Genomic DNA, 53927 nt, shown 5'->3' with positions numbered 1-53927 from the left:
GAGCCGCCATGTATTCGACGAGATTTCTCTCGTCCCTCGCTTCGAAATCCCCTGCCATTGGCGAGGTTGTGGGGGAGTCTCGCCTTAGTTCTAATGCCGGATGGGACGGAGTCAGGCTAACGTCCCGCAGAGCGCACCTCCGTCAAGCGATACGACGCCGCTGCTTGCGGACACCGTATCGAACGGGCTTACTCCCCGCGTTCGGCGGCGCCGACCATCTGGCCGGCCAGTTCCTCCGCCCGTTCGGGGGTGCGGGCCTCGGCGTAGACACGGACGACCGGTTCGGTACCCGACGGCCGGGCCAGCACCCAGCCGTCGCCGTAGTCCAGCCGCCAGCCGTCGGTCGTGTCGAGGTCGGCCGCGGCCTCGGTGGCGTGGGCCTCGATGCCGGCGAGCATCGACTCCCGGGCGGCCTCGTCGTCGACGTGGAGGTTCCGCCGGACGTTGTAGTAGTCGTCGTAGGGCGCGACCAGCTCGCTGGCCGGTCGGTCGGAAAGCAGCTCACAGAAGCGGGCGGCGGTGTAGGCGCCGTCGCGGGCGATGCGGTAGTCCGGGAAGAGGATACCGCCGTTGCCCTCGCCGGCGATGGCCACGTGGGTGCCCTCGGCCTGGCGCTCCGCGATGCGGCTGACGATGTACGTCGACCCGATGGGGGTCAAGGAGAGGGTCGCACCGGCGTCCTCGACGACGTCGACGATTCGCTGGGAGGCGTTGACCGCGCTGACGACGCCGTCGCCCTCGTGTAGTTCGGCCGCCGCGAGCGCCGCGAACATCGCGCTGCCGTCGACGTGCTCGCCGCGTTCGTCGACGAACATCGCTCTGTCCCCGTCGCCGTCGTGGGCGATGCCGAGGTCGGCGTCGGTCGCCCTGACGTAGCTCCGCAGGTCCCCGAGGGTGGCCGCCACGGGCTCGGGGTTCCGGCCGGGGAAGTGGCCGTCGGGCTGGGCGTTGACTGTGTGGACCGTACAGCCAAGCTCCCGAAAGAGGTCCGGGCTGACCAAGGCCCCCGCGCCGTGGCCGGGGTCGACGACGACCGTGAGGTCGGCGTCGGCGATGCGCTCGCGGTCGACCGACTCGATGACGCCGGCCCTGTAGTCGCGTCGGGCGCGCTCGACCCGCCGGTCGGTTCCCATCCGGTCCCAGGAGGCGTGGCTCGGCTCCGCGGCCAGGGCGTGCTCGACCTCGTCTAACGTCGCCCGGCTCAGCTCGACCCCGTCGGCGCCGATGAGCTTGATGCCGTTGTACGCCGGGGGGTTGTGACTCGCCGTCACCATCAGCCCCGGGACGGCCTCGGCCTCGCAGTAGGCCTGTAGCCCCGGCGTCGGGACGACGCCCAGCCTGTCGACGTCGAAACCCAGCCCGGTGAAGCCGCTCGTCGCGGCGTTCTCGTAGGTCCGGCCGGTGGTCCGGGTGTCCCGGGCGATGGCGACCCGGTCTGTGTCAGTGGTCCACACGCTCCCCGCCGCCTGTGCGACCTGCATAGCGTCCTGTGGCGTCAGTTCCTCGCCGGCGACGCCCCGGACACCGCTCGACCCGAACACGTGCATTCATGCAGACCTGGGTTGCGGACCGGCTTATGAATGTCGACAGACTCAGTCGGTGACGGAGGGCCGACACGCACTGATACGGATTGTTGTAGTGATTTACCGGTATTCGCCGACCCCAGGGTCGGCGATATCCGGAAATAATCTACAATAACCCGTATGATTCCAACAGCCATTAGCCATCTCGGCGTTCACAGCAGGTATGGCCAACCAGGAACTCATCGCGGCGTTGCGGGACGCTGATGCCGTCAAGTACGGGGAGTTCGAGCTCTCCCATGGCGGCACCTCGAACTACTACGTCGACAAGTACGTCTTCGAGACGAACCCCCGGTGTCTGGAGCTCATCGCCGCGGCCTTCGCCGAGCGCCTCGGCGACGACAAACTCGCCGGCGTGGCGCTGGGTGGGGTCCCGCTGGTCGCGGTCACCAGCGTCGAGACGGGGTTGCCCTACGTCATCGCCCGCAAGAGTCAGAAGGAGTACGGCACCGCGAATCTCGTCGAGGGCGAGCTCACCGAGGGCGAGGAGGTCGTCGTCATCGAGGATATCGCCACGACCGGCCAGAGCGCCATCGACGCCGCAGAGGCCCTGCGAGACGCCGGCGCGGTCGTCAATCGCGTGCTCGTCGTCGTCGACCGCGAGGACGGCGCCAGCGAGAACCTCGCCGACGCCGACCTCGAACTACAGTCGCTCGTGACCGCCTCGGACCTGCTTGCGGACGCACCGGACGATATAGACGCCTAGCGAGGCGGCGAACGGAGTGAGCCGCCTCGAAGCGATGCGGTGAGCGGCAGCGAACCGCAGCGCACCAGTGCGAATCACGGTCTGTGGCCGACGCAGTCTGGCACCGCCCGGACACACCACCGACGCGCTTTTTCCGGTCGGCCGTGTAGATACTTCCGCAATGGCAAATCTCGAACTCTACGAACTGGAGGGGTGTCCGTACTGTGCGAAGGTGACGAAGAAACTCGACGAGCTTGGCCTCGAGTACGACTCGCACATGGTGCCCCGCTCCCACAGCGAGCGCACCGAGGTCGAGGAAGTGTCGGGCCAGACCGGTGTTCCGGTGCTCGTCGACAATGACAACGGCATCGAGGGGATGCCAGAGTCAGACGATATCGTCGAGTATCTCGAAGAGACCTACAGCGCGTAGACTGGTCTGTAACTTCTCGCGACTCGTTTCCCTCTATCGGTAGTCCAGACACCGCCTTGCCCCGTGACCGCGTCAGGCCGCGTCTTCCTGGGGCTCTTCACCGCGTTCCATGATGAGGTCCCGGAGGTCGTCGGCGTCACGAATCTCCTCCATCTCGCTTTTCTCGATGAGTGCCGTCCCGTCGACGGACTCGCGGGTGAGCTCGTCGACGACGTACACCGACCGGGTCTTCGTCACCTGGCCGACGGAGGACATGATGCGGGCGCGCTTCTCGGCGGCCTCGGTGAACGCGGAGTGGCCAGTCAGCACCTGCTCGCGGCGCTTGGCGTTCTCGTTGACCGTCTTGAACGGCGCCCGGTTGGTCGGGTGGACCTCGAAGCCGATGCGGGTGAAGACGGTGGCGATGGGTTCGTCTTCCGGCGCCACATCGGGGTCTTCGGGTGTCGGCTCCTCGTCGCGGATCTCCTCGGCGCCGTCCAGCACGCTGACCGGCGACGTCAGCGGCGCGTCGAACAGCTCCTCCAGTTCGGCCGCGACCTCGACGGAGGCGTCCATCCCGTCCTCGTACTTCGAGACCGTGCGCCGTGAGACGCCCAGTTCCTTGGCGAGCTTGCCCAGCGACCACTCTTTCTCCTCGCGGATGTCTGCGAGGACTTCCGAATCGATGTTGACGTACAGCCCGCCCGGCGCGGCGTAGATGAGCGGTGGGACCTCCTCGACGAACAGGTCAAGCGCCGTATCGGGCGAGAGGACCGGGACGCCGTTGCGGAAGTAGACGACCCCCGGTTTCAGCTCCTCGTCGCGCGTTCGCAGCCCGACGACGATGGGTGTCGCGTTGAGGTAGGTGCCCAGCCGGCGCATCTCCGCGCCGGTCCGCGCGTCGAAGGCGTCGATGTTGCCCAGAATCTTCACGAGCAACACGTCCTCGCCGCGACGAGCCGCGATGTCGAAGCTCTTCGGCCGAATCGCACACCGGTCGCTCACGAGGAACCCGGCGTCCTCGAGCATGGCGGTTACGTTGCCTACCAGTGCGGACCGTGACATCTGCTCTCTACTGGGCCTTAAGCCATTCACTCCATATATGCGTTGTGCCGTCCCCGAAATCGGGGTTAGTCGCGCCCTGACAGCGGTATCAGTACCGGAGCCGCTCTGCTGTCGTCTGAACGGGACCGCTCGAGGCGTTCTGGCAGTTGCCGGGCTGGTCTCGCAGTGAGACACTCCCAAGCTAGCGACGAAACCGCTATCCCATCGAATCCAGTATCCGAGGGTGTGACCGTCGTCGGACTGGACGATACCGATTCCCGGGAGAGGGGGATGTGTACGACGTACGCGGCCGCCGAGCTGGCCGACCGGATACGCGACAGCGGCGGCCGTGTCGAGCGGCTGCTCCTCGTCCGGCTCAACCCGGCCGTCGAGCACAAGACCCGCGGGAACGCCGCACTCGCCGTGCATACGGACCTCGACGCCGACCGGGCGATGGCGCTGGTCCGTGACGTACTCGACCTGGCACAGACCGACGACCCGAGGACGAATCCCGGCGCCGTCGTCGCCGACTGCGCGCCCGACGCCGTCCCGCCGCAGGTAGCCGAGTTCACGCGCGACGCGATTCGGGCGATTCAGGACATCACGACGGCGACGCTGCTTGCGGACACTGTCGGCTTCGCGCGCTGCCAGCACGGCAACGGTCGGGGGCTGGTCGGCGCGCTGGCGGCCGTCGGCGCGTGGGCCGCACTCGAGGACTGGACGTACGAACACATCGCCTACCGCGAGGCCGACCGCTGGGGGACGGAGCGCGCTGTCGACGCGGAGAGCGTCCGTGCGGCGGCAGACAGACACTACCCGGCGGTGTGGGACACCGTCGACCGCGCCTCGGGCTACCCGGTCTCGGTCCCCCGGACGCCCTGTCCAATCCTCTACGGGATTCGGGGGGACGACCCCGAGGCCTGCCGGGCCGTCGCCGACGCCATCGAGAGCGAGCCAATCGACCGGCGTGTGACGTTTGTGACCAACCAGGGGACCGACGTCCACCTGCAGGACGGCACTGTGGGGGCGGTGGCCGACGACAGCGCCTACCGCGTCACCGGAACCGTCGCCACAGCGCCCGAGACCCGTGAGGGCGGCCACGTCTTCCTGTCCATTGCAGACCGCGAGGCCCGGCTCCAGTGTGCCGCGTTCGAACCTACCAAACGGTTCCGTGACCGCGTGCGGGCGTTGCGCGAGGGCGACGAGATTACTGTCTGTGGCGAGGTGACCGACGGGACCCTGAAACTGGAGAAGTTCGCGGTCCGGGAGCTTGTACGGACTGAACCGGCGACGCCGACCTGTCCCGACTGCGGCGCGACGATGTCCTCGGCCGGCCGGAACCAGGGGTATCGCTGTCGGGACTGTTCGACCAGCGCCGACGGGAAGGTCGACCGACCCATCGAGCGCGACCTCGAACCGGGCTGGTACGAGGTCCCGCCGGTCGCGCGCCGCCACATCGCGAAACCGCTGGTCCGGGGCGGGTTCGACGGGGCGACGCATCCGGAGCGGTAGGAGTATACGGCGGCCCATGGCCGCCGTTTCACCGAGCGCGAACGGAGTGAGCGCTCGGCCTTTTTCGCCCACGTTTTTGTGCGGGGGTTGAGGGCGCGAAGCGCCCGAACCCCCCGTAGAAAAAGGTGGTCGTGGAGCCGCTGGTCCGGGGCGGGTTCGACGGGGCGACACATCCGGAGCGGTAGCTTCACCGGCTGTCACGTCCTGAACAGACGTTCGACTGAGCGAACCGTCCACGACGGTAGCCTCGACGAACGATATGGTAGGCCGGCCGAACTCCCCGCCGGACCCCGATTATGGATTGTATAACAATACGTATAGTGCTGGTAGAGAGTCCATGAGCAGCGAGTCGCCGCCATCGGAGATCGAGACGCGGCCACCACTACCACAGGACGAGTTCAGCGAGGCACTGCTCACCAGCGAACTGGAACCCACCGCCGACGGTGGCCAGCGTGCCCTGCTGTACCCCGACGACAGACTCGATGTGGAAAAGGCGACCCACTGGCTGGCGGTTCCCGAGGGGCTTCTCGTCGACCTCGGTGACATTCGGTGACGCCTTCGGTCGGATAACCGACCGGTAACAATACTCTTTCTCCGCCACAGCCCGTCTATGAGCACTGAACACCAGTCAGCGTCCGGCGGGACGCCGTCGCCGGACCCCGACGAAGGCGTTTTGCCGGCGGTCGTCAGGAGTCGCTCGGACGGGACGGAGCGGTACATCTGCTATGCCACCGACGTCGACCCGGCAGAGGTCGACTCACAGTGGGTCTCGGTCGATGCCGACACACCCGTCTCGCTGGTGTTGTGGCGCTAGCCTGGCCGACACCACCACACACAAAGCTTATCTCGACCTGTTTCGTCGTCGACACAAATGGCCCGCCACCAGTCACGCAGGCGGCTTCTCGGCACGGTCGGTGCCGCCCTGTGTGCGGCGCTTGCCGGCTGTAGCGGCGGGCTGGCGGGGTCTGACGGCGACCTCCGTATCGAGAACTGGGACCGAACCGACCACTCGGTCGCGGTGACGATGGACCGCGGGGACAGCTACGACACGAAATCGTGGTCCGCCACTGTCGAGGGGGGTTCGACAGTCGAGCGACAGGGAGTCATCACCCGCTCCGACTGGCCGTATCCGTTCTACCTGCACATCTCGGTCGACGGCGAGTACCGGACGACGACGCGACACGTCTGGGAGCCGACGACAGAGGTGGTCCTTCGAGACGACGCGGTGCTCGCAGACGAAACCGACCGCCCCATCGACCTGACCCCGGCCGAACCCCCGCCCGGTGGACTGTCGACCGAAACACGGACTGGGCCGCCGACAGCGGCCCCGACGAACCGCTAGTACGTGTCGATGTTCGTCCCGATCGAACAGACGTACTCACCGGTGGCGACCTGCGGGAGCCGGCGCGAGCGCCAGAAGACACCGGCCGAGTCGGCGGCTATCTCGGCTTTCCGTTCGCCGAAGACGTCTGTCACCTCGAACAGCGTGTCCCCGCGGCTCACGCGGTCCCCCAGGTTCGGGTGGAAGTTCACGAGCCCGCCGACCGGTGAGCCGTACTGCTCGAACCCGGTCGCGCGGGCCTGTGGCGAGGGCGTGTACCCGCCGGGCAGGAAGTCGTAGTAGCGAAGGACGTTGAAGACGCCGTCGACGCCCGCCCGAATCGACTCCTCGTCCCAGCCGACACAGCCGCCCAGTTCCGGGTCGATGGTCGGGACGCCCTCGTCGGGCGCTGCCCGGGCCAGCTGGCCGTCAGGCCCCTTCTGGTCTAGGATATAGCCACAGTCGAACACCTTCGCGAGTTCGAGACACTCCTCGTGGAGCCGGTGCCGGGAGCCACACCGGACACGCACTTCTTCGATCATCTGCGAGGTCGACCCCTGATGGAGGTCGACGACGAGGTCGGCGCTGACGGCGGCGTCGTGTGTCGCCGCCGCGATGCGCTCGCTGGAGGTGCCCGAGGCGTCGCCGGGGTAGGCCCGGTTCATCTTCGTGTCGTCGATGGGGTTGCGGTGTTCGGCAATCTGGAAGGCGTGGTAGTTGACGATGCCACAGATGAGAATAACGCCCGAAAGCTCGCTGGGGTCCAGCTGCGGGACGACGCGCTGGATGACGCCGACGCCGTTCAGCTCGTCGCCGTCGCTCGCGGCCTGCATGTAGAGAGTCTTGCCGTCCTGTGACCCGTTGACGACCGCGACGGGCAGGCCGACGGGGCTGCCGTCGCGGCTCTCGCCGACCTCTAGACGCCCGGTGTCTATCTCACCGGGAGCGGCACTCGCCGTACCGAGAGTTACCATTACGCGTTCATTCGGGTTGTCCGACTTTACTGGTTCGGATTCGCGGTGGCGAAACCGCCCCGTGGCCCCGTCACGACACCGATGGGGTCTTTTTCCACCCCCGCCTACCGGTGGACGTGACCGAGTCCGAACCGGAGAGTGGCGCCGCGGCGATGGTCGCCGCGCTGAACGTCCCGCGCAACGCGAAGTACGGCTTCAGCCTCGCCGCCCTCGTGACGGCGGGGCTGGTCGCGCTGTTCGTCCTCCCCGGCACGACCCGTCCGACCTACCTCTACGGCGCGCTGGCCTTTGTCTTGCTCGTCTCGCTGGGTGGTCTACTGACGGCGCTCTTTACGGTCGTCTCGGCGGTCAGGCTCGCTCGCTCGGCCCCGTGAGCGCGTCGAGGCGGTCGGCGCCGGTTCGGGTCCCCTTCGCGAGCAACACGTCACCGGCCATCAGCGGCGTCTCGGGGCCGGGCGAGACGACCCACTCGCCGCCTTCTCTCCCCGTCCGGTCGCTCTCTCCGGCTCCCCGCCGGATGGCGATTATGCGCATCCCGGTCTCGGTCTTGACCGCGGTGTCGCCGATGGTCCGGCCCGCCAGCTCGCTCTCCTCGGCGACGGTCGCGCGCACGATTATCTCGTCGGACTCGCGGACGGCTTCGGCGACGACCGGATGCGTCGACAGGCCCCGCAAGACGCCCTCGCTGATTTCGAGGGCGGCGTCGGAGATGACCTCCGTCGAGCGGGCCAGGTGGACCAGTCCGCGCAAGGAGACGGGGTCGTCCATGTCCGCGGCCGCGCGTAGCGTCCACGCTTCGAACCGCGACTGGAGGGCGTCGACTTCGGCTTCCAGCTCGACGACCTCCTCGGCGACGGCCTCGCTGTCGAACAGCACCGCGCCGTAGGCCAGGTCGACCGCGAGTTCACCCATGTCCTTCATCAGGACGATGGAGTCGACCGCGCGTTCGAGGTCCTGCGTGTCGCCCTCCGGCGGCTCCGGGGGTTCGTAGGGCTCGCCGGTGGCGTCCTGATACACGTCGCTGACGCCGTCTTCGGGCCCGCGCAGCAGGACCACGTCCTCGGCCTGTAGCTGTGTCTCCCGGGTGGGGTTGAGCAGCCAGCTCCCCTGGCGGCGGATGGCCAGCGCCCGCACGCCGGTCTCGGTTTCGAGGTTCAGCGTGCCCAGCGTCTGCCCGGCCAGCGGCGAGTCGGACCTGACGGTCGCTCGCACGAGCGTCTCGACGGCTTCGGGAAGCGCGGCGCGCATCGTGTCCGGCAGGCCGATATCCTCCAGGACGACTTTGGCGATGTCGCCGGCGGCGTCGCTTATCTTCTCGGCGGCACCGACCATCCCCAGGACGGGGGCCAGCGATTCGGCGTCGTCGGGCGACCGGCAGGCCATCAGCAGGCTCATTCGCGCACGAAGCTGGAGGACGTCCATCTTCGCCTCCAGTTCGAGTACCTCGCCCGCCACGTCGTCGCTGCCCAGCAGGACGGCCGAATACGAGAGGTCGATGAGCAACTCGGCGGTGTCTTTCATCTCCGAGAGCACTGCCTTGACACTCACCGGCTCGTACTCGACCGTCCCCGTGGGCTCCATAGCTCCCGATTTGACACCGCCGTTGAAAAGCGTTCGCTCTGTGGTATCTTCTCCCACGATAGCCTCTCCCGCGGAGCGCCGACAGAACCGACATTCCTGCCGAGATACGTTAGAAGACGAATACCACAGCGAGCCAGCGGTGACTGAACGTCCAATTTCGTGCCGCCGAGCGTGTGACAGGAACGCCCGGAAAGAAAATGCTTTTCCCGGCAGGTCGGATACGGTTTGGGTATGTCCGACGACCTCAAGAAAGGGCTGGAGGGAGTCCTCGTCACCGAATCCGGTCTCAGCGTGATCGACGGTGACGCGGGCGAACTCGTTTACAGGGGGTACACCATCGAGGACCTCGCGAACGGCGCCAGCTACGAGGAGGTGCTGTACCTGCTCTGGTACGGCCATCTGCCCGACGGCGACGAACTCGACGCGTTCGCCTCGGAGATGGCGACAGAGCGCGAGGTCGACGAGGCCGTCCTGGCGACGGTCCGCGCGATGGCCGAGGCCGACGAGAACCCGATGGCAGCGCTGCGAACCGCCGTCTCGATGCTCTCCGGGTTCGACCCCGCGCCCGAGGACGCCGACCCGACCGACGAGGACGTGAACCTCGCCCGCGGCCGGCGCATCACCGCGAAGATACCGACTATCATCGCCGCCTTCACCCGCATCCGCAACGGCGACGACCCCGTCGCCCCCCGCGAGGACCTCGGTCACGCCGAGAACTTCCTGTACATGCTCAACGACGAGGTGCCCGACGACGTGCTGGCCGACGTCTTCGACCAGGCGCTCGTGCTCCACGCCGACCACGGCATCAACGCCTCGACGTTCTCGGCGATGGTCACCGCCTCCACCCTGTCGGACCTCCACAGCGCCGTCACCGCCGCCATCGGCACCCTCAAGGGCCCGCTTCACGGCGGCGCCAATCAGGACGTGATGGAGATGCTCAAAGAGGTCGACGACGCCGAGCAAGACCCGCTGGACTGGGTCAAGACCGCCCTCGACGAGGGGCGTCGTGTCTCCGGCTTCGGCCACCGCGTCTACAACGTCAAAGACCCCCGTGCGAAGATTCTGGGCGAGCGCTCGAAGGAGCTGGGCGAGGCCGCCGGCTCGCTGAAGTGGTACGAGATGTCCACGACGATCGAAGAGTACCTCATGGACGAGAAGGGACTCGCTCCCAACGTCGACTTCTACTCCGCCTCGACGTACTACCAGATGGGCATCCCCATCGACATCTACACCCCCATCTTCGCGATGTCCCGCGTCGGCGGCTGGGTCGCCCACGTCGTCGAGTACATCGAGGACAACCGGCTGATTCGTCCGCGTGCCCGCTACACCGGTCCGGACCCCGAAGAGACGACGTTCGTGCCGCTCTCCGAGCGGTAAGAACATCTGTACCGCGCCGAAGGCGCGGTTTCACGGGCGCGAACGGAGTGAGCGGCCCGGTCTTTTTCGCCCACGTTTTTCAACGAGTGGTGGCCCACGGCCACCCGAGGCGGAAAAAGGTGGGAGTACGACGTTCGTGCCGCTCTCCGAGCTAAGACGTTCTAGTCCCCGCCCTTCCGCAGCTGACGCACCAGGTTCAGATGCATCAGATGGAGGTGCATTCCGATGCCAAACAGCAGAAGCCCCATCCCGACGAATATCAGGGGCATGAGCATCACATCGACGACGCTCTCCACGGATTCGAGATTCGCTGGCACCAGCACCGCCGCTGCGAGGAGGAACGCACCGAGGATGACACCGAAGCCAACCTTCACGAACCGGGAGTAGCGGCCCAGGTGTTGTAGTCGGTCTTCGATTTCGGTCGTGGTTGTCTCGTCGTCTGAAGACATCTCTCTGGAGACGGCTTCCCGGGAGATACCACTCCCAATCGGTGAAAGGGTCTGCCTGCTGTCGCAAGTTATAGTCGGTCTGTCGAACGAGCCGTTTTGCGATGGGACTGTGACAAGCCTAAACAGTATTCGTGGCCGTGAGCGGCCTCCGTGCCGCGAAGACGGGGAAGGGCAGGCCTCCGGTCGAGCATACCGCTCGCCGGCGGCGAGCGGTTTCACCGGAATCGAGCGAGGCGAGATTCCGGCCTTTTTAGCGTAGATTTTTACAGGCGGGGTGCCCGCAGCGAGCGAAGAGAGCGAGGACACCCCGCCTGTAAAAAGGTACTTTAGTACAGTTGTTTGAACCGCGTCACACCCGCATCCGTCCCGGCGATGACGATGCTGTCGCCGTACTGGATACGCACGTCCGGCCCGAGGTCGGTCAGCACGGTGCCGTTGCGCTCTAAGGCGAGGACGGTACAGCCGGTCCGCGAGCGGACGTCGGCCTCGCCCAGCGTCGTCCCCGCGAGGTCGCCGGCGTCGACCCGGATAATCTCGACCTGCTGGTCCATCGAGATGACGTTCTCGTCTTCCAGGATGGTCGAGGCGAGCATCCGGCCGCTGACGGTGGCCAGTGAGAGGACGTAGTCGGCCCCCGCGCGGTACATCTTCGTGACGTTCTCGGTCTCCTCGGCGCGGGCGATGACCTCGACCTCGGGATTGAGGTCCCGAATCACGAGCGTGGCGAACTCCGTGTCGGTGTCCTCCGAGAGCGCGAGGATGACTGTACGCGCGTCCTCGACGCCGGCCGCTCGCAGGTCCGCTGGCTCGGTGGCGTCGCCGACGACGTCGACGCCGTCTTTCTCCTGTCGGTCCAGTATCGTGTGTGGGACCCGCGCCGTCTGGAGGTCCTCGGCGATGGTCTGGCCGACTTCACCGTAGCCGACGATGACCGTCTCACCGCGGCGAAAGCCACGGACGCTGGAGAGGGTCATCGACTTGAGTGATTCGAGTTGCCGGGCGGTCCCCGAAGCCAGCAGGACCGTCGAGCCGTCGAGTTCGGCGTCGGGCGAGGGCGGGCTGACGAACTGCCCGCGGAACCACGCGCCGATGATGTTGACGCCGGTCTCCTCGCGGATACCGCTCTCGGCCAGCGTCGTGCCGACCAGCTCGCTGCCGCGGTGGATGGGTAGTTCGGCGATGTCGAAGTCTTCGCCGACCTCGATAGAGTCGCCAAGCGTCGTCGAGACGCCCGTCGTCACCTTGCTGGCGAGGCTCTCGCCCAGCAGCTGGCGCGGCGAGAGGACGTGGTCGGCGCCCGCGAGGTCGTGGTACTTCGCGCGGTCGGGCTCCTCGACGACGCTCACCGTCCGAACGTGTTCGTCGACCTCGCGGGCAGTGAGGACGATACTCGTGTTGACCTGGTCGGAGGCGTCGGCGACGAGCGCCCGCGCGTCTGTGAGGCGGGCCTCCTCTAACCCCTCGACGGACTGGGGGTCGGCGTGGATGACGTGGTACCCCTCCTCGTAGATGTCGTCAGCGCGATCGCTGTCGGGTTCGATTATGACGTAGTCGACGTCCCAGGACTCCAGTTCGGTGACGAGTGTCTCTCCCCGCGGTGTGAACTGGCAGATGACGACGTGGTCCTCGAGGTCGCGCTCGACGGTGGTCGGGGCGTTCGTCTCTATAGCCTCCTCGAACAGCGGAAAGAGGAGGACCGGCAGCGCGAGAAAGATGAGAACCACGCCGGTGATGTCCATCGCGATGACCAGCAGTCGCATCCCGGTGCTCTCCCACGGGGCGTCCGAGCCGAAGCCCGTCGTGGTGAACGTCTCGACGACGACCTGCAGCGAGTGGAGGAACTCGCGGGGCTCGCCCTCGAAGGCCGACATCCCGTAGTCGTAGGCCACTGCAAAGCCCAGAATCACACCGGCCAGGCCGACGAGATATATCAGCGTCCGCCGCTGCCACGTATCCATCTACTCCATACGTTGCCGAGACTGCCTAAAACAGTTCTGCCGTCGGTTCCGGCCACCAGATATTTATATGTCTCTTCCACACTGACAGTGTGGTGACAGCTGGACCTATGGCGTCTTCGTCTTGCGATTACACTTTCACCACGCTTCGGCTGGGTTTAAGTACCATCGACGACTCAGATGGATTGCAGTCACACGCTCCTCCCTATCCGTTTTCTCGGCCCGACAGTATAACACGCCACGGCCAGTAGCCGATGCCATGGTAACCGTCGAGGACGTGCAGGCGGCGCGTGACCGGGTCGCCGAGACGACTCGCCAGACACCGCTCGAGTATTCCCACACCTTCTCCGCGATGACCGGCGCCGTGGTCCACCTGAAGCTCGAACTGTTCCAGCGCACCGGCTCGTTCAAGCTCCGTGGCGCGACCAACCGAATCGCGACGCTTTCCGACGAGGAGCGCGCAAACGGCGTCGTCACGGCCAGCGCCGGCAACCACGCCCAGGGGGTCGCGCTGGCGGCCACCCGCATCGGCGTCGACTCGACCATCGTGATGCCCGAACACGCCCCCATCTCGAAGGTGAAGGCGACCCGGAGCTACGGGGGCGACGTGGTGCTGTACGGCGAGGACTACGACGAGGCCGCCGAGCGCGCCCACGAGATAGAGCGCGAGGAAGGCCGGACCTACGTCCACGCGTTCGACGACGACTACGTGATGGCCGGCCAGGGGACCATCGGCCTCGAAATCTACGACGAACTGCCCGAGGTCGACACCGTCGTGGTCCCCATCGGCGGCGGCGGCCTCATCAGCGGTATCGCCACCGCGTTGAAGGGGCTGGACCCCTCGATTCGCGTCGTCGGTGTCCAGGCAGAGGGGGCTTCCAGCGTGGCCGAGTCACTGCGAAAAGGCGAGCGAATCGAACGCGACAGCGTCGAGACCATCGCCGACGGCATCGCGACGCGGACTGTTGGCGAGCGTACCTTCGAGGTCATCCGCGAGTGCGTCGACAGCGTCGTCACCGTCTCGGACTCGGAGATAGCGGTGGCCCTGACCACGCTGCTCGAACGATCGAAGACGCTCGCGGAGGGCGCCGGCGCGGTGGCGCTGGCCGCCGTCATCGAGGAGAAGTTCGACTACGAGGACGACGAGGTCATCGTCCCGGCGCTCTGTGGCGGGAACATCGACCTCAACACGTTGACGAACGTCATCGTTCGCGGCCTGGTGGAGACCGGTCGCTATCTCCGCATCAAGACCGTTCTCAAGGACCGCCCCGGCGCCCTGGAGGAACTCGTCGGCGTCCTCTCGGACCAGCAGGTCAACATCTACGCCATCGAGCACGACCGCACCAATCGGGACGTGGCGATGAACGACGCCGAGGTGGAACTGGACCTGGAAACCCGCGGGCCCGACCACGTCGACGAGCTGCTCGCCGCGCTGCGCGAGCACGGGTATCCCGTCGAGGTGCTCGTCTGACGGCGCTTTTTTACCGCTCGGACGCGCCGCTTGAGGCATGAAAGAGATCGTCCACACCGACGACGCGCCCGCCGCCGTCGGCGCGTACAGCCAGGCGACGACGACCGACGACCTCGTCTTCACCGCTGGCCAGATTCCGCTGACGCCCGACGGCGACCTGCTCGCCGACGCGCCCGTCGCCGAACAGACCGAGCAGGCCCTGGCCAACATCGAGGCGGTCCTCGACGAAGCGGGCGCCGGGATGGACGACGTGCTCAAGATCACCGTCTTCCTCGACGACATCGAGGACTTCGACGCAATGAACGACACCTACGCCGAGTTCTTCGACGCCGAACCGCCGGCCCGCTCGGCTGTCGGCGTCGACGCGCTCCCGAAAGGCGTCGCCGTCGAAATCGAGGCCGTCGCGGCCAAGTGATGGAGCCCCGAACGAAATCCAGCCTGCTGTGGGGCGTGGTCGGCGGGCTGGCCTTCCTCGTCCTCCTGCAGGGGTTCGAACTGGTGACCGGCCAGCGGGTGACCGTCGCCGCGAAGGCCGGCGTCGCCGTCGCTGTGCTGGTCGGTGCCACAGCGCTCACCTACGCGGCCCGGAACCGCCTGCCCGGAAACGAAAGCCCTTAACCGAACGCCGTCGGACTCTCTGGTGAGCCAGGATGGCCGAACGGTAAGGCGCACGCCTGGAAAGCGTGTTCCCTTTCGGGATTCTGGGTTCAAATCCCAGTCCTGGCGTCTTCTGCTCCGAGCAATACGCGAGGAGCGAAGCTGCTCGACTGGGATTTGAGCACGGGAGTCGCAGCCCCGGAAGCGCAGCGTAGCGAGCATCCCGGAACGTCTCCCATCTGTTCAAATCCCAGTCCTGGCGTACCACTTTTTACTTCGTCGGGTGTCCTCGGGCCGCCACGCGGCCCTGCGGGCACCACTCCTCGCAAAAACTTGGGGAAAAACACAGGCCGCTCCCTCCGGTCGCGGCCTGCGAAACGGCTCGCTTCGCTCGCCGTATGCTGCTGTCCCGCAACGATTGGGATTTAGTCAGGTCTACAGTTGCTGTGAGCACTCCTCGCAGTAGGTGTAGCCGTTGTCATTCATCGCCCCACAGTGCCGACAGCGCACGCCGTCGATATCGTCCGGCGCCTCCTCCACCGGCGGCTCCGGCCCGCCCTGCTGCAGTCGCTTGCGGCCCTCGCGGGCGATGTCGCGGAGGACGGGAACCGCCGCCGCGAGCGCGACCAGCGCCATCACGGTCACTGTGAGAAGATACAGTTCACCGACCGTGACCATGGTACTCGTACGGTCCCCAGAGAGGTAGCTCCTCGGGCGCTACAGCTCGCGGTAGAACTCCAGGGTGTACCCCTCGGGGTCCTCGACGAAGGCGGCGTAGGCGTCCGCCGGCTCGATTTCTGTGGGTTCCAGCACCGCCGACCCGCCGGCGTCGAGCGCAGTCTCGAACGTCGCCTCGACGTCGTCGACGGTGAAGGCGACGTGGTCGGTGTCGGCTCGTGAGGGGGCGATGGGCGTCGTGCGGTCCGGATCGTAGCGAAGCTGGAGGTCGCCCTCCTCGCCGTCCGATTCGATATACACGTTCTCGACGCCGTTCAGACTGAACCGATGACTCTCCTCGAAGCCGAGTTCGCCGTAGAACTCGAGCGCCCGCTCCAGGTCCGAGACGCAGATGGCGACGTGTGCAAGCTCCATACCGCCCGTTGTGGCCGGCCAGGGAATGACTGTACCGGTCCGAACGCATTTGTGTTTACAACGTGCGTTGTATTTCATGGAGTACACCACGCTCGGGTCGACCGGTATCGAAGTCAGCAAGATCTGTCTGGGCTGTATGAGCTTCGGAAGCGGTCGCGAGTGGATGTTAGACGAGTCCGAGAGCCGCGAGCTCATCGAACGGGCCATGGACCTCGGTGTCAATTTCTTCGACACCGCGAACGTCTACTCGGCGGGCGAGAGCGAGGAGATACTGGGCGATGTGCTCGCCGACTACGACCGCGACGAGCAGGTCGTCGCCACGAAGGTCCGCTTTCCAGGCGCGAGCGACCACCGCAACGCCCGCGGGCTCTCCCGGAAGACGATCGAGCAGGAGCTGTCGAACTCGCTCTCCCGGCTGGGGATGGACACCGTCGACCTCTACCAGATTCACCGCTGGGACGACGACACGCCCATCGAGACGACGCTGCGGGCACTGGACGACGCCGTCGCCCGCGGGCAGGTCCGCCACATCGGCGCCTCCTCGATGTGGGCCAACCAGTTCCAGCGTGCCCTGCACGTGAGCGACCGCGAGGGGCTGGCCCGTTTCGAGACGATGCAGAACCTCTACCACCTCGCGTATCGGGAGGAGGAACGCGAGATGTACCCGCTCTGTGACCGCGAGAACGTCGGCACGATTCCGTGGAGCCCCCTCGGTGCGGGCTATCTAACCCGACCACACGAGGAGTTCACGTCGACGACGCGGGGCGTCCACGAGACCGAGAACGCCGAGGTCCCCTACGCCGAGGGGCCGGGCAGCCAGGAGATAAACGAGCGCGTCCAGGAACTGGCCGCCGACTACGGCGTGACGATGGCCCAGATAGCGCTCGCGTGGCAGTTCCAGAACGACAACGTCACCGCACCAATCGTCGGTACGTCGAGCATCGAGCACCTGGAGGCCGCCGTCGAGGCGCTAGAGGTCGACCTCTCGGCGTCAGACGTGGCGTATCTGGAAGAGCCCTACGAGCCGGTTCCAGTGTACGGTCACGAGTAGCGAGGCGACGAGCGAAGTGAGTCGCCTCGAAGCGGAGCGGGGAGCGCAGCGACCCGTGAGCAGTAGCGAGACCCCTCGACGCGAGGCCGTGCCCACTCCGCTCAGAGCGGGTCGAGCTGGTCGTTCTCGTCGGTAATCAACTCCGCGACCTCGTCGTCGCGGGCGGTCTCCTCGGCCTCGATTCGCTCCTGGGCGTCGACGGCTCGTTCCTGGAGGGCGTCGACGCGGGGGACGTCGGTCACGTTCGAGAGGAGCACCGCCACCGAGAGCTGGTCGGCGTTCTCCCGGGGGTCGTCACCGGCCAGCACTTCCACGCTGTCGGTCTGTGTTTCGAGCCACTGGCGGGCGTGCTGGAGCCCCTTGCGTGAGAGTTCTTCGGGGGGCCCCGAGACGACGACGAGCGACCGCTCGGCCGACGCCACGTCGGCGGGACAGGTCAGCCGGGCGTTGACGGCCCGGCGCACGAGGCCGTGGACCTTCTGGGCGTAGTCGGTGTCGCTCTCGGCGTGGCCGTTGGCGCGAAACTGGTCGAGCAGTCCCGATTTCGTCTCCCGGTCCAGCTCGGCGCTCGCGTAGGCGATGGTACTCACGCCGTCTGTCGACAGCGTCCGGTTGATGTCGCTGGCGTCCATCGCTGTCTCGGAGACTTTCGAATCGTCCATCGCGCCCGCCCCGAGCAACGTGGTGATTCGGCGGGCCAGCTCGGTGTTGGTGTGGTCGTAGCCGCCCTGTAGCGTCTCGCCGGCCTGTCGCCAGGCGTCGTTGTCGAAGAGCACGAGGCTGTCGGTGGCGTCGGTAAAGGCCTGCAGCGAGCGGGCGGCGTTCAGCGAGGCCCGCCCACCCTCGTCCGTGCTCGGCAGGACGCCGAGCCCGTACACCGGCTCGGCGTACATCTCCCGGAGGTGCCGGCTGACGACGGGTGCGCCACCACTGCCGGTGCCCCCGCCGAGGCCGGCGACGACGAGGAAGGCGTCGACGTCGTACACCGGGACGGTGTCCAGCGCACGGTCGATTTCGCCCAGGTCTCTGCGGGCCACCTCGGCGCCCAGTTCGGGGTCCGCGCCGACGCCGCGACCTTTCACCCGCTCGTGGGTCTGTCCGATGAGCAGCCGTCGGTCCTCGGGGATACGGTCGGGTTTCGAGAGGTCGATCTCGGCGGAGTTGACCGCGAGAACGTCCTTGCACAACGAGCGACCGGTGTCGGCCTCGAACTCCAGGATGGCGTCTGCTATCTTTCCGCCGGCGTTCCCGAAGCCGATGACGGCGACGTGCATACGCCGTGGCTCCGTCGCTCCGTCTGTTAATTATGATTCGGTTACCGGCGCTTGTGAGCTGTAAGGTCCGCCTACGGGCCACGTCGATGTCCCGACGCTGACCCGTTCGTTTGTCGTTTCGGACGACAGCACGTCGCCCGCTACTGGACTTGCGCGACGCCGTGGGCATCTTCTAGCAGCGCCGGCACGTTGACTGCCTCACCGGTCTCGCTGCTCTGGATGGCGGCGAAGACGATGGCCATCGACTGCAGCGTCGACTGGACGTCGGTCGGCATTGGGTCGCCGCCGTCGAGCCAGTCACAGAACTGCTCGATGAGCCAGGCGTTGGTCCACGTCTCCCGCTCGACCGGCGGGACGTGGTCGCCGTCGTCCCGGCCCGCGCTCTCGCCCGCCCGGTCGGGGTTGCGGCCGAACCGCTCGACGTTCCGGTTGTCCAGGATGACGGTCTCGTCGGCACACTCGGCGCGGAACTGCTCGTGACCCCAGCCGTTGAGCGTGGTCGCGTTGGCGTAACTCCCCTCGTACTGGGCGCGAGTGCCGTCGGCGAAGGTAAGCGTCACCAGTCCGGTACAGTCGCCCTGGTAGTCCGCCCCATCCGGCACCCAGGTCTCGGCGTACACCCGCTCACAGGGGGCGTCGACCATCGCCGCGAGCATATCCAGGTGGTGGATGGCCCCGTCCAGCAGGAGCATGTTCTCCATCTCGTGGACGTACGGGGAGTAGTGGCCCCGTTCGCGGACGTTGCCGGTGAAACGAGCCGTCAGATAGTCCACGGGACTGGCCTCGTCGACGGCCCGCCGGAACGTCGTCTTGTCCTGGTCGAAGCGGTGGGTCATCGTCAGCCCCATCTTCGCGCCGGCGGCCTCGACCGCTCGCGCGATGCGGACCGACCCCTCGAGGGTGTCGGCGATAGGTTTCTCAGAGAGGATGTCCAGGCCGTGGTCGAGGGCGATGTCGACGACCGGTTCGTGGGCCGCCGGTGGTGTGACGACCGAACAGAAGTCGGCGTCGCGCTCCGTGAGAGCGGTGTCGAGGTCGGTGTAACAGCGCTCGGCGGGCAGCCCGAGTTCGTCCTGGGCCAGGTCGTGTCGCTCGGGGTCGGTATCGACCGCAGCGACGACTTCGATTCGGCTCGCCTCGACGTTCGGTGGAATCGCCTCGGTGAGCCAGGTCTCCCCCTGGCCACCGAGCCCGACGTGCACCATCCGGTAAGTCATGCATATGGATGCGTCTGGAGGCATAAAGCTCGCACTATCGGCTCGAAATCGTGCCTCTCCAGCGACACTCACGGGACGACCGACTCGCACGTCGTCACGACGGCGCTGCGGTCTGTGTTGACCTCTCGGGCCGGCTCCGTTCCCCGGCCCGAGCTATTCGGGGAACTGGACGTGGCGCTCCATCCCGTCTTCGGCGACGACGACCTCGCCGTCGAACACCTCGCGGGCCTCGGCACCCAGCTTGTCGGCCTGGCCGGCGTAGCGCGTCGAGATGTGTGTCAGGGCCAGCGTCCGGACGCCGGCGTCGCGGGCCACCTCGGCGGCCTCCTTCGCCGTGGAGTGGGCCGTCGCTTCGGCGCGGTCTCGGCGGTCCTCGGCGAAGGTCGCGTCGTGGACGAGCAGGTCCGCGCCGTCGCTGGCCGCGACGACGCTACTGGTCGGCAGGGTGTCGCCGGTGTAGACGAACGTGCGGCCGGGGCGGGGCGGCCCGACGACTTCCTCGGGTTCGATTGTCCGACCGTCGTGTTCGATGGCCTCGCCGCGGTGGAGCTTCGAGTACTTCGGTCCCGGGGGGATACCGAGTTCCTCCTCGGCTTTCTGGCGGTCGAACTCCCCCTTGCGGTCGTCTTCGGCGAGGACGTACCCGACGGAGGCACAGCGGTGGTCGGTCGCGATGGCCCGCACTTCGTACTCCGGGCGAGAGAGCACCGTGTCGCCGGCCGAAATCTCGTTGATACGAACCGGGTACGAGGGGGTGGTGCCGTTGGCTTCGATGAGCTGTTTGACGTTGCCCCGCGTGCCCGTCGGGGTGTGGATAGCCACCGGGCGTTCGCGGTCGTTGAAGTCGAACGTCTGGAGCAGCCCCGGAATGCCGAGGACGTGGTCGCCGTGCAGATGTGTCACGAACAGGTGGTCGACGGCGAAGCCGGTGCCGTACTGCATCATCTGGCGCTGGGTGCCCTCGCCGCAGTCGAAGAGGAGATAGTCGCCGTCCCGGTTACAGAAGAGGCTGCTCGTGTTGCGCTGGGTCGTCGGGATGGCCCCGCTCGTCCCGAGGAACGTCACTCGCATACTGTCAGTTGTCGGCCGCCCCCGCCTAAACCCGTGTCGAAAGGCGGCCGTGTAAGCGCCGGCTTCGCACGTTGTGATGCGGTTACTCACCCGTTGGCTGTTCCTTCGGTTATAAACTGTCAGCTTAGTTTATCAATCCGCCTTCTGTGCCCTCGCTTGCGTTACAACATGAAACGGACCACGCTACTCGTCGCCGTCGCTGTCGCGGTCGTGACAGCGGCACTCACAGCACAGGCCGGCGCCGTACCCGGCCCGATAGCACAGCAGGAGACACCGACGGAGAGCCCGACACCGTCGCCAGAGGAGACGCCGACCAACGAGACGCCGACCAACGAGACGCCGACCGAAGACGGACCACTGACGCCCGAGAACGAGACGCCCGAGGACGAGACGCCGACTGAAGACGGCGTCGTGCCGACGGACAACGAGACTACTGAGCCCGCTCAGTCGCTGACCTTCGAGGACCAGGAGACCAACGGAACGACCGTCACTGTCTCGAACGTGACGCTGACCCAGCCCGGCTACGTCGCTATCCACGACGAGACCCTTGAGTTCAGCGCCACCGACAGCGTCATCGGCGTCTCTGACTACCTCCCCGCCGGTGAGTACAACAACGTGACCATCACGCTGTTCGACGTCCCGGGGGCCAACTACACCGCGGAGGGTGCCCAGACGACCGCCCCAGCTGTCAACGAGACAGGCAATGAGACGGCCAACGACACGGCCAACGAGACGGCCAACGACACCGAACCGAGCCTGCAGGGCGCGGCGGAACTCACCGCGATGCTCCACGTCGAGACCGACGCTGAGCGGATGATGGGGGCCAACGAGACGCCGACGCCGGCCGAGGAGACGCCGGAGACGCCGACGCCGGAGACGCCGACGCCGGAGTCCGACAATCAGACGATGGACGTCGAGGACCCGATGTTCGAATTCGTCGAATCGGGCAGCCTGCTCGACCCACCCGTCCTCGTCAACGACACGCCCATCACTGACAATGCGACCGTGACCGTGGTCGAGGACACCGACGAGAACGAGACCGCGACGCCGACAGAGGACGGCACTGCGACGCCAACCGAGAACGAGACCGCGACGCCGACAGAGGACGGCACTGCGACGCCAACCGAGAACGAGACCGCGACGCCGACCGAGGGGACGGAGACGGCTACGGGGACGCCGTGACACTGCCGATACGGTGACTTGGCGCCGCTCGCTCGTTGCACGAATCACTCGGCTCGACCGCCGACGTCGCCCGACCAATCGCTCTTTTCTCTTTTCGGACCGCCCGAGCGCGACCGGCAGCACCGGACCCTCGCTGGAACACAACTGCGTCGAAGCCCTGTCACACGTTCACATTTTTAGTGCTGGCTGTCGTACCGAATCCCATGAAGTTCGTCATCGTCGGCTACGGTCGTGTCGGGACCCGGACCGCACACATTCTCCAGAGCGAGGGTCACGAGGTCGTCATCGTCGAGCGGGAGCAGGCGAAGGTCGACCGGGCGACCGAAGCCGGCTTCGAGGTCGTCACCGGTGACGGGAGCGAGGAGTCGACGCTCGAGGCAGCGGGCATCGACGAGGCCGACGCCATCGGCGCGCTCACCGGCGACCTGAACACCAACTTTACCGCCTGCATGATCGCCAAGGAGCACGGCTGTCGCACCGTCCTCCGCATCGACGCCGACTACCGCGAGGAGATATACGAGAAGTACGCCGCCGACGTCGACGACATCATCTACCCCGAACGGCTGGGCGCTGCCGGCGCCAAGACCGCGCTGTTGGGCGGGGACTTCAACGTCCTCGCCGACCTGACCGAACAGCTCTCTATCGCCAGCATCGACGTGCCCGAGGGGTCGTCGGTCATCGGCAAGCGCGTCGTCGAGGTCGAGCTTCCGGGCGACGCGCACATCTACGCCCACGGCCGCGCTCACGAGTCGATGACGATTCCGCTGCCACAGACCACTATCGAGGCCGGTGACAGCCTCGCCGTGATGACGAGCCACGACGGCATCGACGAGGTGCGGTCGGTGCTCCGTGCCGAGGCCTGAACTTACGTCTATCTCGCGTTTCGGGAACTGGACGGTCGTTGCTTCCTGCTGCAGCGCCGATTCGCAGAGCCAGAAAGCCCCTGTAGGAGTGGACAACGACAGCACTGCGGACAGCCAGAAAGCCCCGCTTGGCTAAACTCGGGGGCTCGTTGCGGTCCTCGCTCACTTCGTTCGCTGCGGTCCTTACGTCGCCCGCCTTCGTTTAGCCAAGCGCCCCTTTCTGGCTGTACAGAACACTATTCGCGACCGTTGTTGGTAGCTTTCTACTAGCAGCGGTGCTGCTCAGAACCCCACAGCTATCAGGACAGCTTCTCGCAAAAGGGGTGCAAGTATCCGGGCGCGTGACAGGAGGATGGGACGTGCTACAGACGTAGCGAACGTAAGCTGCCAGTTCGCGCCCGTATCTCGGGCGAGGGAGGGATTGAATATAAACTCCCGTCAGACAGATGGCAGACGGCACGGCTTTTTTGTTACCGCTTCCTACGCGACGTATGGACTGGGCCGACCTGTTCGAGCGCGCCAGCGACCACGAGACCAGCGTCGAAACAATCCGGGAGGCGCTCGCGGCGCAGCGCGGGGAGCGAGGATGACCGAGGTCTCGCCCGCCCGCGTCGTCGCCGACGCCGACGTGCTTGCGGCGGACCTACTCGTCGGCGGCGACGCCCGGGAAGCGCTGGACCACGTCCGGCGACACTCCTGGGTCCGGCTCGTGGCCAGCGACGCCTTGCTTGCCGACACAGAGGCCATCATCGCCGACCTGGCCGACCCCGACCTCGCGGCCGACTGGCGCGAGCGAATCGAGCGCGAGCGCGAGCCGGTCGACCACCCCGAGGGCGACCATCCGGCGCTTGCCTCGGCCTACCGGGGCGGGGCCGCCCACGTGCTCAGCTACGACGAGACGCTGCGAAGCGCGAAGACGGGGATGGCGCTGCAAGAACATATGCAGGTCAGCGTCCGGACACCTGATGCCTTCGCGACCCTGTTCGACGCCCAGTCGCTGTACGAACTGGTCGAGGGCGGCGCGTATCCCGGCCCGGACCTGGACCCGCGGGCCTAGTCGTCGGCGCTGGGCGCGAACACCTCGGTGGTTTCGCCGGCGGTCGGTCCCTGGGGCTCGGTCACGTCGAACTGCTGGAGCAGGTCGTGGAGGTCGTCGGTCCGGTCGGCGACCGACTGGACCTCGCCGGTCACCTCGGAGATGGTCGCGGTCTGTTCCTCCGTCGCGGCGGCGACGGACTCGGCCTCCTGCTTGGTCTGCTCGCTGACCTCTGCGACCTCGTCGACGGCTGTGACGACCTCCTGGGTGGTCTGGGCCTGTTCGTCCGTCGCGTCGGATATCTCCTGGATGGCGTCGTTGACCTCACCGAGCACGTCGACGATGTCCTCGAAGTCCCGCAGCGTCGCCTCGATGCTGTCGGTGCTGCCGGCCACGCGCTCGTTGGTCGCCTCCACGTCCGCGACCGTCGCGTTGGCGCTCTCCTGGACCGCCTCGATGCGCTCGGATATCTCGCCGGCGGCGTCCCGGGTCTCCTCGGCCAGGGACTTGACCTCCTCGGCGACGACAGCGAAGCCGTCGCCGTCGGCGTCGGCGCGGGCGGCCTCGATGGAGGCGTTCAGCGCCAGCATGTTCGTCTGTTCGGCCACCTCGGTGATGAGGTCGACCACCTCGTCTATCTCGGCTATCTCCTCGACCAGCCCCTCGACCGACACCGCGATCTCGTCGATGCGCTCGGTCATCAGCTCCAGTTCGTCGATGGCTGTGGCGGCCTCGGCTCGCCCGTCGCGGCCCCGCTCGGCGGCTCGCTCGGCGGTCTCGGCGGCGTCGGTCGCCGTCGCCGCTATCTCCTCGACGGTGGCCGACAGCGTGTTCATATCGCCCGCCACGGCGTCGTGGCGGTCGGCCTGCCGACTGGCGTCCGCGGAGATGTCCTGGACCGAGCGGGCGATCTCGTCGCTCGCACGGTCTATTTCGGCGACGCTCTCGGTGACACGGTCGCTGGAGTCGGCCACCTCGTCCGCGAACTCGGTCACCTCGCCGACGGTGTCCGCGAGCGTCCGAAGCAGGTTGTTGTAGTCGGTGACGACCTGCTGGAACTGGTCGTCGACGTCCTCGAACTCCGCGTCGATGGTCGCCGTGAGGTCGCCGGCTTTCGCTCGCTCGGCGGCGTCGCCGAAGGCGGTCACAAGCTCCGAGAGCGCCGCCGACCGCTCCTCCAGGTCGGCGGTCATCTCCTGGAGCTCCGTGGTGTACTCGTCCATGTTGGTCGCCATCCGGTCGAGTGACTCGCCGAACGTCCCGGGCACGTCCTCCTCTAGCACCGGGTCGTCGAACTCCTGGGCGGCCAGGGCGTCGGCCTGTCGGGCCACCGTCGCCAGGCTCGCCTGCATCGCCCCGAAGGAGGCAAGCAGGCTCGCCACCTCGTCGGCCCGCTCGCTGTCGGGGACGTCGACATCGATTTCGCCAGCCGCGATGCGGTCGGCCCGCTCCGAGAGGGTGACTATCGGGTCGACCATGTCCTCGCGGGTGATGAAGACGGTGTTGGCAAAGGCGACCGTCGCGCCAGCCAGCAACAGCGCCGTCAACGCGAGCTGGACGACGCCACTGAACAGAATCGCCACGGCGGCCAGCGCCACGGAGACCCCGAACTGGATGCCGACGGCTGCGAGTACCTTCCGCTCGATGGAGCCGGACACCCCAACCAGGTCCAGCGACTGCCGTATCAGCCCTTTGTACTGTTCGACGACTGGTCGTGCCATACGAGAATGTCCCCACTACTCCCCCTTCAACCGGCCTTGCTGTTCCCAGAACCTGAAAATACAGGGAAACCGGGGTCCGGCCCGCCCTCGTCCCCGAGCTATCGCCCGCTGTTGACCCACCGGGTCACCCGGCGGACGACCGACCGGGGCGCGACCCGGGCCAGCAGGTCCACCACGCGCATCGCCCGGCTCGGGATGACGACGGTCTCGCCGTCCATCAGGCCGCTGTAGGCCGCTTTGGCGACGTTCTCTGGCGTGTTCGAGCTGACCGACCCCACCGACGACTCGCCCATCCCCGCCCGGTCGGCGAACTCCGTATCGACCGGCCCGGGACAGACCAGCGTCACGTCGACCTCGCCCCGGAGCTCCTCGGCGATGGCTTCGGTGAAGCTGTTGACGTAGGCCTTGCTCGCGTAGTACGTCGAGAGGCCGGGGCCGGGTGCCATCCCCGCCATCGACCCCACGTTCAGCACTTTTCGGCAGTCGTCGAGAAAGAGTCTGGTGAGCTCGACCGGCAACACGACGTTGAGCCGGAGCTGGGTCCGCTCGGCGTCGAGGTCACTGTCGGCGAAGGGCCCGTACGTGCCGACGCCGACGTTGTTGACGAGGATGTCGATGTCGAGCCCGCGCTCGGTGACATCTTCGTGGAGGTCCATCGCCGCCGCGGCGTCGTCTAAGTCCATCACGATGGGTGTGGCTGTGACGCCCTCGGCTTCGAGCTCTCCAGCGAGCCGCTCCAGGCGCTCCGCCCGGCGGGCCACCAACACCACGTCGTGCCCGTGGGCAGCGAACTCCCGGGCCAGTGCCGCACCGATACCCGCCGAAGCGCCCGTGACGAGCGCGGTGCCGCGCTCGCTCATCGCTCTCTCCCGTCACGCCGGACGCGCCGACTGGGTTGCAACAGCGCCACGTCGCTCCGGCGTCGCAACGTCCGACAGACGCCGGTGTGTCTGTCGACGTATGCCTCGCTCATCGTCCGGCCTCCCACTCACCGCGTGGTCGCGGTTCGGGGTACGTCTCGCTCATCGCTCGGCGTACCACTCCGCGAACTTGGCCAGCGCCCGCCCGCGGTGGGAGACGGCGTTTTTCTCGTCGGTGCTCATCTCCGCGAACGTGGTCCCGTCGTGCTCGAAGATAGGGTCGAAGCCGAAGCCGCCCTCGCCGCGCGGGGCGACGATCTCGCCCGGGACCCGCCCCTCGAACAGCTTGACCGGCAGCGCGTCCTCCCCGCCCTCGACCTGTTCGTCCGTCGTCGCCCCGCCGCGGTCGTCAGCGGCGAGGTCCTGGCCCCGGCGCTCGTCGCGGTCCACTGGGTCCGGGGTCGCGGCGAAATCGTCCCCGTCGCAGTAGGCGATGACAGTCTTAAAGGCCGCACTGTGGTCGTCCTCGGGCTCGGTCATGCGCCAGACCCGCTCGATGCCGACCCTGTCCTCGACATAGGAGGAGTACGGTCCCGGGAATCCGTCGAAGGCGTCGATAAAGAGGCCGGCGTCGTCGACGATGACTGGCCCGTCGGCCGCCCGGTAGGCCTCGCGAGCACCGTGGGCCGCCACCGCCCCGAGCTCGTCGGCCTGGACCTCGGGGTAGTCGAAGTCGAACTGGACCACCTCGTCGTCCAGGTACGCCGTCGCCTCCCGGACCTTCCCGGGGTTGGTCGTCACGAAATTGAGCATACCGCTACCAGGGCGGTCGCCCGCAAAAGAGGCGTCGAAAACGGGCTCCCGGCTGTGCCGGCAGTATCAGTCGACGACGACTTCGACTGGCTCGTCGGCTTCCTCGCCCTCGAACTCCTCGCCGTCGCCCCGGCGTTCCTGATACAGCATCGCGCCGGCGACCGCCAGCACGATCCACGCGCGCCAGTTCGCCAGGTTCAGCGTGTAGCCGATACCGAAGGGCTTCTCGACCAGCATCCCGTCGCCGGGCTGCCAGTACGAGGAGACGAGCCGCTTCAGGCTGGGCCGCTCGAAGTTGTACGGGACGCCGAACAGTTCCCCTGACTGGGGTTTGTCTACCATATGGGGCCGTACACCCGGGTGGACTAAATTCCTTCCCCCCGACCTTTTTCATCGTCGCCCTTCCTCGCGCGCTCTCCGAGCGCGCTGTGGGAGGGCTCCTCGAAAAACGTCGATGAAAAAGGCCGGAATCGCGGCAGGCCGCGATTCCGGGGAACCGGCTCGCTTCGCTCGCCGGATGCCACCGGCCGGTTTAGCTTTTCTCGCTCTGTCTGCCGCCCTGCCCTTCCCCGTCGGCGCTCGGGCGTGGCGAGGCCACGCCACTCGCGCCCGGCCACCCCGACCGCTTACTCCACCGAGGTCAGGTAGATAGCGGCGACGGCCAGCCCGATACCGGCGACTTTCCGGGCCGTGAGCGGTTCGTCCAGAAAGGCGATACCGAGGATGGAGCTGGTGGCGATGAACATCCCGAAGATGGGGACGACGACGCTGACCGGGCCGGCCGCGAGCGCCCGGTAGTACGAGATGATGCCCACCGTCAGTGCGACGCCCGCACCGTAGGCGTAGATTGACCGTTCGTGGGTCAGATACGGTGTCACCGAGACGTCCGCGGTGAGGATGATGCCGACGGCGGCGACGACGAGGATGCCGTTGGAGATGAGCACGACCACGTCGCTCGGGATGTCCGCGGTCGCGAGTTTCACCAGCGGCGGAACCGCCGTGTAGCCAAGCAGTGCGATGATAGCCCAGACGAGATAGCGCATCTGCCGTCGCTACGACGGCCAGCAAGGAGTGGGTTCTGGCTCGTCCCGCCGCCCTACTGGTACCGGCCACGGCCTTCGATGTCGGTCAGGCTGGCGAAGACGGCGTCCGCGTGGTCACTCTCGTCGCGGTAGGCGTCGCGGGCCGCCTCAAACAGCGCCTCGGGGTCGTCGGCGGTCCCGGCCAGTGACTGGGCCAGCACGTGGAGATCCATCGCGTGGTCTTCGGGCTCGCCAGTGGCGTAGCCCAGGCCGAAGTCGATGAGGAACACCGAACGACCGTCAGCCGTCTCGTTGCCCCCGACTCTGACGTTTCTCGTCGTCGGGTCCCCGTGGACGAAGCCGGCGTCGTGGATGCGGGCGAGATGCTCGCCGACGGCCCCGACGGTGTCGGCCGACAGCGACTCCCGAAGGTCGGCCGCCCCGACGCGCTGGAAGACGATGCGGGCCTCGTCGGGGTCGACGTCAAGCACCAGCGGCGTCGGAACGCCGTTGTGGCGGGCCTCGCTCGTCAGCCGCACTTCCTGGCGGGTGCGTTCGGTCCGCAGCCGCTCGTCGAGCGCGGGGTGCCGGTAGCTCCGGGGGTTGCGCTCCTTGACGACGCGGTCGGCCTCGATGGTGACCGTCGCCTCCGCGCCCTGGAGTTCGGTCTCCGCGTCGTCTGCTCGCGGGCGTCGCCCGCTCGCTCCGCCGGCGGGACCCACTGGGTCCCGCCCGCGCCACGTGACCGGGACCTCGTCCGGCCGGAAGTTCGAGTCGATAGCGGACTCGGCAATTTCGAGCGTGTCGCCGGCGGCGTACATCTTCGCGCCCAGCATCGCTATCATCCCGGCGTTGTCCCGCAGGAAGCGGTTCTCCGGGGCGTAAAACTCTGCGCCGCGTTGCTCGCACATCTCCTTGAGCATCCCCTGGAGGCGCTGGTTCTGGCCGACGCCCCCACCCAGCACCAGCTCGTCTGCGCCGGTAAGGGAGAGCGCGCGCTCGGAGACCTCGGTGAGCATCCCGAAGATAGTCTCTTCGAGGCCCCGGCAGACGTCGTTCACTGGAATATCGTCGTCTACCGCCTGCTTCGCGGCGCTCATCACGCCCGAGAAGGAGAAGTCCATCCCCTTGACGACGTAGGGCAGCGGGTGGTACTCGCCGTCGAGCGCGTGCTGTTCGACCTTCGGCCCGCCGGGGTGTTGCCAGCCGACGTGGCGGGTGAACTTGTCGATGGCGTTGCCCGCGCCGGTGTCCATCGTCTCGCCCAGCACCCGGTAGCGGCCGTTGCGATACCCCAGGACGTGAGCGTTCGCGCCGGAGGCGTTCAGGCAGACCGGCGAGTCAAAGCCCGATCGGTGCCGGCCCACCTCCAGGTGGGCGACCATGTGGTTCACGCCCACCAGCGGCACGTCGAAGCGCTGGGCGACGGCGCGTGCCGCGGTGGCGACGATGCGCAGACAGGGGCCCAGACCGGGGCCACGCGAGAAGGCGACCGCATCAATCGGCGGGGCAGAATCAGCAACCGCCCGCTCCTGGGCGTGGTCGATAGCCGTCTCGACCACCTCGGGAATCGCCTCGCTCATGTGTTCGGCGGCCTCGCGCGGGTGGATGCCGCCGCTATCGGGCTGGTACGCGTCGGTCTCGATGAAGACGTGGTCGTCGCTGGGGTCGTCCAGCTCCGCACACTCGTACACACCGTCAGAAGCTGCGTTCTGACGAGCCTTCGAGAGCTCTATACTGTCGCTCTCGAAGATCGCAGCACTGGCTGCCCAGGCAGTCCCCTCGATACCGAGAATCCGCATCGCGCCTTACTTCCACTCGGTGTAGCCGCACTTCCCGCAGTGCTTTCGGTCGTCGTGGTCGGCAAGCACCGTGTCACCGCAGCGCGGGCACATCTCCTTCGTCAGCTCGCCGTCCTCGTAGTAGTCGGAGCGAGGCATCTATGCTTCCTCCGCCTCTTCTTCGCCGTCGGCGACGATCTTGTTGCGCTCGAGCATGTGGTCCTGCTCGACGTCGCGTGCGTACTCGGGGCTCTCGTAGACCTTCGCGTAGCCGATGGTCTTTCGCATCCCGAACTTCGTGTCGAGCTTGTGGATGACGACCTCTTCGGCGTCCTTGTTCAGCGTGGCTGCGAGGGAGTCACGCACGGAGAGTCGGGAGGGCGTGGCCTCCTCGTGGACGACCTCGAAGCGGACGTCCGTTCGGTGCAACATGGGATTCTCGTCTTCCTCGATGATGTCGATTTCCATGGTTCGTTGTCCATAGATTCCCGTCGTAGCGCCTAAAAGGATTTCGAAGCCACTACTCAGCTCTCACACGCTCCGTGCTACCACGCTCGGCCAGCGCCGACACGGGTCACTGCCGGTAGCCGAACGGACCCGATAAGTGTCGCCTCTGTGAACCCACTGTCGAGGGATTCCTATCTACTCGCGAGACCACTTCCTGCTCTCGGTCGCCGTCGGCCTGGCCGCCGGCCTCTACGCCGGGCTGGACCTGCTGACCGGGCTTGGCTGGGTCGTCTTCGCCGCAGTCGTCGGGGTCGGCATCGACTTCGACCACTTTCTGGTCGCCTGGTACAACACCGGCGACCCGCGGGCGATTCGCTACTGCCTGCGGAACCCGCGTGCGGTCGTTACCGACCAGGCGTCTATCTTCCACGAGTACGAACTCGGCAAGCTCGACCGCCTGCTCAGCCATATGCTCATCGGCGGCCCGCTGGTCGCCGTGCTCTGGGTGGTCGCACCGACGCTTTCGCTCCTGGCGGCCGTGACGCTGTGGGTCCACGTCGTCGCCGACCTGTATCAGGATATCCGCGACGTACGGGCGGCGAACGCCTCGCTGGGGTAGGGGCGCTCGCTCCACTCACTCAGCTACTGACCCACCGCCGAGCTGCTGGACGAAACGAATTTTTCCGGTCGGGCACAACGACCGACCACGATGGCCCTCACCGCCAGAACCATCGGGATATGGCTCCTCTTTTCGGCCGCCTCCGGCCTGCTCCTGGGCGTGGAGTTCCCGGCCCGGAGTGTCGACTGGCGGCTCGCGTTCACCGTGGGCTCCGTCTATTTTGTCGGCTTCGTCCTCATCGAAGCCGCACGAGACCGGCTGACGGTCTTCGACTGACCGGTTACTGCGCCGAGAGCTGCCCGATATCCGCAAGCAGTCGCGACAGGTGAATCCGCTCGTTGGCCGCTTCGGTCAGTGCCATGTCGGTTTCACCGGCCAGTTCGTGGACCGTCGCCAGCCGCTCTCCGGAGTAGCGCGAACGGGCCACGTCGAGCAGTTCTTCGATGACGTCCTCGGCACCGTACCCCTCGTCGACGAGCAGGTCGGAAAGCGTCGAGCGGGCGTCGGTGAACCGTCCCTCCTCGGCGGCCTCGACCATCGACTCGACGGCGTCGTCCGCTTCCAGTCCGGTAAGCGTCTCGTAGGCCGTCTCCATCGTCACCTCGCCGGTCTCCTCGTAGGTGGTCTGGGCGGCAAGCACCGCCGTCCGGAGGTCCCCTTCGGCGTAGCCGGCGACGTACTCCAGCCCGTCGTCGTCGTGGTCGACGCCCTCCGCGGTGACGATATCCCCCAGCACGCCGACGGTCTCGGCGTGGGTCGGCGCGCGCATCACGACCGGGAAACAGCGCGAGCGAATCGGGGGAATCAGTGCGGAGGGCTGGCGCGTGGCGATGACGAACTGCGTCGCCTCGTAGTACTGCTCCATCACCCGGCGCAGGGCCTGCTGGAAGTCCTCGCGCATCCCCTCGGCGTTGTCCAGCAGGATGGTCTTGTACGTCCCCGACATCGGCGTGTAGCTGGCCGACTCTTTCAGCACGTGGTTGATGAGGTCGGCCTTCGAGGAGTCCCGCCGGCGCTTGCTGTCGATGAACGAGGAAAAACGGGGGTCGTTCGCAACCTCCTTTTTGGTCATGTCGAACACGTCGGCGACGTTGAGCTCGGTGAAGTCGGCGTCGGGGTTCTCGTGGGCCTCGCGGGCGTAGGCCCGCACCGCGGCGGTTTTGCCCGACCCTTTCGGCCCGTGGACCAGCAGGTTCATCGGCTCCTGGAGTGCTCCCTGGAGGTGCTCGCGAGCCTCCGGCTGTGGGATGTCTTCGAGTGCCGGCGCGTGCGTCTCGGTCCACAGCGGCGCGTCCATCTGTCGAGCGAGCGTAGGTGAGGGGGCATGAAGTATTCCGCGGTTGGCGAGGCCACAGTGTCTCGAAGCGAACCGGTGGGCGGTGTCCGCTCGCCGGAGAGGAACGGAACTGGGAACGCGGTCGCTCATCCAGACGCCGGTATCGACCGACAACTGTCGACCCTGTGGCGGGCAACCGAGGTGATATTTTTCATCCCTTACTCAAATGAAAATACTTACCCGCTGTACTGTTATGAAAACTGGATATGAGCCAGGAGACCCGTCGGACGTATCTCGCCACCGTTGGTGCAGTGGGCGTTGCCGGGCTGGCGGGGTGTCCCGGCGATAGTAGCTCAGACGCGTCGTCTGACGAGGCCACGGAGGAGACGACTCCCGGCCAGGAGCCGTCGTCTGATGACGACACTGAGACACGTGCGAGCGACGATATAGGCTGGCCGATGTTCCAGTTCGACGCGGCTAACAGCGGTTACAGTGTCGCTACCGATAGCGTCACACCGCCGACTGGTCCGACTACCCCCGTTACCGAACAGTGGACGTTCCGGACTGACGCGACGGTGGGGCCGGTACCCGCGGTTGCCGATGGCACCGTCTATATCGCGAGTGAAAAACTCTACGCGCTGGACGCGGCCGACGGCACCGAACAGTGGTCATCCGAAGTGGCTTCGGGCGCGACGTCGTCGCCAGCGGTTGTCGATGACACCGTTTACGCCACTGGCCTGAACAGCTACGTCACTAGCGAGCCCACCAGCAGCGTCGTTGCGCTGGATGCAGTCGACGGCACCGAACAGTGGGCCTTCGAGCTGGACAGTCAGACCGGTTCGTCACCCGTAGTGCGTGATGAGGTCGTCTACGTCGGGAGTAACGACACCCTCTACGCGCTGGACGCCACTGATGGCACCGAAGAGTGGACCCTCGAGACGGATGCTGGGGTGAACTCGTCGCCAGCGATAGTCGATGGAACGGTGTATTTCGGAAGTCTCGATAACCACGTCTACGCAGTGGACGCTACGGATGGCAGTGAACAGTGGAGCACCGAGACAGACGGGTGGGTACCGTCACCGGCAGTAGCCGATGGCACTGTCTACGTTGGGACCCAAGCCGCCACTGTCTACGCGTTGAACGCTACGGACGGCAGCGAGCAGTGGACTTTCGAGACAGACTGGTATAGGGAAACGTCGGTCGTGGTGGCCGATGGCACTGTCTACGCTGGGGGCTACGACGACTACCTCTACGCAGTGGACGCCACTGATGGCACCGAACAGTGGCGCTTCGAAAATGATCGGAACGTGTATGCTTCACCGGCGGTGGCCGATGGCACTGTCTACGCCGGGAGCATCGACGACCACCTCTACGCACTGGACGCGGCCGACGGCACCGAACTGTGGGCCCACGAGACTGAGGTCAACGTGTCCGCGCCGGTGACGGTAGCCGACGGCACCGTTTACGTTGGTGGCCACGACAGAAGCGGAGAAAACAGCGTCTACGTGCTGACCGCGCTGTCGTAGCCGCGGCTACCGGACTGTGACTCCCTGTCCGCTGTAGACGTGTCATCGAGGGGGCTTGCGCTCGGTGGGAGGATATATACTCGCTGGAGTCACTGATACGGATTGGTGTCGTTTCTTCTCAGTATATCGGGCCCAGGGTTGGGACACAGCGACACCAATCCGCATGAGGCCACGCGGGCTGTATCAACGTCGCTAGCACCGACACGCCGGATGGCGACTGTGGGGCGGGCACGATGACAAGCCCATCGCCTGATAACGGGCAACGAACAATCGACGGGAGCGGCTGGTCGATGTTCCAGTCCGACGCGGCCAACAGCGGTCACGGCTACGGCGCTCGCTATCGCGGTGGTAACGTTGTCTCGCCTCGGTTGCTCGCTTGTTCGGAGATACCTCACTCCGTTCGGTATCTCGCTACTCCACGGGTCGCTACGCTCCCGGTTCCGTCGGGGTTCCTCGCTTTGCTCGGAACCCCGCTACTCCCCACTGACCGGCCTATCGGCCCGATGCTCGCTGATAATCTGGTCGACCATCTCGGCGTTCTGTTCCTGCCGCCGCTCCTCTGCCCGCTCGTGCCAGTCGTCGATGGCCTCTTCGACGGCCTCCTCGCGGGCGATGGCGAGTTCGTCGACCTCCTGGACGGGGACCATCTCGACGGGGGCGACGGGAATCTCGTGGTCGAACAGCACCTCGTCGGCGGCCTCCGAGAGATTCTCGTTGCGAAGCACCAGCCGCGGGTCGACGTCGGCCAGCCGCTCGGCCGTCGACCGGCCCGCGCCGGAGGCGTCCCGGAACATGACGATGTCGCCCGCCGCGAGCCCGAACTGCTCGTCGGCCTCGTCGATGGCATCGCGGGTGAACTGCTCGACGACTTTCACCGGGACGAGCCCCTCCTCGTGTTCGGAGACGTCGGCGAAGTTCGAGTGGTCGAGCTTCCAGAGCTCTTTGAGCCGCTCCAGTTTCTCGTTCAGGGCCTCGCGCTTTGCTTTCTCATCCTCGACTTTCCGTTCCAGCGCCTCGTTGCGCCGCTCCAGTCTGGTGACCTCGCGGTCCTTGCGGACCTCCCGGCGACCCTCCTGTCTCGCTTTCTCCAGCTGTTTGTCCTTCTCGTCGAGTTGCTCGTCTTTCTGCTGGATGGTCCCCTTGAGCTCCTCGACGTGGTCTTCCAGGCGGTCGATGCGGGCCTGGAGCCGTTTTATCTCCTTCTCGTCGGCGGTGAGTTCCCGTGGCTGGTGGCTGGCCCCTTCTTCCTCCGGCTCGTCCTCGCCCTCGATGTCCCGCAGCACTGACTCGACTGACTCCTCACCGGCGACGACGCGGGCCACGACGGGGCCGACCTCGTGGCGCGCGGGCACCTTCTGGGCGACCCGCTCGAACTGGCTCTCGTGGCCGTCGAAGGCATAGAGGGCGGCGGCCATCGCGTCCCGCTCGTGGTCGTTGTCGTAGCTCTCCGCTCGGGTCCGGTGTTTCTTCTCGTCGACTGGTAAATCGCGTTCGGGCGCCCAGCCCGCCGCGTCGAACGACCGGCGGCACTTCTCGACGGTCTCGGGCATCGGCTGGACGTCGGCGGCGACGACGACCGGGCGACCGCGCTCGATTATCCACTCGATGACGTCGGCCTGGTCGCTCGTCCGCGAGGAGTAGACGTCGAGCACCTCGCCGTCGAGGCCGACGATGGCGACCGCCGTCGTGGTGCCTGGGTCGACGCCGACGACGACGTGGTCCCGCCGTTTCGCCAGCGGGCGGAACTCGATGCCGTCCCGGCGGACCCGCTCGATTTCGACGCGGGTGTCACCCGACCGATGCGTGGAGACGGGGATGTCCTGGGGCCGCCCCTCGACCCGGAAGACGGCGTTCGAGAAGCCGCCGTACTTCTCGGTCACGTCCCGCTCGTACGCCAGGCCGGCCGCGTCGAGTTCGGACTCGACCTCGCGGGCCTGGCTCTTGACCGCGCCGTGGATACGCCGCGTGTAGCGGTCCTCCGACCACCCCCCTTTTCCGGTCGAGCGGCCGCGGGCGACCTTCACTTCCGTCGTGTCGGTGAAGGCAGAGACCTCCTGGCCGACGTTGGCGGCGGCGAGCCTGGCCGCCGCTTCCGCTTCCTTCATCGGCTTCTTGCCGTAGGGGACGCCGTGGCGCTTTGCCACCCGCGAGAGCGGCTCCGGTCGCTCGTCGCCGGTCACCTGCACCAGTTTCGTCTCGTCGGGCAGCGACCCGAGGAAGTGGACCAGCTGGTCCTTGTCGGCGGCCAGTTCGTACATGTTGTCCGTCGCCACGATGGCGGGCTCCTCGCTCTCGATTTGCCGCCTGAGTTTCCGCCGTGAGACGACGTCCCGCTGGAGCTCGTCGCCGTCGAACACCACGAGCGCGTAGGAGGGTGCGTCGCCGCGGACGTCACCGCTCTGGATATCTACCCCGAAGATGACGGCGTCGAGCGCTGCCGTACGGTTCACGGGGGCGCCTAGGGGGTGCGTGATAATAAATGTCGTTCCGCAGCTAGGGGTTGTGGTTGGTGTAGCGGTAGCCGGTGCTGAGAGCGAGAAGACCACGGTACGATTGGCCATCGACAGCACCGCGGACAGCCAGAAAGCCCCCGACCGTTCGGCTCGGGGGCTTCGCTGCGCTCCAGCAGGTGCTTGCGTCAGCCGCCTTCGCCGAACGGTCGGCCCCTTTCAGTCCCACCCACCCGGCTGGCCGGGGCTTTCTGGCTGTTCACAACAGTATCTGGTCCAGTAATAACCTCGATTCAAACCTCAACTGTAAAACGAAACCAGCCTAGCGAACCGGGTTCTCGGGGCCGCGGCCGAGGAACTCCGAGAGGAACTCGTAGACGGTCTGTGCGTCGTAGCTGTCCATGTACATCCGGTTGCGCCACGCCGTCAGGACGAAGTCGGATTCGGCGCTCTCGTTGGGGTTCGGGAGGACGATGACGCTGCGCCAGGTGCCGGTGTGGGTCTGTGCGAACTCCTGGAGGCTGGTCCGGCTGGACTCGTTCAGCGCGCCGTCGTCGTAGTAGATGACGACTGCACCGTGTTCCAGCGAGTGAACGATGTTACCCGCCGGCTGGGACTCCTCGTAGAACCCGCCCTCGGTGGGTCTGTCGTAGTGGGGGCCCGACAGCGGCGGTGACTGCTCGTAGTCGATGTTCTGGCTCTCGCTGACGTGTTGGGTCCCCTCGTTGGGGAACTGCTCGACCGCGGAGAGTGTCTCGCTGTCACCCGAGTCTTTCAGTGACTCGCTTTCGATGCCGTCGGGCGAGACGCCATCGCTGCCGCCGCCGCCCGAGAAGAACGACAGGTAGAGCGTCGCGCCGATGGCGATGGCGACGCCGATGCCGACCGCCAGCGCCATCAGCGAGATACCCGACTCGTCGTCGCTCTTTCGGCTGTCGACGCGCCGCTGGTCGATGGCGCCGAGTTCACCGTCGTGGTCGTCGGCGAGATGGTCCAGGTACGCATCCTCGCCGTCGAACGACGCCTCACAGTAATCGCAGTCCACCATTGGCACTACCGTATGCAGCGGGGGGTTTTGAACGTACTGCTACCTAGAACGCCCCGGCGTCGACGAGCTCGGCGAACGCCGCGCGCTCACGCTCGTCCCCGGTCGCCTGGTCGGCGTCGTCCCGCAGTCGCTCCTTCAGCGTCCGGAGCGCCCTGCCATCGACCGCGGCCAGTTCGTCGGCCACGGCGCGGGGGTCGTCGGTGAGACGCGAGACCAGCCCCATCCGCAGGGCCGCCTCGGCGTCGACGGTTCGGCCCGACAGCGCGAGGTCGAGCGCCTCGCCCTCGCCGACGACGCGGGGCAGGCGCGTCGTCCCGCCCCACGCGCCAAAGAGCCCGAGTGTCACGCCCGTCTCGGCGAACGTCGCCGCGGGCGTGGCGACTCTGATATCGCAGGCAAGCGCCAGCTCGACGCCGCCGCCTCTGGCCGCGCCGTCGATACCGGCCACGACTGCGCCGTCGTACCCTTCCAGTGCGTTCCCGACCCGCTGGCCCAGCGCGGCGAAGTCGGCCGCCGCGTCCCCATCGAGCGTCCGCACCTCCGCTAAGTCCGCGCCGGCACAGAACGCCGTCCCCTCACCGTGGAGATAGATGACTGGCTCGGTCGCGTCCGCGACGGCCCGTTCCATGTCGCGAAGGGCCCCACTGTCGAGCGCGTTGCGCTGTGCCGGTCGTGCGAGCGTCAGTACGCAGACGTCGCCCTCGACGGTCGTCCGTATCATGTCACTGCTGGCGGTGGTGTTTCCAAAGGTCTTTGCCCTTGCCACCGCTACGCTTCGGCAATGGAGGAAGTGGCGGCGGTCCGCCGTGCCGCGCTGGCGGGTGTCGACGACGTCGAACCCGAGCGACTCCGTGACCGTATCACCGCCCGGCTCGACGACGCCTCGCTCGCCCCGGGCGTGCTGACACTCGTCGCCGAGGCGGCCGCTCGCGGTATCCCGGTCGCCGACAGCGACGCGGACCGCGCCGCCGGTGTCCAGCTCATCTACGAGGGCCTCGTGTTGACCCGACGGCTCGCCCACGACGACCCCTGGACCACCGGCGACCGCGACGACGCCGACCTGGACATTCTCATCGCCGACATCCTCGTCTCCCGCGGGTTCTACCTGCTGGCCCGGACCGACGCCGCCGCGGCCGCCGTCGACGTGGTCCGGGAGTTCGGGAAGGACCAGACCGAACTGCGGACGACGGGCGACGACAGCCTCGACGGCAATCTGGAGGTCGACATCTGCGACCTCGCCGTCGTCGCCGGCGTCACTGCCAGCGGCCACGAGCCGACGACGGAACTGCGCGCGGTCGGCGCCGACCTGGCTGCCGACGGGCTGCCCGACGCCGAGACCGTGCTGAGCGGAGGGGTGGCCGAGGAACTGGCCAGCCACACCGGGGCAAATCAGGGGACCGAAGCCGCCGCCGACCACTGATTGCGGGCACGAATCGAAACGCCTAAAGACAATTGCCGGATAGAGAGAAGTGCGCCTGGGTAGCTTAGCGGTAAAGCGCGTCCTTGGTAAGGACGAGACCCCGGATTCAAATTCCGGCCTAGGCTTTCTGCGACGAACGGACGTGAGGAGCGAAAGCTGTATGCGGAATTTGAATCGAGAGAAGACGCAGCCCGCGCAGTCGAGCGTAGCGAGACGAGCAGGACCGTCTTCGCGTAGTTCAAATTCCGGCCATCTTCTGGGGAACGGATTTATGATCGCGGCTTCGCCACTGTGTGACAGGACGTACCAGTACGAGGCGGTCGCGACAGTGATGCGGGACAACGGGGGGTACGCGACGCTGAAGACACTGTACCAGCGGGCACCGGACGTCGAGAAGCCCAGTTCGAGAAGCGACTGGAACAGTCCGGATTTGAACCCATCCGCGACCGAGTCTCGTTTGTCACGTTCGAGGAGGTCTCACGGGTCCACGCGGCGACCGACGTGGCGACACAACTGGGCGTGTAGCCGTCTCGCTGGAACCTCGCTACCCGCCCCTCGATTACGAGAGACGCGCAGCGTCTTTCGGCGTTCGCGACCGTAGCGTGGTCGCTCACTCCCTATTTGGTTCCTCGGCCAGCGCCTTCTCCTGGAGTTCCTTGCAGCGCTCGCCTTTGACTTCGAGGTCGGGGACCGGCGTCGGCTTGCCGTCCTCGACGGCGACGAAGGTGGCGTAGGCGGAGGTGGTCGACTCGGTCTCGCCGGTGTGGGGGTTCTCGGCGCTGACGTCTATCCGCACCCGTACGCTCGTTCGTCCGGTTGCGTAGGCGTAGGACTCGACGAGGGCGTTGTCACCGATGGGGATGGGCCGCTCGAAGTCGACCCGTGACATCTGGGCGGTGACACAGGACTGCTGGGCGGCTCGCATGGCCGACATCGCGCCGATTTCGTCCATCCACTTCATCACGATACCACCGTGGGCGCTGTCGTAGTTGTTGGCGTGGGTCGGCTGGACGCGCTCGCGGTTGACGATGTGCGTTTCGGCGACGTGAGGCATGGGACGGCGTAGACGGGCCGGAAATAAAAGCGGGCTGTGTCGCTACTGCTGGGGGTTGGCTTCCTCGAAGGGCTGGACGACGACGAACCCGTCGGGATTCGTAAACTCCAGCTGGTACTGCTCGCCGGAGGACTGGCCGATCATGTCCGTGAGACTGCGGTTGACGCTGCTGGAGGGGGAGTTGTTGGCGCTCCAGGCCACCGTCGCCTGCGGGTCGGTCTTGACCGGCGGCGTGAGCACGAGCGGGCTGCCGTGGGTGGTGATGGCGATGCTCCCCGGCCCTTCGAGGAAGACGTTCGTCAGGCCGCCCGCGGAGCTCCCCGAGAGGCTGCCGATGGTCGAGATGCTGTAGTCGACACTCGACTCGAAGGCCAGGACGTCGTTGCCGTTTATCGAGATGGACTCACCGGCGTCGAGGTCCAGCACCTGGATATCCTTGGCCTGGTCGGCGACGTAGAGGTGGCCGGTCCCCTCCACTTCCATGACGGGTGTCCCCTCGCTGGTCGCCTTCGACTTGATGAACCCCGTGAGGCCGCCCTCGGCGTTCGAGCTCCCGGTGAAGGTGAGGTCGCCCTCGTAGGCGACCATCGAGCCGGCCTTCGCCGTGACCGAGCCGTCGACGGCGATATCGAGGAGCTTGCTGTTCTCTAGCTGGAAGGTGTCGCCACCCTCGTCGGGCCTGTTATCGCTGATGAATTGGTCTACGTCCATATGTATCCCGGCCGAGTGGTCGGCCGCTATCGCCGCGTTCGTCAGGGGAGTATGAAACGTTTGCCTTGTTACCGAGTATATTTACCGCCGAAATGCCGGAACAAACGGTGGGCCGGCGCCGTCAGAACGGGAGCGGGAAGGGGACAGAGCCCCGTGCGTACCCTTCGAGGCGGCCGTCGGGACGGTAGCGGAAGGCGACGAGGGGCTCGTAGCCGACGCTCGGTTTCTCGGCGAGGACTCGTGCCCACTCGTCGTCGTGGAAGGAGCTGCAGTCCACGACTAGCACGGCCCCGGGGTGGGCCGCCAGCTGGTCGCGTGTCTTGGCGTCACCGGAGGCTTTCAGCGCCCCGATGGCGGTGTCGACTTTCCGCCGGTTGGGCGGCCGGGGGCGGGTCACCTCGACGAGGGTGTCTTCGACCCGGAAGTCCACGGAGTGGCCCGACGCCAGCTCCACTTCGGGGACGATGTCGTTGCCCGCGTCGACGAGCAGCTTCGCGGTATTGAACTCCCCCATCGTCGCCTGCATCCGCGCGAGGTCGAAGCCCTGGCTCGTGCCGAGTTTGCTTGCCATCGTGTAGCGGTAGTCGTCGAGGACGCCCGTCGCCAGGAAGTCGTCGTAGAACTGCAACCCCGCCTCTCGGTCGGCGTCGGGGAAGCCGCCGGCGTGGTCACGGAAGAAGGTTCGCGTGGAGTCGCGGCCGTCCTTCGAGAGAAAGACGGGGAGGAAAAAGTACGCGAGCGTCTCGTACTCGGTGAGCCACGGGTCCTCGACTTCCAGCTGGGCGAGCAGTTCCCGCTGAGCCCACTCGGCGATGGGCTCTGGACTGCGCTCGAAGCGCTGCTTGTCCGTCCGCCAGAGGGTCTCGGGCGTCTTCGTGTTGCCGAGCCAGTAGGCCTCCTGTCCGTTCCAGATAAAGAGCGCCAGGTCGCCGTTGTCCATCTCCAGCCGGCGGGCCGCCCACCCCTCCGGTGGGGCGAACCACGGGCCGTTCAGTTCCGCGCCGAACGTATCGTCAAGCGGTGAGAGTAAATCACGCCGGACACGGTCCTCGTTCCAGCGTTCCGTCGAATGTCGAAATCGAATCGGGCCAGCCACGGTGCGTTATAAACAGTCAGTGGTCTTGTGCGTTCCGTTGGGGGCGGTAGCATACGGCAGACCCCGTGATGACGACCGAACAGTCCGTGGCTGGCGATATCCGCGCGAGCGGAGCGAGCGCGGTTCACCGAAAGACTCGTTTCACTCGTCTTTCGAGCCCTGCGGTCGCGGTGCTCCCGCAGGACACCGGAATCGAACGCAGTGAGATTCCGGCCTTTTTGACGAACGTTTTTGGCCCGGGGTCGAGGGCTCGCCGCTGGCGAGCGCGAGGCCCCGGGTGAAAAAGGTTCGGCGTTAGATTGATAATTGCTACCACACTACGTTAGGTGTGGTAACTTATGTCGATGGGAGCATACGACGACGACGAACACGAACGCCGTGAGCGCAAGAACAACGAGGTTGACCTCTCGGAGGACGACGACAGGACAGCCTACCACGGCAAGGTGAGCTACGACGGCGGCGAGTCCACCGAGGAGCTGCTGGACCAGTTCAAACAGATCAACTCCGAGTAAAGCCGTTTCTGGACCTGACCTGCAACAGCGCCACGGAGACGCCAGTGACGACTGTGACGGCGGTCACGTGAGCGAGCAGCGCCGCGAGCAGCACCCGCTGGTTCAGGACGAACGGGACGAGCACGAGCTGGAGGACGCCAAAGCCCCACGTCTCGATGTCGGCACGCTGGAACACCCGGGCGGTGTCGGGCTCGAACTGGAAGCGCAGCGACCGCCAGAGGCCGGTGACCGAGGCCCACCAGCCGGTGCCGATGCGGTAGCAGATGTCCCAGAGGATGAGCAACATGAGATAGACGACCAGCACCGGCGGCTCCGGACCAAAGAGCGTGTTCAGCAGCGGCGAACTCGCCGTCTGCGGGTCGAAGACGAAGATATGGGTCAGCAGGGCGATGTAGGCGAGCACCGAGAGGACGACCTCCATGTTCGAGGAGAAGAGGAGCGCCCGGTAGGTCGGTGGGACGTCGATACGGCGGACGAGCGTGCTGATGCGGAGCATCTCGATGCTGCCGACGGTGGCGACGAAGATGACCGCCGTCGCCGCGATGGCGACGTTCCAGGTGTCGTAGTACCACGAGAGGCCGACGACGGCGACCTCGAAGACGACGAGCTGGATGGCCAGGGCGGCCCACGTCGGCAGCCGGATACCAGGTAAGGCTCCGACGATGCTCTCGTACACCCACGTTTCGCCGTAGTCGGGGCGGGGGGCCTCGTTGCTCACCACTTGCCCCCGCCCGGCTGTGCGTGCATACCCCACAGGGAGGGCCGCAGGCTGTTAAAATGCCCTGTCGACCGGTTCACCACCCCGGCGTCGGAGGCGCGCCGTCGCCGTCCTCCACGTCACCGGGCTCGGGAGCGTCGGCGGCCCGCTCCCCCACCGCGTCGGCCGCCCTGGCCCACCGGTCGATAGCGCGACCGGCCCACGAGTCGGCCCGCAGCACTTGTTCGAGCACCTGCTCGTAGCGGTCGTCGTTGACCGCGAGCGTTCCGGGACTCGAAGCGGCGGCGACAGCGACGAACTCCGCGCGGTCCTCGCGGGTCAGTTCCCCGTCGCGAAAGCGCTCGATGCGCCCGGCCACCCGGTCGGGGTCGGGGTGGGCGAAGACGCGCTCGCCGACCGCGCCGGGGCCGAACATGGGGGCAACGTCGGGCGGCTCGTCGTCGAGCAGCCGCCGGCCGCCGTGGACCGTCTCGACGCGTTCGCACTCGGTCTCGGTCGAAAGCAGCAGGTTCTCGCCGGGGTAGGTGCTGCAGGCGTCTGGATACAGGTCGTCGCCGTGGATGCGACACTTACTGGTGGCTGTAACAAACTGACGTAATTCGCCACCCGGGGTGGCGAATATCGTTACGAACGTACAGCCACCAGTAACTGCAGCGTGTCCGGGTCCAGGAAGACACAGCTACGGAGCCACGTCGTCGGCCGGGCGAACGGGGCGACGGGTTTGGGCGGTTTCCGCAGGCCGACGAAGAAGACCGGCCGCCCGTCGATGGCCGCCACGTCGACGCCGTCGAGCGTGACGCTCCGGTCGTCGGCGGCTCGCCAGAGCCGCGGGCGCAAGGCGTCGCCGTACCCTGTCTCGATGAACTCTCGAATCTCACTTCGTGTGAGCGGGACGAGGTTGTACGCGTCGTCCAGCGGGTCGAACGGGCCGGTCCGCTCGTGGTCGATATCGCGGTCGGTGAGGGGCCGCCAGTCGATACAGCAGCCCGCACACCCCTCGCAGTCGACGTCCATAGGTTCGTGTAAGTGGGCCGACATCGAAAGGAAGGGCCTTAGGCGCGAGGCCGCTACTCGGGGTATGGCCTCGGACTCCTGTGACGGCTGTGGCGACTCGGTGTCCATCGGCGGGGGCATCGCCAACATCTGGACACAGGAGAGCCGTCCGACTGAGGGGATTATTCTGGAACTCGGTGACGACACCGAACACCTGCTCTGTTACGACTGCATCGACCGATTACCCGACGACCGCGAGGTGACGGAAGCGGACGTCGCGGCGCTGGACGATTGAATTACACCCCAGGAATCCCGAAGGCATCGGTCGCGATACCCAGCAGGGAGAGCCCGTAGAGGATGAGAACGGCGACGAGCCAGGCGACGAAGGCGATGCCCAGCGCCGTCCCCCAGCCGCCGGGGTACTGCCAGTTGATGACACCGACCCAGGCCAGCAACATTAGAATCGGGCCAAGCAGCGGAATCCAGCCGAAGAAGACGCCCACCAGCGCGTAGACGAACGCGCCGAACAGGGCGGTGACGGCCGCCCGGCGGTACCCCGTGTCCCGGTCGACGAGTACCTGGGCACCGACGGTTATCGCCACCGTTCCGACCAGAAAGCTCACCAGAAAGACGAGGACGCCGCTGACGATAGACTCTGTCGCGACCGCTCCCTGCAGAACCGGCGCTGGCGCTGTTTCGGCCATCACTCTGACCGGGCGTCGTCCGGCGTCCCCCCATCCGCCGCCGCCTCCGCCGTCGCCTTCGTCGGGGTCCACTTGAACCGCAGTTCCAGCTCCTCGACGTCCTTCCGGAGGCGGCGGGAGCGCTCGGTCACCGTCGCCTCCGTGGCGATGCGCTCGGGCGGCGAGAGCTGGACGCGCTTGTTCCCGATAGCGACACGGATGCGGTCCTTGTCGGCGTCTAGCTCGTCTGCGATGGAACGCAGGAACTGTGCGGTCTCCGCTCTGGTCAACTGCGTCTCGTGGTTGGTCGTGTCTGCCATCGTACAAGTGGCTAAGAGCTGTCAACTAATTAAACTGTGTTCGAACAGAGTGCGGCGGTCGGGGACCGCCGCCAGGGGGCGGAGGGCCGGTCGCGGGGACTGTGCCGGCAGTTCCGGGTTCGCGGTCGATGTCCGTATAACGGGCTGGGCAGTTGCTGGCCCGGCAGTCTAACCCAGTGTTTTAACTGGTCGTATCAGGTCAGCGCCACCGCTCGGCGGTGAGCGTCGATAAAACAAAGTATCAGATGTGGTCGCCGAGGCGACCGGAAATCCAATTAGTTGCGGACGACGTTCGTCGCGCGGGGGCCCTTGTCGGCCTGCTCGATGTCGAATTCGATCTCCTCGCCTTCTTCGAGGTCCGGACCGCCAACGTCCTCCATGTGGAAGAAAACGTCCTCGTCCGCGTCCTCAGTCGAAATGAAACCGTAGCCGCCTGTGTCGTTGAAGAAATCAACCTTACCGTTTGCCATTACAAACAAACGTACAGGGGGTATATGTATAAGAGTTCCGAGGGTACCACTACCACGACCGAGTGGGTGTGAACACGCCCCACGCGTCGGCTGGTCTCTGCGCCGACTGCGGGCGTTCGCTCCACCTCCATCGACCGACAGGAAAGGTTTACCCCGACCCGACCGTTCGGTTCGCTCGTGTACCCGGCGCGGATTCACGACGAGTTCCCGGCCCCGAGCTATCGGGGCAACCAGAAGCAGGCTCTCTCCGATATCCGCACGGCATTCGAGAGCGGCAAGGACGTCGTTCTCGTCCGCGCCCCCACGGGGAGCGGCAAGTCCCTGCTTGCCAGAGCCATCGCGGGCACGGCCCGCACCGCCGGCGAGGCCGCACCGGAACAGGTCGTCGACGCCTACTACACGACCCCGCAGGTCTCACAGCTCGACGACGTGGCCGAAGACGCTTTGCTAGAAGACCTCTGTGTCATCCGCGGGAAGAACAACTACGACTGTATCCTGCCGGGCGAGACGGACACGCCGGTCGACCAGGCCCCCTGTGTCCGTGAACGCGAGTTCGACTGCCAGGTCAAGCATCGGTGTCCGTACTTCTCCGACCGCGCTATCGCCTCCAATCGGCGAATCGCCGCGATGACGCTGGCCTATTTCATGCAGACCGCCGGCAGCGACGTCTTCGGCAAGCGGGACGTGGTCGTCGTCGACGAGGCCCACGGGCTGGGTGAGTGGGCCGAGATGTACGCCACCATCGAGCTGTCGCCGTCGACGATTCCGTTCTGGGGCGAACTGGACGTGCCCGACCTCGACGGGCTCGACCAGGCCGTCAACTTCGCCGAACGTATCGAGCACGTCACTGAACGCCGCGTCAAGGAGCTGCGGGGCAACGCCGAGCTCTCGCCCGACGAGGTGGCCGAGCGGGACTCGCTGAACAAGCTCCGCAGCGACCTCTCGTGGTTCCAGGAGGACTACCGGGACCCCGAGAGCGCGACCACGTGGGTCGTCGACCAGAACGGCGGCGAGGGCGCGCCCGTGACGGTCAAGCCGATGAACCCCGAGAAGTACCTCAAACACACCGTCTGGGACCGCGGGAACCGCTTTGCCCTCCTCTCGGCCACCATCCTGAACAAGGACGCCTTCTGTCGGAACGTCGGCCTCGACCCCGCCGACGTGGCCCTCGTCGAGGTGGGCCACACCTTCCCCGTCCAGAACCGCCCGCTGTACGACATCACCCAGGGGAAGATGACCTACGAGCACCGCGACGAGACGCTTCCAAAAGTTGCGCGCGCTATCGTCCGGGCGATGGCCCGCCACCCCGACGAGAAGGGGCTGGTCCACTGTCACTCGTATGCGATTCAGGAGCAACTGGACGAACTGCTCACGGAGTTCGGTGTCGGGCCCCGCGTGCGGAGCCACGACTCCGAGGACCGCGACGGGGCGCTGTCGGCCTGGAAGCGCAGCGACAATCCCGACTGCTTTCTCTCGGTGAAGATGGAGGAGGCCCTCGATTTGGAGGGTGATCTGTGCCGGTGGCAGGTGCTCTGCAAGGCTCCCTACCCCAACACCCGCGACTCACGGGTGGCCCAGCGTCTGGAGGACGGCCAGTGGGGCTGGTACTACCGGACGGCGTTGCGGACCGTCATCCAGGCCTGCGGGCGCGTGGTGCGTGCACCCGACGACCACGGCGCGACCTATCTGGCCGACGCGTCGCTGGTCGACCTCTTCGAGCGCGCCCGCACCGATATGCCCGACTGGTTCGCCGAGCAGGTCGACCGCCTCTCCGAGCCCGACCTGCCAGCGTTCGCACCGGACCGGGCGCTCGCGGGCATCTCGGCGAGTGCGAAACGCCGGCACAGCCGCTCGGGGTCCCGGTCCGGCGACAGCCACCCCCTCTCCGACGTGTGGGACTAGATGAGGAAGGCCGCGCCGTAGACGAACGAAGAGCCGACCATCAGGAAGACGAGGATGATAGCGATAATCTGCTGTCTGTCCATACCGCTCCTTTTGCCGACTCCCAATTAGGCGTTACGACAGGCCGACACGTGTCGTCGACCCCTGTTCGTCGGTTCCAGATGCCCTCCATACTGTTAAGCCGACACTCCCACACAGTCTCCATATGCGTCTCGCACTTATCGGGGTTGGACAGGCGGGCGGCAAGGTGACCGAAGCGTTCCTGGAGTACGCCGACCGGACGGACAGCGACATCGTCGTCGACGCGCTCGCTGTCAACACCGCCAAGGCCGACCTGCTCGGACTCGACCGGATTCCGGTCTCGAAGCGGCTGCTCATCGGGACCGACCGCGTCAAGGGCCACGGCGTCGGCGCCGACAACGAACTCGGGGCCGACATCGCTGCGGCCGACAGCGAAGTCGTCATGGACGCCGTCGCGGGGATGCCCAGTCACGAGATAGACGCGTTCCTGCTCGTCGCCGGGCTGGGCGGTGGCACGGGCTCGGGCGTCGCGCCGTACCTCGCGAAGGAACTGCGCCGCCGGTACGAGGAGCCGGTGTACGGGCTGGGGCTGCTCCCGGGGAAAGACGAGGGGGGTATCTACACCCTGAACGCCGCCCGCTCGTTCCAGACGTTCGTCCGCGAGGTCGACAACCTCGTCGTTTACGACAACGACACGATGGCCAGTGGGACCGACAGCCTCGCGGGCGGCTTCGCGAGGGCCAACGAGGAACTGGCCCGGCGCTTTGGCGTCCTCTTTGCCGCCGGCGAGACGGACGGCTCGGCCGTCCCCGAGCAGGTCGTCGACGCCAGCGAGATAATCAACACGCTCGGCAGCGGCGGCGTCTCGACCTTTGGGTACGCCAGCTCGCCCATCGAGCGCAAGCGGGGTCTCTTCGGCGGCAAGGGCCGCCCCGACGTCAGCGACGCCACGCCCAGAATTCTCGCACTCGTGCGCCAGGCCACGCTCGGCCGGCTCACGTTGCCCTGTGAGATAACCAGCGCCGAGCGCGCGCTGGTCGTCGTCGCCGGCCCGCCCGAGATGCTCTCACGCAGCGGCGTCGAGAAGGCCCGCAGCTGGCTGGAGGAGGCCACCGGGACGAGGGAAGTCCGCGGCGGGGACTTCCCAGTACCCGACGCCGACGAGGTGTCGGCGGCGGTGTTGCTCTCCGGGGTGAGTGATATTCCGCGGGTCAAGGAACTGCAGGCTATCGCCATCGAGACCCAGCGCTCGATGCGCGAGGTCAGTGAGACGGCCGACGACCGGCTCTCGGACCTGCTGTGGAGCGGCGACGGTGAACTGAAACCGCTGTTCTAGTCAGTCGATTCTCGCGTCCACGACCACGTGGACCACCCCTTCGCTGTGGCTCTTGACGCGGCGCGTATCCAGTATCTCGACCGAGCGGTCGGCCTCGGCCGCGGCGGCCTCCAGCCGCTCTATCGGCCGGTCGAAGACGAGATGCTCGGGCGTGGTCTCGTGCATATGGAGGGTGCCGCCCGGCGTGAGCGCGGCCAGCGCGTGGTCGAGATACTCCCAGGACTCGTAGTAGCCCATCACCACCCGGTCGACGGGGCCGCCGTCGAGGCCCGCCGCAACGACCTCGCGACAGTCCGCCCGATACGGGTGGACCAGCCCGTCGACGCCGTTTCGCATCGTGTTCTCGACGAGATAGCGAAACGCCGTCGGATTGTGTTCGACGGCGGTGACTTCGGCGCCGGCCCGTGCCATCGGCAGCGTGAAGTAACCGATGCCGGCGAACATGTCCAGTACGCGCTCTCCGGGCTGGCTCGCGGTTGCACCGCTCGCTCGTTCCGAGGGCTCTGTCGCTACCGCTCCGTCGCCCTCGCGGACAACCTCCCCCATCCGCGCCCGCTCGGCCTTGTTCCCCGGCGAGAACATCACCTCGGCGAGGTCCAGCGCGTACTCGGTGCCGTGTTCGGTGTGGACGGTCTCCGTGTCGCCCTCGCCCGCGACGACGGTCACGTCGGGTTCCCGGTGGGCGCCGCTGATACCGTTGCGGGCCAGGACGGTGTCGGCCTCGCCGTGGAGCGCGAGCAGCGCCTCGCCGACCTCGGTGGGCCGGGGGGCCTCGCCCATCGCTACCAGGACGACGCTGCCGACGACGGCCCACGACGAGGGCGCGGCGTCGAGTTCCTCGTCGGTCCACCCGCGCTGGCGGAGGTGGTCGTCGAGACTCCGGAGCCGGCGTTCGCCGACCTGCTGGACGATGTCCCGAACCTCGACGGTCTCGGGCGGCGCGGTCACCGGGAGGGCGACGCCGTCGTCGTCCCACGACTGGACGCTCCGGCCGTCGTCGTAGACGCCCTCCGTTTCGAGTGCGTCGATGACCGACTCCGCGCGGGGTTTCGCGACGACGACGGCCAGGTGGCGGGTATCGAGGTCGGCCTCGGCCTCCGAGTCGGCGTCCGCCGACCCGTCGCCGTCCTCACTCATCGTCGCTCTCGGCCGCCGGCAGGACGTGCAGCCCCGCGTGGCTCTTGAACACTGGCACCTCGTCGGCGTCGGTGTCCAGATACGCCGGCCGCGGGACGGTCACGCTCTCGAAGGTCTCGGGGTCTAACACCTGGACGGCGTTCTCGTCCTCGACCGCCACGAGCGTCGTCGGCTGGCCGTCCTCGCGAAAGCCCAGCCGGCGGGCGTCGGGCGCTTCGCCCTCCTCGAACTGGGCCTCGTATTTCTCACCGGTCGCCAGCTGGACCCCTTTCAGGTTCCCCTGAACCGAGGTCACGAGGACCGGCCCGTCGCCGTCCTCGGGGTCGATTATCTCGCCCTGGCGGTAGCGGGGCAGTCGCACCGCGTAGGTCATCCGGTAGAGCTTCTGCCCGTCCTCGTCTTCGGTGATGAGTCGTTTCGAATCGGAGTAGCCCCCGCCCAGCTGGGCCGTGATGCGCTTGGCGATACCGTGGCCCATCTGGTTCGTCGATATCTTCATGTTCAGCCCGTCGTCGATCTCGTTGGTCTCGGTGATGAAGGCGTTGCGGTCCCCCGTCGCCTCGCGTTCGGCGATGTACTCCTGTGCGATGGTCTTTGCCCGCTCGACCTCCTCGTCGGTCGGGTCCCGACCGTCGGCGCGCACCTGGACGACGCTGGCGAAGGAGCCGCCCGCAATCTTCCCGCAGCGCTTGCAGGTCTGGCGCGAGATGCGCACCGGGACACTCACCTGCTCGTGGACCGGCGTCCCCCGAACCACGCCCGAGAACTCCGTGTGCATCCGGATGTTGTTGCGGTCGAGTTGTTCGGGCGCGACCTGCCAGTCGACGGCCTCGGCGTCGACGTGGACGCCCAGGGCCTCGCTGACCTGCTCGACGGCGATGTCGGTGTAGTCGTCCGCGCCAACGTCGACCCAGCGGTTCCCCTTGTGGACCGCCCCGCACTGGGAACACACCCGGACCTCGATGGTCTCGGGGGCGTCCACCAGGTCGAACTCCTCGAAGTAGCAGGCGTCACAGAGGACCCGCTCGGAGTCCCGCTTCGGGCCCGGGAGCGCGGGGCGGTCCTCCGGTGGCTCGAACTCGTCGCCACACTTCGGACAGAAGGCTCCAGACCGGCTCATTACCCTGTGTACTGGATTCGGGCTGTTACGTATTGCGTTCTGTCGGCTGCTGTTATCTGTGCAGCCCAACCGTTTTAAATCAAGCCGTCAGAGTAGGCCGGTATGCGACGACGCACGTACGTGGCGATGCTGGGGAGTGCTTCGCTCGCGGGCTGTGTGGGACGGCCCGGGAACACGGACGAGGCGGAGACAGACGAGGAAGAGCCAGATGAGGCGGAGACGGACGAGGCGGAGACAGATGCGGTGGCGACAGACGAGGAGCCGACGTACGATACCGAAGACCTCGAATTCCAGAAACTGTGGGCGGCCGACCTGCCGGACGACGAGGGCAGGATTAGTCTCGAGGATTACCAGGCGACCGCCGACGGGGAGACGGCGTATCTCGGCACGGAATCCGAACTGACCGCGCTGTCGCTGGCGGACGGCACCGAGCAGTGGACGCTGTCCCTGGATACTCCCCTCGACGGGGTGACTGTCGACGACGACGGACTCTACACACTGCAGGAGAAAACGGTGCAGGCGGTCGACCCGGACACTGGCGAGTCCCGCTGGTCGACGACTGCCGACAAGTTACTGTACACCAGTTACGTGACGACCGGGGACGACCACGTCGCAGCCGGCGGCGGCAACCGAACGGTCGTCGTCTTCGAGAAGGAATCGGGCCAGCAGACCGGGCGACTCCCCGCTGCGCCCAACAGCCAGGCCAGAGGCTGGAACGGGGGATTCGTGGTCGCCGATTCCAACGAGGTGGCTGCGTACGACCCCGACGGGACGGCCCAGTGGACCGCCGACGCCTCGGCGTCCTGGCTGACCCCCGTCGCCGGGTCGATGGTCGTCGGCGGCGGCCGCGGGTCGTTCGTCGGCGTCGACCTTGAGAGCGGTACCCGGGCCTGGACGACTGGGGTAGACGGCGAGCTCGAAAATCCCATGACCGCTGGGACCGACGACACGGTGTTCGTCTACCCGGGGCCGTTCGACGGGGAGACGTTCTACGCGCTCGACGCCGACACTGGGGCGGTGCGATGGGAGCAGAGTGTCGATTCGGACCTCGCCTTCCCACCGGTCGCGCTGGAGTCGGGGGTCGTCATCCACGACGGCTCCCGCGGACGGGCCTACGAGCACACGACCGGAACGGTGATCGATTCCACCCACGAGGGAGGGTACCAGTACGGGGCCACCGGGTCGGGCCGCACCGCCGTCATATACGATTCCAGGGCAGCCGCCGTCAGGCTCTGACCGGCGTCGGCGGACTGCTCGGCGCGTCACCGTCGCCACGGCGCCCTCCCGCCACGCGTGCTCGGGCGACCAGTCCAGCAGGCCGTCGGTTTTCCTTTCTATCTTTGCAGAAGTAATCTTATCACTCTCTCGGCTGTATCCAGTGGCATGCGACGACGGACGTACGTGGCGCTGGTGGGGAGTGCTTCGCTGGCGGGCTGTGTGGGACGGCTCGGGGAGACGGAGCGCCAGACCGACAGCGTCGACTTCCAGAAACTGTGGGAGACCGGCCTGGAGGACGACGACGGCCCGATCTGGGCTTTCAGAGCGACCGGCGACGGGGAGACGGCGTACCTCGGCACGAAATCCGAACTGACCGCGCTGTCGCTCGAGGACGGTACCGAGCAGTGGGCGCTGCCGCTGGACACCTACCTCGGCGGGGTGACTATCGACGACGACGGGCTGTTCATACTGTATAGCAATACGATGCAGCGAATCGACCCGGACACAGGCGAGTCCCGCTGGACGACGACGGCCGACAAAAGTACGGGATACAGTCTGGTTGCGACCACGGACGAGCACGTTGCCGTCAGCGGCGCGGGCGCGGTCTTCGTCTTCGAGAAGGAATCAGGCCAGCAGACCGCACAACCTACCGAGGCCGATGGTAACTCGGTCAGAGCCTGGGACGGGCAGTTCGTGGTCGCCGAGGATTCAGCGGTGACTGCCTACGACCCGGACGGGACGGCCCAGTGGACCGTCGACGATGTCTCGCTGAACTGGCTGACCCCCGTCGTCGGGTCGACGGTCGTCGGCGGCGGCAACGGGACGTTCGTCGGCATCGACCTCGAGGGCGGCACCCAGGCCTGGACGACCGAGGTGAGCGGCAGGTTGCCCCACGCCAAGACCGCTACGACCGACGACACGGTGTTTGTCTACCCGTGGGGAGGGGGGGCAACCCGCCCCACGGACACGTTCTACGCGCTCAGCGCCGATACTGGGGCAGTGCGATGGAAGGAGGGTGACACCGATAGCTACGCCTTCCCGCCGGTCGTGCTGGAGTCGGGCATCGTCTTCGATGGCGCAGACCGCCCACAGGCCTATGAGCACGAAACCGGACGGCAGATCGACTCGATTGACACGGGAGGGGGCTGGCGCGGGGCCACCGGGTCGGGCCGGACCGTCGTCATGTACGGTACGAGGGCCGTCGCCTACAGGCTCTGAGGGGGGTCGTCACTCTCCCAGCAGGCTCGGCTCGTCGACGGTCGCGTCGGCCCCATCTCGCCAGGTGTGCTCGGGTGCCCAGTCCAACAGCCCGTCGGCTTTCGCCGTCGAGAGGGCGGACTGCTCACCGTCGAGTTCACAGCGTGCGGGCACCTCGCCCCAGTGGGCTTCCACGAGGTCGGCGGTCGGGCGGCCGACGTAGTTCTCTGCTGCGGCGGCGTGAAAGGCCTCGTGACCCCCGAACTCGGCGTCCAGTGCAGCCGCCACGGCGCCCGCCACGTCGCGTACGTCGACGTAGGACCAGCAGTTGCCGGCACCCCCTGACAGGTCGCCCTCGGCCACGTCGCGGCAGTTGTACTCGCCGGGGTACTGAATCCAGGAGGGCCGGATGGAAGCGACACTGACGCCGTCTCGCCGGGCGACCATCTTCGCGACCTCCTCACCGGCCACCTTCGAGGTGCCGTAGGGGTCCTCGGGGGCCATCGGGTGGTCTTCGTCCATCGGGAGATACGCCGGCAGGGGCGTCTCCTCGGCGAAGGCCAGGCCGTAGGCGCTCTCGGAGGACGCCCAGGCGATATCGGCGCCCGCGCGGCCGGCCGCGTCGAGGACGGTGTAGGTCGCCTCGAGGTTGGTCTCGAACACGCGGCTCCCAGCGTGTCGCTCTGGCGAGGGGAGCGCCGCCCAGTGGACGACG

Annotated in this window: 60 protein-coding genes, 2 tRNA genes and 1 pseudogene (2 of these 63 running past the window's edge); 27 read left to right on the top strand and 36 right to left on the bottom strand. The window is 66.7% G+C overall.

Annotated elements, in window-relative coordinates; all coding sequences use genetic code 11:
- On the bottom strand, window positions 1-58 hold the 5' portion of the coding sequence (locus tag EGD98_RS09660) for a hypothetical protein (RefSeq protein WP_220588171.1). The gene continues 992 nt to the left of window position 1, outside the view; only the first 58 of its 1050 coding nucleotides appear in the window; it begins with the start codon at window positions 56-58; the stop codon falls past the left edge of the window.
- A gap of 130 nt (window positions 59-188) precedes the next feature.
- The gene (glmM, locus tag EGD98_RS09655) at window positions 189-1547 is read right to left on the bottom strand and encodes a phosphoglucosamine mutase (protein WP_220588170.1); all 1359 of its coding nucleotides are present in this window, start codon (window positions 1545-1547) and stop codon (window positions 189-191) included.
- A 199-nt stretch (window positions 1548-1746) separates the two neighbouring features.
- Between glmM and pyrE the strand changes: the two genes are divergently transcribed.
- Both pyrE and EGD98_RS09645 read left to right on the top strand, forming a co-directional pair.
- Entirely contained in the window at window positions 1747-2286 is a 540-nt protein-coding gene (pyrE, locus tag EGD98_RS09650; protein WP_220588169.1) for an orotate phosphoribosyltransferase, read from the top strand.
- Window positions 2287-2446: 160 nt separating this feature from the next.
- Window positions 2447-2695, top strand: a complete 249-nt coding sequence (locus EGD98_RS09645) for a glutathione S-transferase N-terminal domain-containing protein (RefSeq protein ID WP_220588168.1) — start codon at window positions 2447-2449, stop codon at window positions 2693-2695.
- 72 nt (window positions 2696-2767) lie between these two features.
- On the opposite strand, the gene EGD98_RS09640 is transcribed toward EGD98_RS09645, so the two are convergent.
- The gene (locus EGD98_RS09640) at window positions 2768-3739 is read right to left on the bottom strand and encodes a transcriptional regulator (protein ID WP_220588167.1); all 972 of its coding nucleotides are present in this window, start codon (window positions 3737-3739) and stop codon (window positions 2768-2770) included.
- Window positions 3740-3964: 225 nt separating this feature from the next.
- Between EGD98_RS09640 and EGD98_RS09635 the strand changes: the two genes are divergently transcribed.
- The 4 genes from EGD98_RS09635 to EGD98_RS09620 all read left to right on the top strand — a co-directional run bounded on the left by EGD98_RS09635 (window position 3965) and on the right by EGD98_RS09620 (window position 6572).
- Entirely contained in the window at window positions 3965-5230 is a 1266-nt protein-coding gene (locus tag EGD98_RS09635) for a tRNA(Ile)(2)-agmatinylcytidine synthase (protein ID WP_220588166.1), read from the top strand.
- 337 nt (window positions 5231-5567) lie between these two features.
- Complete coding sequence (locus EGD98_RS09630; protein WP_220588165.1) at window positions 5568-5783, top strand: hypothetical protein; 216 nt, start codon at window positions 5568-5570, stop codon at window positions 5781-5783.
- 57 nt (window positions 5784-5840) lie between these two features.
- Window positions 5841-6044, top strand: a complete 204-nt coding sequence (locus EGD98_RS09625) for a hypothetical protein (RefSeq protein ID WP_220588164.1) — start codon at window positions 5841-5843, stop codon at window positions 6042-6044.
- A 57-nt stretch (window positions 6045-6101) separates the two neighbouring features.
- Entirely contained in the window at window positions 6102-6572 is a 471-nt protein-coding gene (locus tag EGD98_RS09620) for a hypothetical protein (RefSeq protein WP_220588163.1), read from the top strand.
- On the opposite strand, the gene EGD98_RS09615 is transcribed toward EGD98_RS09620, so the two are convergent.
- A complete protein-coding gene (locus EGD98_RS09615; protein ID WP_220588162.1) occupies window positions 6569-7525 on the bottom strand; it encodes a succinylglutamate desuccinylase/aspartoacylase family protein in 957 nt (318 codons plus the stop codon). The two genes, EGD98_RS09620 and EGD98_RS09615, sit on opposite strands and share 4 nt — an antisense overlap.
- 116 nt (window positions 7526-7641) lie before the next feature.
- On the opposite strand from EGD98_RS09615, the gene EGD98_RS09610 reads away from it, so the two are divergent.
- Window positions 7642-7899, top strand: coding sequence for a DUF7536 family protein (locus EGD98_RS09610; RefSeq protein ID WP_379690945.1), 258 nt, complete (start codon window positions 7642-7644; stop codon window positions 7897-7899).
- On the opposite strand, the gene EGD98_RS09605 is transcribed toward EGD98_RS09610, so the two are convergent.
- Window positions 7874-9106: a potassium channel family protein gene (locus tag EGD98_RS09605; protein WP_220588161.1), complete on the bottom strand. Its 1233-nt coding sequence runs from the start codon at window positions 9104-9106 to the stop codon at window positions 7874-7876. The genes EGD98_RS09610 and EGD98_RS09605 overlap by 26 nt on opposite strands.
- Window positions 9107-9337: 231 nt before the next feature.
- On the opposite strand from EGD98_RS09605, the gene citZ reads away from it, so the two are divergent.
- The gene (citZ, locus tag EGD98_RS09600) at window positions 9338-10483 is read left to right on the top strand and encodes a citrate synthase (RefSeq protein WP_220588160.1); all 1146 of its coding nucleotides are present in this window, start codon (window positions 9338-9340) and stop codon (window positions 10481-10483) included.
- Between the two features lie 161 nt (window positions 10484-10644).
- On the opposite strand, the gene EGD98_RS09595 is transcribed toward citZ, so the two are convergent.
- Complete coding sequence (locus tag EGD98_RS09595; RefSeq protein ID WP_220588159.1) at window positions 10645-10932, bottom strand: hypothetical protein; 288 nt, start codon at window positions 10930-10932, stop codon at window positions 10645-10647.
- Between the two features lie 326 nt (window positions 10933-11258).
- Window positions 11259-12890, bottom strand: a complete 1632-nt coding sequence (locus tag EGD98_RS09590) for a potassium channel family protein (protein ID WP_220588158.1) — start codon at window positions 12888-12890, stop codon at window positions 11259-11261.
- 256 nt (window positions 12891-13146) lie between these two features.
- Between EGD98_RS09590 and ilvA the strand changes: the two genes are divergently transcribed.
- The 4 genes from ilvA (at window position 13147) to EGD98_RS09570 (ending at window position 15084) form a co-directional block, all read left to right on the top strand.
- Window positions 13147-14358: a threonine ammonia-lyase gene (ilvA, locus tag EGD98_RS09585; RefSeq protein WP_220588157.1), complete on the top strand. Its 1212-nt coding sequence runs from the start codon at window positions 13147-13149 to the stop codon at window positions 14356-14358.
- A gap of 37 nt (window positions 14359-14395) precedes the next feature.
- Entirely contained in the window at window positions 14396-14773 is a 378-nt protein-coding gene (locus tag EGD98_RS09580; RefSeq protein ID WP_220588156.1) for a Rid family detoxifying hydrolase, read from the top strand.
- Complete coding sequence (locus EGD98_RS09575; protein WP_220588155.1) at window positions 14773-14976, top strand: DUF7981 family protein; 204 nt, start codon at window positions 14773-14775, stop codon at window positions 14974-14976. Before EGD98_RS09580 ends, EGD98_RS09575 begins: the two co-directional genes overlap by 1 nt.
- A 26-nt stretch (window positions 14977-15002) precedes the next feature.
- Window positions 15003-15084, top strand: a tRNA-Ser gene (locus EGD98_RS09570).
- Between the two features lie 306 nt (window positions 15085-15390).
- Here the strand turns inward: EGD98_RS09570 and EGD98_RS09565 are convergent.
- Together EGD98_RS09565 and EGD98_RS09560 are read right to left on the bottom strand one after the other, a co-directional pair.
- Window positions 15391-15633 carry a DUF7577 domain-containing protein gene (locus tag EGD98_RS09565; RefSeq protein ID WP_220588154.1) on the bottom strand — a complete coding sequence of 81 codons (243 nt, stop codon included), beginning with the start codon at window positions 15631-15633 and terminating at the stop codon, window positions 15391-15393.
- Between the two features lie 39 nt (window positions 15634-15672).
- Window positions 15673-16047, bottom strand: a complete 375-nt coding sequence (locus tag EGD98_RS09560; protein WP_220588153.1) for a VOC family protein — start codon at window positions 16045-16047, stop codon at window positions 15673-15675.
- A gap of 76 nt (window positions 16048-16123) precedes the next feature.
- On the opposite strand from EGD98_RS09560, the gene EGD98_RS09555 reads away from it, so the two are divergent.
- Window positions 16124-17098, top strand: a complete 975-nt coding sequence (locus EGD98_RS09555; protein ID WP_220588152.1) for an aldo/keto reductase — start codon at window positions 16124-16126, stop codon at window positions 17096-17098.
- Between the two features lie 101 nt (window positions 17099-17199).
- On the opposite strand, the gene EGD98_RS09550 is transcribed toward EGD98_RS09555, so the two are convergent.
- From EGD98_RS09550 to rnz, 3 genes are all read right to left on the bottom strand, one after another.
- Window positions 17200-18372, bottom strand: coding sequence for a tubulin/FtsZ family protein (locus EGD98_RS09550; RefSeq protein WP_220588151.1), 1173 nt, complete (start codon window positions 18370-18372; stop codon window positions 17200-17202).
- 140 nt (window positions 18373-18512) lie between these two features.
- A complete protein-coding gene (locus EGD98_RS09545) occupies window positions 18513-19589 on the bottom strand; it encodes a Gfo/Idh/MocA family protein (RefSeq protein ID WP_220588150.1) in 1077 nt (358 codons plus the stop codon).
- Window positions 19590-19742: 153 nt separating this feature from the next.
- Window positions 19743-20660 carry a ribonuclease Z gene (rnz, locus tag EGD98_RS09540; protein ID WP_220588149.1) on the bottom strand — a complete coding sequence of 306 codons (918 nt, stop codon included), beginning with the start codon at window positions 20658-20660 and terminating at the stop codon, window positions 19743-19745.
- A 168-nt stretch (window positions 20661-20828) separates the two neighbouring features.
- Here rnz and EGD98_RS09535 point away from each other — a divergent pair, with 168 nt between their 5' ends.
- The 3 genes from EGD98_RS09535 to EGD98_RS09525 all read left to right on the top strand — a co-directional run bounded on the left by EGD98_RS09535 (window position 20829) and on the right by EGD98_RS09525 (window position 23762).
- On the top strand, window positions 20829-21842 hold the full coding sequence (locus EGD98_RS09535) for a DUF7282 domain-containing protein (RefSeq protein ID WP_220588148.1): 1014 nt from the start codon (window positions 20829-20831) through the stop codon (window positions 21840-21842).
- Window positions 21843-22045: 203 nt separating this feature from the next.
- Window positions 22046-22705 carry a potassium channel family protein gene (locus EGD98_RS09530; protein WP_220588147.1) on the top strand — a complete coding sequence of 220 codons (660 nt, stop codon included), beginning with the start codon at window positions 22046-22048 and terminating at the stop codon, window positions 22703-22705.
- A gap of 586 nt (window positions 22706-23291) precedes the next feature.
- Entirely contained in the window at window positions 23292-23762 is a 471-nt protein-coding gene (locus tag EGD98_RS09525; RefSeq protein ID WP_220588146.1) for a DUF7384 family protein, read from the top strand.
- Here the strand turns inward: EGD98_RS09525 and EGD98_RS09520 are convergent.
- From EGD98_RS09520 to EGD98_RS09480, 9 genes are all read right to left on the bottom strand, one after another.
- A complete protein-coding gene (locus EGD98_RS09520; protein WP_220588145.1) occupies window positions 23759-25462 on the bottom strand; it encodes a methyl-accepting chemotaxis protein in 1704 nt (567 codons plus the stop codon). The genes EGD98_RS09525 and EGD98_RS09520 overlap by 4 nt on opposite strands.
- Window positions 25463-25560: 98 nt before the next feature.
- On the bottom strand, window positions 25561-26322 hold the full coding sequence (locus EGD98_RS09515; protein ID WP_220588144.1) for an SDR family NAD(P)-dependent oxidoreductase: 762 nt from the start codon (window positions 26320-26322) through the stop codon (window positions 25561-25563).
- Window positions 26323-26484: 162 nt separating this feature from the next.
- On the bottom strand, window positions 26485-27135 hold the full coding sequence (locus EGD98_RS09510; RefSeq protein WP_220588143.1) for a non-canonical purine NTP pyrophosphatase: 651 nt from the start codon (window positions 27133-27135) through the stop codon (window positions 26485-26487).
- 66 nt (window positions 27136-27201) lie between these two features.
- The gene (locus tag EGD98_RS09505) at window positions 27202-27477 is read right to left on the bottom strand and encodes a DUF5808 domain-containing protein (RefSeq protein ID WP_220588142.1); all 276 of its coding nucleotides are present in this window, start codon (window positions 27475-27477) and stop codon (window positions 27202-27204) included.
- A 284-nt stretch (window positions 27478-27761) separates the two neighbouring features.
- Window positions 27762-28178, bottom strand: coding sequence for an EamA family transporter (locus EGD98_RS09500; protein ID WP_220588141.1), 417 nt, complete (start codon window positions 28176-28178; stop codon window positions 27762-27764).
- Between the two features lie 53 nt (window positions 28179-28231).
- On the bottom strand, window positions 28232-29959 hold the full coding sequence (locus EGD98_RS09495; protein ID WP_220588140.1) for a bifunctional N(6)-L-threonylcarbamoyladenine synthase/serine/threonine protein kinase: 1728 nt from the start codon (window positions 29957-29959) through the stop codon (window positions 28232-28234).
- A 6-nt stretch (window positions 29960-29965) separates the two neighbouring features.
- Window positions 29966-30097 carry a 30S ribosomal protein S27ae gene (locus EGD98_RS09490; RefSeq protein ID WP_220588139.1) on the bottom strand — a complete coding sequence of 44 codons (132 nt, stop codon included), beginning with the start codon at window positions 30095-30097 and terminating at the stop codon, window positions 29966-29968.
- Window positions 30098-30406, bottom strand: coding sequence for a 30S ribosomal protein S24e (locus EGD98_RS09485; protein WP_220588138.1), 309 nt, complete (start codon window positions 30404-30406; stop codon window positions 30098-30100).
- A 106-nt stretch (window positions 30407-30512) separates the two neighbouring features.
- Window positions 30513-30854 (bottom strand): hypothetical protein, encoded by a 342-nt coding sequence (locus EGD98_RS09480; RefSeq protein ID WP_220588137.1) that lies wholly within the window; start codon window positions 30852-30854, stop codon window positions 30513-30515.
- Between EGD98_RS09480 and EGD98_RS09475 the strand changes: the two genes are divergently transcribed.
- Together EGD98_RS09475 and EGD98_RS09470 are read left to right on the top strand one after the other, a co-directional pair.
- Window positions 30855-31004: a hypothetical protein gene (locus EGD98_RS09475; protein WP_220588136.1), complete on the top strand. Its 150-nt coding sequence runs from the start codon at window positions 30855-30857 to the stop codon at window positions 31002-31004.
- Window positions 31005-31094: 90 nt separating this feature from the next.
- Window positions 31095-31280, top strand: coding sequence for a hypothetical protein (locus EGD98_RS09470; protein ID WP_220588135.1), 186 nt, complete (start codon window positions 31095-31097; stop codon window positions 31278-31280).
- A 4-nt stretch (window positions 31281-31284) separates the two neighbouring features.
- Here the strand turns inward: EGD98_RS09470 and EGD98_RS09465 are convergent, their stop codons facing one another.
- The gene (locus EGD98_RS09465; protein ID WP_220588134.1) at window positions 31285-32301 is read right to left on the bottom strand and encodes an AAA family ATPase; all 1017 of its coding nucleotides are present in this window, start codon (window positions 32299-32301) and stop codon (window positions 31285-31287) included.
- A gap of 245 nt (window positions 32302-32546) precedes the next feature.
- On the opposite strand from EGD98_RS09465, the gene EGD98_RS09460 reads away from it, so the two are divergent.
- On the top strand, window positions 32547-33806 hold the full coding sequence (locus tag EGD98_RS09460; protein ID WP_220588133.1) for an outer membrane protein assembly factor BamB family protein: 1260 nt from the start codon (window positions 32547-32549) through the stop codon (window positions 33804-33806).
- 473 nt (window positions 33807-34279) lie between these two features.
- On the opposite strand, the gene EGD98_RS09455 is transcribed toward EGD98_RS09460, so the two are convergent.
- From EGD98_RS09455 to EGD98_RS09445, 3 genes are all read right to left on the bottom strand, one after another.
- Window positions 34280-36256 carry a DUF460 domain-containing protein gene (locus EGD98_RS09455; protein ID WP_220588132.1) on the bottom strand — a complete coding sequence of 659 codons (1977 nt, stop codon included), beginning with the start codon at window positions 36254-36256 and terminating at the stop codon, window positions 34280-34282.
- 322 nt (window positions 36257-36578) lie between these two features.
- Complete coding sequence (locus tag EGD98_RS09450; RefSeq protein WP_220588131.1) at window positions 36579-37304, bottom strand: thioredoxin-like domain-containing protein; 726 nt, start codon at window positions 37302-37304, stop codon at window positions 36579-36581.
- A gap of 43 nt (window positions 37305-37347) precedes the next feature.
- Window positions 37348-38025 (bottom strand): enoyl-CoA hydratase/isomerase family protein, encoded by a 678-nt coding sequence (locus EGD98_RS09445; protein WP_220588130.1) that lies wholly within the window; start codon window positions 38023-38025, stop codon window positions 37348-37350.
- A 60-nt stretch (window positions 38026-38085) separates the two neighbouring features.
- Between EGD98_RS09445 and EGD98_RS09440 the strand changes: the two genes are divergently transcribed.
- Both EGD98_RS09440 and EGD98_RS09435 read left to right on the top strand, forming a co-directional pair.
- Window positions 38086-38724, top strand: coding sequence for a DUF7114 family protein (locus EGD98_RS09440; protein WP_220588129.1), 639 nt, complete (start codon window positions 38086-38088; stop codon window positions 38722-38724).
- 53 nt (window positions 38725-38777) lie between these two features.
- A tRNA-Thr gene (locus EGD98_RS09435) sits at window positions 38778-38849 on the top strand.
- A 485-nt stretch (window positions 38850-39334) separates the two neighbouring features.
- Here EGD98_RS09435 and EGD98_RS09430 read toward each other — a convergent pair.
- From EGD98_RS09430 to EGD98_RS09420, 3 genes are all read right to left on the bottom strand, one after another.
- A complete protein-coding gene (locus EGD98_RS09430) occupies window positions 39335-39778 on the bottom strand; it encodes an acyl-CoA thioesterase (RefSeq protein ID WP_220588128.1) in 444 nt (147 codons plus the stop codon).
- Window positions 39779-39820: 42 nt separating this feature from the next.
- Window positions 39821-40489 (bottom strand): AIM24 family protein, encoded by a 669-nt coding sequence (locus EGD98_RS09425; protein WP_220588127.1) that lies wholly within the window; start codon window positions 40487-40489, stop codon window positions 39821-39823.
- Between the two features lie 121 nt (window positions 40490-40610).
- Window positions 40611-41585 carry a DUF5784 family protein gene (locus EGD98_RS09420; RefSeq protein ID WP_220588126.1) on the bottom strand — a complete coding sequence of 325 codons (975 nt, stop codon included), beginning with the start codon at window positions 41583-41585 and terminating at the stop codon, window positions 40611-40613.
- Window positions 41586-41923: 338 nt separating this feature from the next.
- Here EGD98_RS09420 and EGD98_RS09415 point away from each other — a divergent pair, with 338 nt between their 5' ends.
- On the top strand, window positions 41924-42097 hold the full coding sequence (locus tag EGD98_RS09415; RefSeq protein ID WP_220588125.1) for a DUF5786 family protein: 174 nt from the start codon (window positions 41924-41926) through the stop codon (window positions 42095-42097).
- Here EGD98_RS09415 and EGD98_RS09410 read toward each other — a convergent pair.
- On the bottom strand, window positions 42084-42815 hold the full coding sequence (locus EGD98_RS09410; protein ID WP_220588124.1) for a DUF7530 family protein: 732 nt from the start codon (window positions 42813-42815) through the stop codon (window positions 42084-42086). The genes EGD98_RS09415 and EGD98_RS09410 overlap by 14 nt on opposite strands.
- Before the next feature lie 76 nt (window positions 42816-42891).
- A pseudogene (locus EGD98_RS21275) lies at window positions 42892-43829 on the bottom strand (YkgJ family cysteine cluster protein).
- A 64-nt stretch (window positions 43830-43893) separates the two neighbouring features.
- On the opposite strand from EGD98_RS21275, the gene EGD98_RS09400 reads away from it, so the two are divergent.
- Window positions 43894-44103, top strand: coding sequence for a DUF7561 family protein (locus tag EGD98_RS09400; RefSeq protein ID WP_220588123.1), 210 nt, complete (start codon window positions 43894-43896; stop codon window positions 44101-44103).
- 1 nt (window position 44104) lies between these two features.
- Here the strand turns inward: EGD98_RS09400 and EGD98_RS09395 are convergent, their stop codons facing one another.
- The 3 genes from EGD98_RS09395 to EGD98_RS09385 form a co-directional block, all read right to left on the bottom strand.
- A complete protein-coding gene (locus EGD98_RS09395; protein WP_220588122.1) occupies window positions 44105-44512 on the bottom strand; it encodes a hypothetical protein in 408 nt (135 codons plus the stop codon).
- On the bottom strand, window positions 44512-44811 hold the full coding sequence (locus EGD98_RS09390) for an amphi-Trp domain-containing protein (RefSeq protein ID WP_220588121.1): 300 nt from the start codon (window positions 44809-44811) through the stop codon (window positions 44512-44514). Before EGD98_RS09390 ends, EGD98_RS09395 begins: the two co-directional genes overlap by 1 nt.
- Window positions 44812-45086: 275 nt before the next feature.
- Window positions 45087-45281, bottom strand: a complete 195-nt coding sequence (locus EGD98_RS09385) for a cold-shock protein (protein WP_166967680.1) — start codon at window positions 45279-45281, stop codon at window positions 45087-45089.
- 177 nt (window positions 45282-45458) lie between these two features.
- Here EGD98_RS09385 and EGD98_RS09380 point away from each other — a divergent pair, with 177 nt between their 5' ends.
- Complete coding sequence (locus EGD98_RS09380) at window positions 45459-47183, top strand: helicase C-terminal domain-containing protein (RefSeq protein ID WP_220588120.1); 1725 nt, start codon at window positions 45459-45461, stop codon at window positions 47181-47183.
- Window positions 47184-47388: 205 nt separating this feature from the next.
- On the top strand, window positions 47389-48540 hold the full coding sequence (locus EGD98_RS09375; protein ID WP_220588119.1) for a tubulin/FtsZ family protein: 1152 nt from the start codon (window positions 47389-47391) through the stop codon (window positions 48538-48540).
- Here EGD98_RS09375 and EGD98_RS09370 read toward each other — a convergent pair whose 3' ends face one another.
- Together EGD98_RS09370 and EGD98_RS09365 are read right to left on the bottom strand one after the other, a co-directional pair.
- Window positions 48541-49677 carry a class I SAM-dependent methyltransferase gene (locus tag EGD98_RS09370; RefSeq protein ID WP_220588118.1) on the bottom strand — a complete coding sequence of 379 codons (1137 nt, stop codon included), beginning with the start codon at window positions 49675-49677 and terminating at the stop codon, window positions 48541-48543. It lies immediately after the preceding gene.
- Window positions 49670-50797, bottom strand: coding sequence for a 60S ribosomal export protein NMD3 (locus tag EGD98_RS09365; protein WP_220588117.1), 1128 nt, complete (start codon window positions 50795-50797; stop codon window positions 49670-49672). The genes EGD98_RS09370 and EGD98_RS09365 overlap by 8 nt, the downstream gene beginning before the upstream one ends.
- A 102-nt stretch (window positions 50798-50899) precedes the next feature.
- Between EGD98_RS09365 and EGD98_RS09360 the strand changes: the two genes are divergently transcribed.
- On the top strand, window positions 50900-52033 hold the full coding sequence (locus EGD98_RS09360) for an outer membrane protein assembly factor BamB family protein (protein WP_220588116.1): 1134 nt from the start codon (window positions 50900-50902) through the stop codon (window positions 52031-52033).
- A 147-nt stretch (window positions 52034-52180) separates the two neighbouring features.
- Window positions 52181-53233 carry an outer membrane protein assembly factor BamB family protein gene (locus tag EGD98_RS09355; protein WP_220588115.1) on the top strand — a complete coding sequence of 351 codons (1053 nt, stop codon included), beginning with the start codon at window positions 52181-52183 and terminating at the stop codon, window positions 53231-53233.
- Window positions 53234-53242: 9 nt separating this feature from the next.
- Here EGD98_RS09355 and EGD98_RS09350 read toward each other — a convergent pair whose 3' ends face one another.
- Window positions 53243-53927, bottom strand: partial view of an NAD-dependent epimerase/dehydratase family protein gene (locus EGD98_RS09350; RefSeq protein WP_220588114.1) — the 3' portion only. It continues 209 nt past the right edge of the window; 685 of the gene's 894 nt are visible here — the last part of the coding sequence; the start codon falls outside the window, past its right edge; the stop codon is at window positions 53243-53245.

Source organism: Haloarcula salinisoli (assembly GCF_019599405.1).
In the GTDB taxonomy this organism is placed as follows: domain Archaea; phylum Halobacteriota; class Halobacteria; order Halobacteriales; family Haloarculaceae; genus Haloarcula; species Haloarcula salinisoli.
This window is presented reverse-complemented; position numbering and strand designations above follow the sequence as displayed.

Coding starts and splice junctions, on each gene's coding strand:
- EGD98_RS09605 (WP_220588161.1), bottom strand. CDS start 9,106: ATGGAGCCCACGGGGACGGTCGAGTACGAGCCGGTGAGTGTCAAGGCA.
- EGD98_RS09460 (WP_220588133.1), top strand. CDS start 32,547: ATGAGCCAGGAGACCCGTCGGACGTATCTCGCCACCGTTGGTGCAGTG.
- EGD98_RS09565 (WP_220588154.1), bottom strand. CDS start 15,633: ATGGTCACGGTCGGTGAACTGTATCTTCTCACAGTGACCGTGATGGCG.
- EGD98_RS09530 (WP_220588147.1), top strand. CDS start 22,046: ATGAAGTTCGTCATCGTCGGCTACGGTCGTGTCGGGACCCGGACCGCA.
- EGD98_RS09500 (WP_220588141.1), bottom strand. CDS start 28,178: ATGCGCTATCTCGTCTGGGCTATCATCGCACTGCTTGGCTACACGGCG.
- EGD98_RS09555 (WP_220588152.1), top strand. CDS start 16,124: ATGGAGTACACCACGCTCGGGTCGACCGGTATCGAAGTCAGCAAGATC.
- EGD98_RS09520 (WP_220588145.1), bottom strand. CDS start 25,462: ATGGCACGACCAGTCGTCGAACAGTACAAAGGGCTGATACGGCAGTCG.
- EGD98_RS09475 (WP_220588136.1), top strand. CDS start 30,855: ATGCTCATCGGCGGCCCGCTGGTCGCCGTGCTCTGGGTGGTCGCACCG.
- EGD98_RS09450 (WP_220588131.1), bottom strand. CDS start 37,304: ATGGTGGACTGCGATTACTGTGAGGCGTCGTTCGACGGCGAGGATGCG.
- EGD98_RS09615 (WP_220588162.1), bottom strand. CDS start 7,525: ATGGTAACTCTCGGTACGGCGAGTGCCGCTCCCGGTGAGATAGACACC.
- EGD98_RS09580 (WP_220588156.1), top strand. CDS start 14,396: ATGAAAGAGATCGTCCACACCGACGACGCGCCCGCCGCCGTCGGCGCG.
- EGD98_RS09400 (WP_220588123.1), top strand. CDS start 43,894: ATGGCCTCGGACTCCTGTGACGGCTGTGGCGACTCGGTGTCCATCGGC.
- EGD98_RS09505 (WP_220588142.1), bottom strand. CDS start 27,477: ATGGTAGACAAACCCCAGTCAGGGGAACTGTTCGGCGTCCCGTACAAC.
- EGD98_RS09545 (WP_220588150.1), bottom strand. CDS start 19,589: ATGACTTACCGGATGGTGCACGTCGGGCTCGGTGGCCAGGGGGAGACC.
- rnz (WP_220588149.1), bottom strand. CDS start 20,660: ATGCGAGTGACGTTCCTCGGGACGAGCGGGGCCATCCCGACGACCCAG.
- EGD98_RS09525 (WP_220588146.1), top strand. CDS start 23,292: ATGACCGAGGTCTCGCCCGCCCGCGTCGTCGCCGACGCCGACGTGCTT.
- EGD98_RS09395 (WP_220588122.1), bottom strand. CDS start 44,512: ATGGCCGAAACAGCGCCAGCGCCGGTTCTGCAGGGAGCGGTCGCGACA.
- EGD98_RS09535 (WP_220588148.1), top strand. CDS start 20,829: ATGAAACGGACCACGCTACTCGTCGCCGTCGCTGTCGCGGTCGTGACA.
- EGD98_RS09495 (WP_220588140.1), bottom strand. CDS start 29,959: ATGCGGATTCTCGGTATCGAGGGGACTGCCTGGGCAGCCAGTGCTGCG.
- EGD98_RS09445 (WP_220588130.1), bottom strand. CDS start 38,025: ATGATACGGACGACCGTCGAGGGCGACGTCTGCGTACTGACGCTCGCA.
- EGD98_RS09620 (WP_220588163.1), top strand. CDS start 6,102: ATGGCCCGCCACCAGTCACGCAGGCGGCTTCTCGGCACGGTCGGTGCC.
- EGD98_RS09485 (WP_220588138.1), bottom strand. CDS start 30,406: ATGGAAATCGACATCATCGAGGAAGACGAGAATCCCATGTTGCACCGA.
- EGD98_RS09510 (WP_220588143.1), bottom strand. CDS start 27,135: ATGCTCAATTTCGTGACGACCAACCCCGGGAAGGTCCGGGAGGCGACG.
- citZ (WP_220588160.1), top strand. CDS start 9,338: ATGTCCGACGACCTCAAGAAAGGGCTGGAGGGAGTCCTCGTCACCGAA.
- pyrE (WP_220588169.1), top strand. CDS start 1,747: ATGGCCAACCAGGAACTCATCGCGGCGTTGCGGGACGCTGATGCCGTC.
- EGD98_RS09630 (WP_220588165.1), top strand. CDS start 5,568: ATGAGCAGCGAGTCGCCGCCATCGGAGATCGAGACGCGGCCACCACTA.
- ilvA (WP_220588157.1), top strand. CDS start 13,147: ATGGTAACCGTCGAGGACGTGCAGGCGGCGCGTGACCGGGTCGCCGAG.
- EGD98_RS09515 (WP_220588144.1), bottom strand. CDS start 26,322: ATGAGCGAGCGCGGCACCGCGCTCGTCACGGGCGCTTCGGCGGGTATC.
- EGD98_RS09480 (WP_220588137.1), bottom strand. CDS start 30,854: ATGGCTGAGCAGGCGGTCGAGCTTGCCGAGTTCGTACTCGTGGAAGAT.
- EGD98_RS09595 (WP_220588159.1), bottom strand. CDS start 10,932: ATGTCTTCAGACGACGAGACAACCACGACCGAAATCGAAGACCGACTA.
- EGD98_RS09590 (WP_220588158.1), bottom strand. CDS start 12,890: ATGGATACGTGGCAGCGGCGGACGCTGATATATCTCGTCGGCCTGGCC.
- EGD98_RS09425 (WP_220588127.1), bottom strand. CDS start 40,489: ATGGACGTAGACCAATTCATCAGCGATAACAGGCCCGACGAGGGTGGC.
- EGD98_RS09490 (WP_220588139.1), bottom strand. CDS start 30,097: ATGCCTCGCTCCGACTACTACGAGGACGGCGAGCTGACGAAGGAGATG.
- EGD98_RS09360 (WP_220588116.1), top strand. CDS start 50,900: ATGCGACGACGCACGTACGTGGCGATGCTGGGGAGTGCTTCGCTCGCG.
- EGD98_RS09355 (WP_220588115.1), top strand. CDS start 52,181: ATGCGACGACGGACGTACGTGGCGCTGGTGGGGAGTGCTTCGCTGGCG.
- EGD98_RS09465 (WP_220588134.1), bottom strand. CDS start 32,301: ATGGACGCGCCGCTGTGGACCGAGACGCACGCGCCGGCACTCGAAGAC.
- EGD98_RS09625 (WP_220588164.1), top strand. CDS start 5,841: ATGAGCACTGAACACCAGTCAGCGTCCGGCGGGACGCCGTCGCCGGAC.
- EGD98_RS09365 (WP_220588117.1), bottom strand. CDS start 50,797: ATGAGCCGGTCTGGAGCCTTCTGTCCGAAGTGTGGCGACGAGTTCGAG.
- EGD98_RS09390 (WP_220588121.1), bottom strand. CDS start 44,811: ATGGCAGACACGACCAACCACGAGACGCAGTTGACCAGAGCGGAGACC.
- EGD98_RS09370 (WP_220588118.1), bottom strand. CDS start 49,677: ATGAGTGAGGACGGCGACGGGTCGGCGGACGCCGACTCGGAGGCCGAG.
- EGD98_RS09375 (WP_220588119.1), top strand. CDS start 47,389: ATGCGTCTCGCACTTATCGGGGTTGGACAGGCGGGCGGCAAGGTGACC.
- glmM (WP_220588170.1), bottom strand. CDS start 1,547: ATGCACGTGTTCGGGTCGAGCGGTGTCCGGGGCGTCGCCGGCGAGGAA.
- EGD98_RS09430 (WP_220588128.1), bottom strand. CDS start 39,778: ATGCCTCACGTCGCCGAAACGCACATCGTCAACCGCGAGCGCGTCCAG.
- EGD98_RS09560 (WP_220588153.1), bottom strand. CDS start 16,047: ATGGAGCTTGCACACGTCGCCATCTGCGTCTCGGACCTGGAGCGGGCG.
- EGD98_RS09415 (WP_220588125.1), top strand. CDS start 41,924: ATGTCGATGGGAGCATACGACGACGACGAACACGAACGCCGTGAGCGC.
- EGD98_RS09550 (WP_220588151.1), bottom strand. CDS start 18,372: ATGCACGTCGCCGTCATCGGCTTCGGGAACGCCGGCGGAAAGATAGCA.
- EGD98_RS09640 (WP_220588167.1), bottom strand. CDS start 3,739: ATGTCACGGTCCGCACTGGTAGGCAACGTAACCGCCATGCTCGAGGAC.
- EGD98_RS09385 (WP_166967680.1), bottom strand. CDS start 45,281: ATGGCAAACGGTAAGGTTGATTTCTTCAACGACACAGGCGGCTACGGT.
- EGD98_RS09645 (WP_220588168.1), top strand. CDS start 2,447: ATGGCAAATCTCGAACTCTACGAACTGGAGGGGTGTCCGTACTGTGCG.
- EGD98_RS09470 (WP_220588135.1), top strand. CDS start 31,095: ATGGCCCTCACCGCCAGAACCATCGGGATATGGCTCCTCTTTTCGGCC.
- EGD98_RS09575 (WP_220588155.1), top strand. CDS start 14,773: ATGGAGCCCCGAACGAAATCCAGCCTGCTGTGGGGCGTGGTCGGCGGG.
- EGD98_RS09440 (WP_220588129.1), top strand. CDS start 38,086: ATGGAGGAAGTGGCGGCGGTCCGCCGTGCCGCGCTGGCGGGTGTCGAC.